Source organism: Flocculibacter collagenilyticus, from assembly GCF_016469335.1.
Taxonomy (GTDB): Bacteria; Pseudomonadota; Gammaproteobacteria; order Enterobacterales; family Alteromonadaceae; genus Flocculibacter; species Flocculibacter collagenilyticus.
This window is the reverse complement of sequence record NZ_CP059888.1, coordinates 1499245-1556915: the sequence shown is the minus strand read 5'-3', so window position 1 is coordinate 1556915 and position 57671 is coordinate 1499245. Positions and strand designations below refer to the sequence as shown.

At 38.8% G+C, this 57671-nt stretch carries 49 protein-coding genes, 1 tRNA gene and 2 pseudogenes (1 of these 52 running past the window's edge); 29 read left to right on the top strand and 23 right to left on the bottom strand.

Translation table 11 applies throughout. The annotated features are described in order from the left end of the window. The 6 genes in view from rsxB to nth are tightly spaced (at most 12 nt apart) and all read left to right on the top strand, a layout consistent with a single transcriptional unit that may run on beyond the window. A protein-coding gene (rsxB, locus tag HUU81_RS06915; protein ID WP_199611505.1) for an electron transport complex subunit RsxB crosses the window boundary here: on the top strand, positions 1-37 show its final stretch. Its footprint begins 518 nt before the window's first position; only the last 37 of its 555 coding nucleotides appear in the window; its start codon lies beyond the left edge, outside the window; it ends in the stop codon at positions 35-37. Positions 38-47: 10 nt separating this feature from the next. Further along, entirely contained in the window at positions 48-2276 is a 2229-nt protein-coding gene (gene rsxC, locus HUU81_RS06910; protein WP_199611504.1) for an electron transport complex subunit RsxC, read from the top strand. Further along, entirely contained in the window at positions 2273-3352 is a 1080-nt protein-coding gene (gene rsxD, locus HUU81_RS06905) for an electron transport complex subunit RsxD (RefSeq protein WP_199611503.1), read from the top strand. Before rsxC ends, rsxD begins: the two co-directional genes overlap by 4 nt. Further along, complete coding sequence (gene rsxG, locus HUU81_RS06900; RefSeq protein WP_199611502.1) at positions 3349-3999, top strand: electron transport complex subunit RsxG; 651 nt, start codon at positions 3349-3351, stop codon at positions 3997-3999. The genes rsxD and rsxG overlap by 4 nt, the downstream gene beginning before the upstream one ends. Further along, complete coding sequence (locus tag HUU81_RS06895; protein WP_199611501.1) at positions 3986-4687, top strand: electron transport complex subunit E; 702 nt, start codon at positions 3986-3988, stop codon at positions 4685-4687. Before rsxG ends, HUU81_RS06895 begins: the two co-directional genes overlap by 14 nt. Positions 4688-4699: 12 nt before the next feature. After that, positions 4700-5359, top strand: a complete 660-nt coding sequence (gene nth / locus HUU81_RS06890) for an endonuclease III (RefSeq protein ID WP_199611500.1) — start codon at positions 4700-4702, stop codon at positions 5357-5359. Positions 5360-5469: 110 nt separating this feature from the next. On the opposite strand, the gene HUU81_RS06885 is transcribed toward nth, so the two are convergent. The 3 genes from HUU81_RS06885 to HUU81_RS06875 are packed head-to-tail and all read right to left on the bottom strand — an operon-like array spanning position 5470 to position 8035. Beyond that, complete coding sequence (locus HUU81_RS06885) at positions 5470-6339, bottom strand: alpha/beta fold hydrolase (protein ID WP_199611499.1); 870 nt, start codon at positions 6337-6339, stop codon at positions 5470-5472. Positions 6340-6348: 9 nt separating this feature from the next. After that, entirely contained in the window at positions 6349-6858 is a 510-nt protein-coding gene (locus HUU81_RS06880; protein WP_199611498.1) for a GNAT family N-acetyltransferase, read from the bottom strand. Then, positions 6842-8035: a MerR family transcriptional regulator gene (locus HUU81_RS06875; RefSeq protein WP_199611497.1), complete on the bottom strand. Its 1194-nt coding sequence runs from the start codon at positions 8033-8035 to the stop codon at positions 6842-6844. The genes HUU81_RS06880 and HUU81_RS06875 overlap by 17 nt, the downstream gene beginning before the upstream one ends. 350 nt (positions 8036-8385) lie before the next feature. Here HUU81_RS06875 and HUU81_RS06870 point away from each other — a divergent pair. After that, positions 8386-8550 (top strand): annotated as a pseudogene (locus HUU81_RS06870) (endonuclease III); the annotation flags it as partial. 10 nt (positions 8551-8560) lie between these two features. Here the strand turns inward: HUU81_RS06870 and HUU81_RS06865 are convergent. Then, positions 8561-8971, bottom strand: a complete 411-nt coding sequence (locus HUU81_RS06865) for an Lrp/AsnC family transcriptional regulator (RefSeq protein ID WP_199611496.1) — start codon at positions 8969-8971, stop codon at positions 8561-8563. Positions 8972-9103: 132 nt separating this feature from the next. Here HUU81_RS06865 and HUU81_RS06860 point away from each other — a divergent pair, with 132 nt between their 5' ends. The 3 genes and pseudogenes from HUU81_RS06860 to HUU81_RS17605 all read left to right on the top strand — a co-directional run bounded on the left by HUU81_RS06860 (position 9104) and on the right by HUU81_RS17605 (position 10171). Next, entirely contained in the window at positions 9104-9769 is a 666-nt protein-coding gene (locus HUU81_RS06860; protein ID WP_199611495.1) for a glutathione S-transferase family protein, read from the top strand. Between the two features lie 84 nt (positions 9770-9853). Next, positions 9854-10020: pseudogene (locus tag HUU81_RS17420) on the top strand (endonuclease III); the annotation flags it as partial. Then, positions 9959-10171: a LytTR family transcriptional regulator DNA-binding domain-containing protein gene (locus HUU81_RS17605; protein ID WP_407644847.1), complete on the top strand. Its 213-nt coding sequence runs from the start codon at positions 9959-9961 to the stop codon at positions 10169-10171. The pseudogene HUU81_RS17420 and the gene HUU81_RS17605, both read left to right, overlap by 62 nt. 90 nt (positions 10172-10261) lie before the next feature. On the opposite strand, the gene HUU81_RS06850 is transcribed toward HUU81_RS17605, so the two are convergent. Beyond that, positions 10262-12019, bottom strand: a complete 1758-nt coding sequence (locus HUU81_RS06850) for a tetratricopeptide repeat-containing diguanylate cyclase (RefSeq protein ID WP_199611493.1) — start codon at positions 12017-12019, stop codon at positions 10262-10264. Between the two features lie 494 nt (positions 12020-12513). On the opposite strand from HUU81_RS06850, the gene gloA reads away from it, so the two are divergent. After that, on the top strand, positions 12514-12900 hold the full coding sequence (gene gloA, locus HUU81_RS06845; RefSeq protein WP_199611492.1) for a lactoylglutathione lyase: 387 nt from the start codon (positions 12514-12516) through the stop codon (positions 12898-12900). Positions 12901-13044: 144 nt separating this feature from the next. Here gloA and HUU81_RS06840 read toward each other — a convergent pair whose 3' ends face one another. Beyond that, complete coding sequence (locus HUU81_RS06840) at positions 13045-14412, bottom strand: DEAD/DEAH box helicase (protein ID WP_199611491.1); 1368 nt, start codon at positions 14410-14412, stop codon at positions 13045-13047. 296 nt (positions 14413-14708) lie between these two features. Between HUU81_RS06840 and HUU81_RS06835 the strand changes: the two genes are divergently transcribed. From HUU81_RS06835 to HUU81_RS06810, 6 genes are all read left to right on the top strand, one after another. Next, the gene (locus HUU81_RS06835) at positions 14709-16652 is read left to right on the top strand and encodes an alpha/beta hydrolase family protein (RefSeq protein WP_199611490.1); all 1944 of its coding nucleotides are present in this window, start codon (positions 14709-14711) and stop codon (positions 16650-16652) included. Between the two features lie 427 nt (positions 16653-17079). After that, positions 17080-17262, top strand: a complete 183-nt coding sequence (locus tag HUU81_RS06830; protein ID WP_199611489.1) for a hypothetical protein — start codon at positions 17080-17082, stop codon at positions 17260-17262. A 612-nt stretch (positions 17263-17874) separates the two neighbouring features. Beyond that, positions 17875-18582 (top strand): hypothetical protein, encoded by a 708-nt coding sequence (locus HUU81_RS06825; RefSeq protein ID WP_199611488.1) that lies wholly within the window; start codon positions 17875-17877, stop codon positions 18580-18582. Positions 18583-18669: 87 nt separating this feature from the next. After that, positions 18670-20043 (top strand): tetratricopeptide repeat protein, encoded by a 1374-nt coding sequence (locus tag HUU81_RS06820; protein ID WP_199611487.1) that lies wholly within the window; start codon positions 18670-18672, stop codon positions 20041-20043. Between the two features lie 210 nt (positions 20044-20253). Next, positions 20254-20733 (top strand): hypothetical protein, encoded by a 480-nt coding sequence (locus HUU81_RS06815; RefSeq protein WP_199611486.1) that lies wholly within the window; start codon positions 20254-20256, stop codon positions 20731-20733. Continuing rightward, positions 20723-22951 carry a hypothetical protein gene (locus tag HUU81_RS06810; protein ID WP_199611485.1) on the top strand — a complete coding sequence of 743 codons (2229 nt, stop codon included), beginning with the start codon at positions 20723-20725 and terminating at the stop codon, positions 22949-22951. Before HUU81_RS06815 ends, HUU81_RS06810 begins: the two co-directional genes overlap by 11 nt. Before the next feature lie 28 nt (positions 22952-22979). Here HUU81_RS06810 and HUU81_RS06805 read toward each other — a convergent pair whose 3' ends face one another. From HUU81_RS06805 to HUU81_RS06785, 5 genes are all read right to left on the bottom strand, one after another. Then, complete coding sequence (locus HUU81_RS06805; RefSeq protein WP_199611484.1) at positions 22980-23423, bottom strand: hypothetical protein; 444 nt, start codon at positions 23421-23423, stop codon at positions 22980-22982. Between the two features lie 93 nt (positions 23424-23516). After that, positions 23517-23999 (bottom strand): acyl-CoA thioesterase, encoded by a 483-nt coding sequence (locus tag HUU81_RS06800; RefSeq protein ID WP_199611483.1) that lies wholly within the window; start codon positions 23997-23999, stop codon positions 23517-23519. A gap of 368 nt (positions 24000-24367) precedes the next feature. Next, entirely contained in the window at positions 24368-24685 is a 318-nt protein-coding gene (locus HUU81_RS06795; protein ID WP_199611482.1) for a hypothetical protein, read from the bottom strand. Positions 24686-24798: 113 nt separating this feature from the next. After that, positions 24799-25266 carry a GNAT family N-acetyltransferase gene (locus tag HUU81_RS06790; protein ID WP_199611481.1) on the bottom strand — a complete coding sequence of 156 codons (468 nt, stop codon included), beginning with the start codon at positions 25264-25266 and terminating at the stop codon, positions 24799-24801. Positions 25267-25360: 94 nt separating this feature from the next. After that, complete coding sequence (locus tag HUU81_RS06785) at positions 25361-25780, bottom strand: hypothetical protein (protein WP_199611480.1); 420 nt, start codon at positions 25778-25780, stop codon at positions 25361-25363. A gap of 501 nt (positions 25781-26281) precedes the next feature. Between HUU81_RS06785 and hisG the strand changes: the two genes are divergently transcribed. The 8 genes from hisG to hisIE are packed head-to-tail and all read left to right on the top strand — an operon-like array spanning position 26282 to position 33699. Then, positions 26282-27181 carry an ATP phosphoribosyltransferase gene (gene hisG, locus HUU81_RS06780; protein WP_199611479.1) on the top strand — a complete coding sequence of 300 codons (900 nt, stop codon included), beginning with the start codon at positions 26282-26284 and terminating at the stop codon, positions 27179-27181. Positions 27182-27184: 3 nt separating this feature from the next. Then, a complete protein-coding gene (gene hisD / locus HUU81_RS06775) occupies positions 27185-28543 on the top strand; it encodes a histidinol dehydrogenase (RefSeq protein WP_199611478.1) in 1359 nt (452 codons plus the stop codon). After that, positions 28544-29719: a histidinol-phosphate transaminase gene (gene hisC, locus HUU81_RS06770; RefSeq protein WP_199611477.1), complete on the top strand. Its 1176-nt coding sequence runs from the start codon at positions 28544-28546 to the stop codon at positions 29717-29719. Then, positions 29712-30866 (top strand): bifunctional histidinol-phosphatase/imidazoleglycerol-phosphate dehydratase HisB, encoded by a 1155-nt coding sequence (gene hisB / locus HUU81_RS06765; protein ID WP_199611476.1) that lies wholly within the window; start codon positions 29712-29714, stop codon positions 30864-30866. Before hisC ends, hisB begins: the two co-directional genes overlap by 8 nt. Positions 30867-30902: 36 nt before the next feature. Beyond that, positions 30903-31523 (top strand): imidazole glycerol phosphate synthase subunit HisH, encoded by a 621-nt coding sequence (hisH, locus tag HUU81_RS06760; protein ID WP_199611475.1) that lies wholly within the window; start codon positions 30903-30905, stop codon positions 31521-31523. A gap of 18 nt (positions 31524-31541) precedes the next feature. After that, a complete protein-coding gene (gene hisA, locus HUU81_RS06755; RefSeq protein WP_199611474.1) occupies positions 31542-32279 on the top strand; it encodes a 1-(5-phosphoribosyl)-5-[(5-phosphoribosylamino)methylideneamino]imidazole-4-carboxamide isomerase in 738 nt (245 codons plus the stop codon). Then, positions 32261-33091, top strand: a complete 831-nt coding sequence (gene hisF, locus HUU81_RS06750; protein WP_199611473.1) for an imidazole glycerol phosphate synthase subunit HisF — start codon at positions 32261-32263, stop codon at positions 33089-33091. The genes hisA and hisF overlap by 19 nt, the downstream gene beginning before the upstream one ends. Next, a complete protein-coding gene (hisIE, locus tag HUU81_RS06745) occupies positions 33082-33699 on the top strand; it encodes a bifunctional phosphoribosyl-AMP cyclohydrolase/phosphoribosyl-ATP diphosphatase HisIE (protein ID WP_199611472.1) in 618 nt (205 codons plus the stop codon). Before hisF ends, hisIE begins: the two co-directional genes overlap by 10 nt. A 121-nt stretch (positions 33700-33820) precedes the next feature. On the opposite strand, the gene HUU81_RS06740 is transcribed toward hisIE, so the two are convergent. Then, entirely contained in the window at positions 33821-36553 is a 2733-nt protein-coding gene (locus HUU81_RS06740) for a putative Ig domain-containing protein (RefSeq protein ID WP_199611471.1), read from the bottom strand. A 256-nt stretch (positions 36554-36809) separates the two neighbouring features. Next, entirely contained in the window at positions 36810-38237 is a 1428-nt protein-coding gene (locus tag HUU81_RS06735; RefSeq protein ID WP_199611470.1) for a sodium-dependent transporter, read from the bottom strand. Positions 38238-38767: 530 nt separating this feature from the next. Here HUU81_RS06735 and HUU81_RS06730 point away from each other — a divergent pair. Both HUU81_RS06730 and HUU81_RS06725 read left to right on the top strand, forming a co-directional pair. Next, positions 38768-39493, top strand: coding sequence for an SIMPL domain-containing protein (locus HUU81_RS06730; protein ID WP_199611469.1), 726 nt, complete (start codon positions 38768-38770; stop codon positions 39491-39493). A 498-nt stretch (positions 39494-39991) separates the two neighbouring features. Continuing rightward, positions 39992-40705 (top strand): hypothetical protein, encoded by a 714-nt coding sequence (locus HUU81_RS06725; protein ID WP_199611985.1) that lies wholly within the window; start codon positions 39992-39994, stop codon positions 40703-40705. 61 nt (positions 40706-40766) lie between these two features. Here HUU81_RS06725 and HUU81_RS06720 read toward each other — a convergent pair whose 3' ends face one another. The 6 genes from HUU81_RS06720 to rmuC form a co-directional block, all read right to left on the bottom strand. Beyond that, entirely contained in the window at positions 40767-41147 is a 381-nt protein-coding gene (locus HUU81_RS06720; RefSeq protein ID WP_199611468.1) for a hypothetical protein, read from the bottom strand. 212 nt (positions 41148-41359) lie between these two features. After that, on the bottom strand, positions 41360-43417 hold the full coding sequence (recD, locus tag HUU81_RS06715; RefSeq protein WP_199611467.1) for an exodeoxyribonuclease V subunit alpha: 2058 nt from the start codon (positions 43415-43417) through the stop codon (positions 41360-41362). Further along, the gene (recB, locus tag HUU81_RS06710; RefSeq protein ID WP_199611466.1) at positions 43417-47241 is read right to left on the bottom strand and encodes an exodeoxyribonuclease V subunit beta; all 3825 of its coding nucleotides are present in this window, start codon (positions 47239-47241) and stop codon (positions 43417-43419) included. Before recB ends, recD begins: the two co-directional genes overlap by 1 nt. Then, entirely contained in the window at positions 47241-50582 is a 3342-nt protein-coding gene (gene recC, locus HUU81_RS06705; RefSeq protein WP_199611465.1) for an exodeoxyribonuclease V subunit gamma, read from the bottom strand. The genes recB and recC overlap by 1 nt, the downstream gene beginning before the upstream one ends. Positions 50583-50631: 49 nt before the next feature. Beyond that, the gene (locus HUU81_RS06700; RefSeq protein ID WP_199611464.1) at positions 50632-50997 is read right to left on the bottom strand and encodes a nucleotide pyrophosphohydrolase; all 366 of its coding nucleotides are present in this window, start codon (positions 50995-50997) and stop codon (positions 50632-50634) included. 24 nt (positions 50998-51021) lie between these two features. Further along, the gene (gene rmuC / locus HUU81_RS06695; protein WP_199611463.1) at positions 51022-52506 is read right to left on the bottom strand and encodes a DNA recombination protein RmuC; all 1485 of its coding nucleotides are present in this window, start codon (positions 52504-52506) and stop codon (positions 51022-51024) included. Between the two features lie 249 nt (positions 52507-52755). On the opposite strand from rmuC, the gene HUU81_RS06690 reads away from it, so the two are divergent. Further along, positions 52756-53679, top strand: a complete 924-nt coding sequence (locus HUU81_RS06690; RefSeq protein ID WP_199611462.1) for an ATP-grasp domain-containing protein — start codon at positions 52756-52758, stop codon at positions 53677-53679. A 137-nt stretch (positions 53680-53816) separates the two neighbouring features. Beyond that, positions 53817-54521 (top strand): OmpW/AlkL family protein, encoded by a 705-nt coding sequence (locus HUU81_RS06685; RefSeq protein ID WP_199611461.1) that lies wholly within the window; start codon positions 53817-53819, stop codon positions 54519-54521. A gap of 154 nt (positions 54522-54675) precedes the next feature. On the opposite strand, the gene HUU81_RS06680 is transcribed toward HUU81_RS06685, so the two are convergent. From HUU81_RS06680 to hupB, 4 genes are all read right to left on the bottom strand, one after another. Beyond that, positions 54676-54957: a hypothetical protein gene (locus tag HUU81_RS06680; protein ID WP_199611460.1), complete on the bottom strand. Its 282-nt coding sequence runs from the start codon at positions 54955-54957 to the stop codon at positions 54676-54678. A 173-nt stretch (positions 54958-55130) separates the two neighbouring features. After that, positions 55131-57023, bottom strand: a complete 1893-nt coding sequence (locus tag HUU81_RS06675) for a SurA N-terminal domain-containing protein (RefSeq protein WP_199611459.1) — start codon at positions 57021-57023, stop codon at positions 55131-55133. Between the two features lie 76 nt (positions 57024-57099). Then, positions 57100-57176, bottom strand: a tRNA-Asp gene (locus tag HUU81_RS06670). A 25-nt stretch (positions 57177-57201) separates the two neighbouring features. Continuing rightward, positions 57202-57474 (bottom strand): nucleoid-associated protein HU-beta, encoded by a 273-nt coding sequence (gene hupB / locus HUU81_RS06665; RefSeq protein WP_199611458.1) that lies wholly within the window; start codon positions 57472-57474, stop codon positions 57202-57204. Positions 57475-57671 lie beyond the last annotated feature (197 nt).

Genomic DNA, 57671 nt, shown 5'->3' with positions numbered 1-57671 from the left:
GGATTTGCAGTCCATTCCAATTAAAGAAGTTCAGTAAGGGGTAATTGTTGGAAACGTTACACGAAAAAATTCTCCGTGGTCAATTATGGCAATCTCCTGGCGGCGTGCACCCTCCAACAAATAAGCACACCACAAATACTCAGCCTGTTGCCACGCTACCACTTGCTGAAAAAATCATTATTCCCGTTAAGCAGCATATTGGACACTTTGGTGAAGTATTAGTAAAACAAGGTGACCATGTTCTTAAAGGGCAGCCGCTTAGCAAACCAAAATCTGGTTTATCGCTGCCTGTACATGCCTCTACTTCTGGTACTGTGGTAGATATTAAACCAATGCCATCAGCACACCCATCGGCTATTCCAGAGCTCAGTATTATTATTGAACCAGACGGTGATGACCGTTGGACAGAGCTTCACCCTATTCTTGATTACACATTAGTTGATAAAACTGAACTTATTGCAAAAATTCAGCAATCTGGAATATCTGGATTAGGTGGAGCAGGCTTTCCTAGTTATATCAAAGCACAAACTGCATTAAGTCGACCAATCGAATATTTAATTATTAATGGTGTTGAGTGCGAGCCTTACATCACAGCTGATGACCGCTTAATGCAAGATTATGCAACTCATATTCGTGCAGGAATCGACATTCTTGTTCACTTATTGCAACCTCAAAATGTGATAGTTGGCATAGAGGACGACAAACCGCTTGCTATTGAAGCAATGAAAGCTGCGTGCAAATCAGACGAAAGCATTTTAATAAGAGCCATTCCCACTAAGTACCCTTCTGGCGGTGAAAAGCAACTAATTCAAATTCTAACAGGTAAACAAGTACCCACAGGTGGCATTCCTGCTGATATTGGTATGGTAATGCAAAATGTTGGTACTGTGCATGCCATAGCGAATGCCGTTCAACGAGGCGAACCGCTAATTTCACGCATTGTTACGGTTGCTGGCGATACCATTGAAAAAGCACAAAACTACTGGGTCCCTTTAGGTACGCCGATTTCACATGTCTTAAAAGAATGTCACTTTACTCCGGAAGTTAACCAACGAGTGATTATGGGTGGCCCAATGATGGGATTCACACTACCCCACCTGAATATTCCTGTAGTAAAAATTACTAACTGTATTCTTGCTCCAAGTGAAGCAGAATTGCCTAATGCAGGTAAAGAAATGGAGTGCATTCGCTGTAGTGCATGTGCAGATGTATGCCCTGCTAGCTTATTACCACAGCAACTTCAATGGTACGCAAAAAATAACGAGCACGAAAAGTCTAAAGAATATAATTTGTTCGACTGTATTGAGTGTGGTGCATGTGCATACGTGTGCCCTTCTGAAATTCCATTAGTTGAATATTACCGCGTTGAAAAAGCCACGATTAAGCAACTAGACGAAGAGCAAAGACAAGCAGAACAAGCGAAAAAACGCTTTGAGCAACGTAATCAACGTTTAGAGCGTGAAAAGCAAGAACGCGCCGAAAAACATCGCCTTGCTGCTGAAAAGCGTCGCCAAGCAATGGAAGGAAATAACGAAAAAGACAAAGTAGCTGATGCGTTAGCCCGTATTAAGGCTAAAAAAGCAGGGGCAACTCAAGGCGTTAATGAAAACAATACCGCTGAACAAAATGCAACTGACAATACCGAGCGCTCACCTAAAGATGCAGTAGCTGCTGCAATTGCTCGAGCAAAAGCAAAGAAAGCTAATGCTAATGCTAATGCTAATGTTGAACATCAGAAAAAGCCTACAGATAATGCAAATAGCGATAACGAGAAGGATAAAGCAGCGGGCTCTGACGCGAATATAACTAACACTCAGGACAATCCTAAAAAGGCAGCCATCGCCGCCGCTGTAGCAAGGGCAAAAGCCAAAAAAGAAGCGCAAAATAAATCTCTGAATGAAACAAATAGCCAGCCTGAATTGAAGCATCAAGTTACTTCGTCAGCTGAATCAAAAGCCAGTGAATTGCCTCAGGAAAACGAGTCAAGCGCCAGTAAAAGTAATAAACAAGAAGCAATTGCTGCAGCCATAGCTAGAGCAAAAGCAAAACGAGATGAGAAATTAGCTGAATTACAACGCTCAGAGCACTCAACAAGCACAACAGCGACGAAGCAATCATCCGCAACTAGCTCTACTGAACCAAAAGTTACAGAAGAAAAGTCTTCTATCAGTTCTAATGATGCTGAAAGCCCTGAGCAGCAGAAAAAAGCGAAAATTGCAGCAGCCATCGCCCGTGCTAAAGCAAAAAGAGAGCAACAGGAAAATACAAAGAAATGAGTTTTACATTAGCTAGCTCACCACATAATCACAAGCGTAAAACCACCAGCCAACTAATGCTGTTAGTTATTTATGCCTGTATTCCCGCCGCCATTGTGCAAGCCTACTTTTTTGGTTGGGGCAATCTTATTCATATTGCAATCGCTTCTTTTACAGCCATTGCAGCTGAAGCGGTTTTTTTAGCTATTCGAAATAAAGCCATTACCCCAAGATTAACGGATTACAGTGCCATATTAACTGGTGTGCTTATCGGCTTGAGTGTGCCTTCATTTGCTCCTTGGTGGATTTCTTTTCTTGGCGCAGCATTTGCCATCATTATCGTAAAGCAACTATACGGTGGAATTGGCTTTAACCTATTCAACCCTGCTATGGCCGCCTACGTTATGTTGCTTATTTCATTTCCTTTACAAATGACATCATGGTTGCCACCAGTCTCATTAATGCAATACGAACTAACTATCGTAGACGCCTTTTATGCCATATTTACAGGATTTTCTAGCGCAGGTTATAGCATAGAGCAACTTCGTTTAGGCGTTGACGGAATAACGATGGCAACTCCGCTGGATACATTAAAAACAGATTTAACGATAGGCATGACAACAACAGAAAGTATGGCTAGTCCTGTCTTTTCGCTAGACTCAGGCTTAGGCTTGAGTGGGCTTGGTTGGGAATGGATTAATCTCGCCTTTTTTGCAGGCGGTATGTTTCTTATTTTCACTAAAACGATTAATTGGCATATACCAGCAGGCTTTTTAAGCGGCCTGTTTGGTTGCGCGCTTATTGGTTTCTTAATTTCACCTGATACTGTGGCGTCTCCCACGTTTCATATATTCAGTGGTGCTGCAATGTTTGGCGCTTTCTTCATTGCCACAGATCCTGTTTCAGCTTCTACAACCAATAAAGGTCGAGTTATTTTTGGCCTGCTAATCGGTTGTTTAATTTATTTTATCCGTGTTTTTGGCGGTTATCCTGACGCCATCGCTTTTGCTGTGTTGTTGGCCAATATGTGCGTACCGCTAATTGACTATTACACACGACCTACAACCTACGGACATGTTAAGGAAGTGTCTAAATGACCAAATCAATGCAAAAAAATGGTCTGTTATTAGCTATCTTTGCCGTTATTTGTACTGGATTAGTTGCAATAACTCATACACTTACCAAAGATAGAATTGCTGCACAACAACAATCCGAACTACAAAAAAGCATCACTGATGTTGTCAGCAAAGATTTATACAATAATAATTTATTTGATGATTGCATCTCTGTCACATCGCCTGAATTTTTGGGCAATGACCAGATTAAACAAGTTTATCGTGGGCGTGTGAATGGCGAGCCAGCTGTGCTGGCTATTGAAAGCACGGCACCCAATGGCTACAGCGGAAGCATCGAACTCCTTACAGGCTTCAATATAAATAACGAGATCACCGGCGTAAGGGTTATCAACCACAAAGAAACCCCAGGGCTTGGTGATAAAGTAGAAATCAAAAAATCTGACTGGATTACATCATTTAACGGTCTAAAAGTTGAAGGTGAAGATGACACACGCTGGGCAGTAAGAAAAGACGGTGGTATGTTCGACCAATTTACAGGTGCCACAATAACGCCACGCGCTGTTGTAACAGCAGTAAAAAATACTGCACTTTATTACCAGAATAATAAAAAAGCACTTTTTGCACCAACTCAACAAAATTGCCGTGGTGAATTAAATGAACGAGATTAAAAATGTCAGCCTGCAAGGCTTGTGGCTTAATAACCCCGCATTAGTTCAGCTTCTTGGTTTATGCCCTCTATTAGCGGTTACTGCAACCGTAACAAATGCATTAGGCTTAGGCATTGCCACGTTACTGGTGCTTGTCGCATCTAACCTTACTGTATCCTTGGTAAAAAATTGGGTAACCAAAGAAATCCGCATTCCTGTATTTGTAATGATTATTGCCGCTTTTGTAACATCAGTTGAATTGTTAATGAGCGCATTCACGTATGGTCTTTACCAATCATTAGGTATTTTTATTCCTCTTATCGTAACTAACTGCGCAATTATTGGCCGCGCAGAAGCCTTTGCTTCAAAAAACAGTGCACCACTTGCAGCGTTAGATGGGCTGATGATGGGCCTTGGCTTTACGCTAGTTTTGGTTGTCTTGGGGGCATTTAGAGAAATACTAGGACAGGGCACATTGTTTGATGGCGCAGAGCTACTACTTGGCGAATGGGCGGCATCACTTAGAATAGAGCTATTTACGTCTGATACCAGCTTTTTGTTAGCAATTTTGCCACCAGGCGCCTTTATAGGAATGGGGCTGCTTATTGCTGCTAAGAATATTATTGACGCGCAATTAAACGAGCGTAAAAAACAACTTGAGCCTGTTAAAACAATTGAACGCGCTCGCGTTACAAACATTACTAGTTAAACAATAAGTATTATGAATAAAGAAAAACGTAGAGAAATATTAGAACGTTTACGCGCAGATAATCCTAATCCAACTACAGAGCTAGAATACACCACCCCTTTCGAATTGCTTATTGCCGTATTATTATCTGCACAAGCAACTGATGTTGGCGTGAATAAAGCCACAAGAAAACTATATCCAGTTGCAAATACACCTGAAGCCATTCTTGCTTTAGGTGTAGATGGCTTGAAAGAATATATTAAAACCATCGGGCTATTTAACGCCAAAGCTGAAAATACCATTAAAACCTGCAAAATTTTAATAGAAAAACACAATTCGCAAGTGCCTGAAGACCGCGCCGCTCTGGAAGCCCTGCCCGGCGTAGGCAGAAAAACCGCTAATGTTGTACTTAATACTGCTTTCGGCTGGCTAAAAGATAATGAAGGTAGATACTTTCTCGCCGTTGATACTCATATCCAACGCCTTGCCAACCGAACTGGCTACGCAAAAGGTAAAACGGTTGAGCAAACAGAACAAGCCATCATAAAGAACACGCCAAACAAGACAGAGTTCATGTTTAACCTGCATCACTGGTTTATCTTGCATGGTCGATATACTTGTACAGCACGTAAACCTAAATGCGGTTCTTGTATCATAGAAGATCTTTGTGAGTTTAAAGATAAAACTGAATAAACGACAGCTTAGAGCGATCAAGAGACAGTCATAATACTCCTGGGTCGCTTCTTAAGAATACGTTCACTTTAGCTTAAGAAATTTTGTTAAAGTGAACTTAATCGAACAACCTATTTAATAGACTTGACCGCCTCCAAAAGAACTTTATTAAACTCATCAGGTTTTTCTAGCATCGGAAAGTGTCCTGAGTCCTCAATGAAGTAAATGCTGTAATCTTTGATATGCTTTTTATTCTCTGCCGAGTCTGTCGGCCATAATCGAGCATTCACTAGTACAACAGGCACTGTTATACTCTTATAGATGCGATATGACTCACCACTTACATATTGGCCTAAATAATTACGAAATTGATTAATCGCAATATCTTTTGGTGCTGAAGCCATATCTTCTCCAACCCAATAGAGTAACTCAGGTTCAGTGTTCGTAGGCAATGAATCTTTTACAAATGCGTTGATTCCCGCCTGAAAATCGTCTTCAAAAGGCTTCGTCATTAGGTCTAGATCAGCTTGAGATAACTTTAAGGCTACATTTTGTGAAGTATCAACACCAATAATCCCCTTAACTTTATTCGGCATTAACTTAGCCGCTTCAGCTATAACTCCCCCCGCCATTGAGTGCCCAATCAATATGGCAGAATCTATACCTTCTTTTTCTATGACTGCTTTAATGTCATTTGCGAAAGCTAGCATGGTATATTCATTTCGATTGAAAGACGAATTACCATGCCCTGCTAAATCAATTGTAACAACCTGATGTTCGGCTGAAAAATAACTAATTTGATTGTGCCAGAGCCGACTGTCTAGACTCCAACCATGTACAAACATTAATGCTGTTTTCCCATTCCCATTAACGCTATATGCAATTTTTTCATCATCATTTGATATAGCTATGCCAAATTTAGATGTTTGGCTCCCTAAAGCGCTGGCGCTATTTAATGATATGCAAATTAGAAAAATAATAGTAAGTGTAAAATGTTTCATCTTTATCTCTTAATTGTCAAAAAAAGCAGAGTGGTAAGCTACTTCACCAGTTGGAACGTTATTAGATAGCGATAGCGCTAAAAAATACTCTGACGGAACATCAGGCAATGTAAGTTCTGGCTGTGACAAAAAGCCAAATCGACCGTAATACTCTGGTTCTCCGAGTAACACCAGTCCTTCAATGCCTTTAGACTGAAGTTGTGATATCCCCTCTTGAATAAGTGCACTACCAATACCTTCACCTTGACGGTTTGGCATTACAGAAACAGGCCCTAATCCCAGCCAAAGTGACTCCTCGCCATCAATTAAAACCGGTGAAAAGGCGATATGACCAATGAGTCCAGTTTCATCTTCATACACCAGAGAGAGTGATAATGCGTTTGTATCCCGTAATTTGTTTACGATTAGGTGCTCAGTTGGTGTAGCCCCAGATTCATGGTGCGGGTGGTTCATAAAAGCTCGGTAAATTAGAGATTCTATTTTTTTAATGTCTGTGTGGTTCTCATGTCTTACTTTCATGTTTTGTTCCTATGTTCTTAAGTACAAATACTTGGTAACCATACTGGCCTAAGTATTTTTCGTGTATCTGGACTTCTTTTCGTAAGTCATTTAATGAATTTGAAGTAAGACCTTCACCCGTGAGCTGAGTAATTCTTTGCTTCAATGGTTCTAGGTAGTTACGCCAAGACTGTTCGCTCTGTGTAAAGTGCTCGACTACTTCATAACCGGCTTTCATCATCTCTTTAGCTCGTTGTTCAATGGTCGACATTTTTGGATAGTTTTCTTGCCAAAACTCTATGGGTTCGACATCGCGTTTATTAGTCAACCAAACCAAATCACTCATAACTAAGTAGCCATTATTCTTAATAAATGACTTCCAACTTTTGAGCGCCTGCTTTACTCCCATGATATAAGCACTACCTTCTGACCAGATAACATCAAATTGCTCCAAGGCAAATGGCATCGCCTCCATACTGGCACAAATCGTTGTCACTGGATGTTCCGCAAATTGGTCTTCAACCACTTCTTGAACACAACTTAAGTTGTATTCATCATTATCTAGAGCCGTTAAATTAAAAGTCGAATGTTTTGCTAACAAGGAGATTGTTACGCCTTTGCCACAACCAATTTCTAACACATTGCCTGATCTAATAGGTAAAAAGCTTAGTGCTTTAAGAGTATCGCCTTCATCTCCAGGCCCTAATCTATCCAAACCTTGAAAAATAGTTTCAAAGTCAGTCATGTATTGCTCATGCTCATTCATGTCCTTTGACAGCCATTTTAGTCTTTGGGCTTGCTTGTCACTGAACCCTTGTTTTAACAAAAAATCATGGTGTGCTAATGGTGCTTCATTTTCCATTGACTGATGCCATTCTTTCATAGAGTTCATACCAAGCATTGAAGAAAGAAGCTCTCTTGCTTTTTGCTTTTGAGCTATTTCTTGATCCAATACACTCAGTCTGTGAAGTAGTAACTCTCTGTCTATTTGAGCTTGCAAACATGCAAGGCACTCTTTTAGGGTCAGTCCACCTGCTTGCAGTCGCTGCAATAACATTACTCGTTGAACGTCTTTTTCCGTATACGAACGATATCCATTGCTCTGCCGTTCGGAAGAAATCAATTTGAGTTTTTCGTAATAGAGCAAAGTGGAACGGCTCAATCCTACTTTTTGTGCTAATTCAGAAATACGGTACATAGGCTTCCTCTCATGCTTGAATAAACTTTAGACTATGAAGCTGTAGACAGGTCAACAGTTATTTTGAAAGATTATTGAATAATGATCATGGTAGTTAGAGTGATTTCTAAAAGCTGTCATAATTACCACGTGTTTCTCCAACTTGATTCCAATAAAAATCAGTAGCTTATGATTTGTTGTACATGTATTAACTCTTCCGTTACTTTTTAGACGGTATTCTGACTAGATTCTATTATTTGGTGAGTTTGATAGAGCTTTTGCTGTTTCTAATACAGTGTGCTCGAACTGGTAGAGGCGTATGACTGTAATTGGCACACATGAGCCGATCGAAATAGTTTATCTACTACTATCATACGGTAATTGTCTGGCCTACCATCGCCGTTGACACGCATATATACCGTGTATCTAACCGTACCAAGCTCGCTATGGGCAAAACCGTGGATGACGTTGAGTAAAAGCTACTTAAAGTCGTACCAAAAGAATTTAAGCTTGATGTACATCATTGGTTGATTCTATCACCTCTAATTAGGTGGCCAAATTTATTGTGCCACTACAGTTAGACATTAATAACCGACGAGTCAGACTGTCAAACTCACTCATATTTCTAACAACAATGATCAAGACAAAATCTACATCTCCAGCAGTGTAGTAAACCTGCTGCACTCTTTTTTCGTTATTAAGCATATCAATAAAGCCGTCTAGTGCGCGTTCCCCACCTTTTTCTAGACTCACATCGATAATTGCCGTCGTTAAGCCTTCTAGCTTGTCCCTATCAATTATCGCAACTTCTTTTTTGATAATCCCTTGGGCTTTTAGCTTTTTAATTCTGCGCTGGCAAGCAGACGGAGATAGCCCTACAAAGTCTCCCATCTTCTCTGTGCTCATTCGGCTGTTGATTTGCAGAATATTCAAAATCGAACGATCAAAATCATCCACGCTTATTTTCCTTTATAAATATATAAATTTCGCCCAACAAAGAGCGTTTGGGTAACGTTTTAGCAGCACTTTTAGGCAAAGACTAACATACAATAAGTACCCAATTAAATTGAGTTACACTAAGAGGTTAAAATGAATAGAGTTTTATATAGTGGTAATCGAAATGCATCTAGTTGGGCATTTCGCGCATGGCTCGCATTAAAAGAACAAAACATCGCTTTCAAAGAAATAATCATTGATATACGAAGACCACAACGATGGAAGAACTTAGCCGAAATAGGTGAATTTTCACCACCAGCAGCTGTGCCTGTGTTAAATGATGATGGATTTATTATATTTGACTCAAATGCCATCATGGAATACGCCAGCGAGCTAGGCGCTAATTCTTTGCTCCCTTTAGATATTAAGGCACGGGCGAAAGCAAGATCATTGGTTGCATGGCAGCACTCTACCTTTGGTCGTATATGTCCTTGTTTATATTTCGAAAGCGCATTTTATCCAGATAAAAAATCGTTATCTGCTGACGAAATTCAAGCAATAGAAAAAGTTTATTCTATTTGGGAGGATTCAATATCACAATTTAGCGGTGAATACTTGGTTGGCGATTATTCCTTAGCAGATATTATGTTTGTACCTTCTGTTATCAGGTTAACCTCTCACTTTCAGCCAGATGAACGTTGGCCAAATGTTCAACATTGGGTAAACATATTACTCGAACGCCCATTTATTAAAGAGTGGCTGGATGACGCTTATCAATTAGAACCCATTTATTTACCTGGCTACAGGAATGATCTATAACCTTCAGTACGGCTTTAAAGTTAGTGTTATAAGCCAATTTAATAAGCTTCTGGCTAGCCAACCATAGGAAAAATCGCTGACAACGTTATCCAAAAACTGCTAAAAGTTGTTCCATAAGCATTTAACCTTAATGTACATCACGGTTGACTATTCATAGGCGGTACACTTGTATTGTACGCTGGCCTAAATGTGGTGATTGTATTATTGAAAACTTGTGTGCTTTTAAAAATCGTCAAACAAATATTAATTAATACCAATCTCCAAACAATTGAAAAAGCGCTAAGTAAAAACAAACTAATACGATGTCATAAATCATATTTAGTAAAGCCGGATGGCAATTTTAATCCTAGCCGAAGAACATCAGCCGACTATTATCTCGCTCTAGATATGATCTCGCTCTAGAAGAACACCTAATTCCACTTGGCCGAAAATACCTGAAAGATATTCGGCGTCTTTTTAGCAAAAATAATAATGAGTAAGGCAGGTATTTAACTATAACTTTTTAGCCGGAACAACACGATTTCGGCCTTGCTCCTTCCCTTCATAAAGGCAAAGATCAGCAGTGTTGATCATGTCTTCAATTTTTACTCCTAGCTGATACTCACAAACCCCCATTGTTGCTGTAATACGAATTGTGTGCTCTTCATATTCAATTTGCATCGCTTCAATTAATCCGCGAAGTTTTTCAGCAACAATCATGGCGCTTGATTGAGTAGTACTTGCCAGTACTAATAAAAACTCTTCCCCGCCCCATCGGCCGAATAGATCGTTTTCTCGTATATTTTGCGTGATCAGATTCGCGATTCTTTTTAATACAATATCGCCGCCATTGTGTCCGTATTTATCGTTCACTTTTTTAAAGTGGTCAACATCAAAAATAATGATGGTAAAGGGTTGTCCATATCGGTTACAACGAGCAATCTCGGCGTTAATAGCATCAAATACGACTCGGCGATTGGGCAACTCTGTTAACGGATCGGTTGTTGACAAAATTTCCAACTTGCGATTTTTTTCTGTAATTTCATTTAGGAAACGTTGCTTGTCTTTGTTTCGACTTAACATCAGCACTAAGGTAATCAAGATGAAAACGCATACCGCACTAATAAGAATGAGTAGGTATTGGTCATTTTGTTTTTCTTTTTCAAGTAACTGGATGCGGCGCTCTTTGATGGCTGACTCATATTTCTCGTCCATTTCTTTAGCTAGTTTTTTCGCCTCTACACTTTCTAGCTCATTGATAATTTCATCTTGTTTAATATGGTATTCAAACGCAGTTTGATAATCATTTTTGTTGATGTGAAGGTTTGTAAGCTCTTCATAAATATTGCTTAATATTAGCTTGGAGTTATTTTCAATCGCCCGTTGTTTAGCGCTTTCAAGGTAGTTTAGCGCGCTATCATATTGCTTTAAAAGGCGATAAGCGTTACCCACATTAAGCAACCCAATCGTAATATTGTCTCTTGCATTTAAGCGCTCATAAATTGCGAGTGCCTGCTGAAGGCTTGAAAGCATATTTTCGTATTCTTGCTTATCTTCATAAATAACACCTATGTTGTTATAAACTGAAGCCATACCACTTTCGTTATTCGCTTCTTGATAGATATTCAGCGCTTCATCATAGTATGCAAGGGACTGATCCCATTGCTTTTTTTCTCTATTAATAATAGCTAGCGCAACCAATGAGCTAGCTCGACGACTGGTTAAGTGGTGCTCAAGACTCACTTGATAGCCTTTATTAAAGTATTTTTCAGCACTTTCAAGGTTGCTAAGCCGAAAGTATGCGATGCCTATTTCGTGGTAAAAGTCTCTAAGATGGTTAAACTGCTTGGTCGACTCTGCCTGATCTACACCTTTGAGACTGATCTCAATGACACGCTCATAAGCACCTTGTAAGCTATGTATTTCGGCGATTAAACGGTAGGTGTCTAAAATATGTATTTTGTTCTCTATCACCTCTTGAAGTAGCATCGATTTTTCAGCATATTCCATTGCTTCTTCTAGCTTCCCTGTGCGCATTAAACCTTCAGCGATAATATTTAATAACAAAATCTTATCGCTGTCAGAGTCTGATTTCGCGGCATTAAGCGCCTTCGCTTTTCTTATCGCCTCTTCTGGATTTTTTTGTACTAGCTTTTTAACGTCACTAATTTTGTTTGTTAGCGCAGGTGATTCGGCATGCAGGTTAAGTACAATCAATTGAGACATAACACTGAGTAGGATCAGAATGGTTACAGGTGTTTTCTTTAACATATTTACGTGCACCTCTCCTTGATACGGTGATGCAAATTTAATCTATTTACAAAAGCATTTGTGATGCAATTAAGCAGTGAATAGCTAAAGTGTAACGGTTGTATTTAAATAACGTCTTGTATCAGACTAGTACAGATATACCGTATTGAGAACTTATTACTCTGTAGTTTGTTGACGTTGTTAAACTATTTAATTTTGAAGGACTAAATTTAAGAGGTGATATTTATGGTATGTTGAACTGAATTTGCCTTATTTTTATTAATATCCCCTTCTCACTTGAAGATACAGCGTTGATTACTTGCTAAATAACTACAAACTGCTTTTAAAACAAAAAACAACGTGTAAAGTATCTATATTCATCTCATTTAAATTTGCAGCGTTACAAGCTACGCGCTTTCACCTCAATCACTTAGTAATCTAAACGATGAGGGCTCAGTTACTTGTCGTCCAGCTGCAACTTAATAGAAAACAAAATCAATAATTAGGATTAAATAATGCGTATCTTACACACCATGTTACGGGTAGGAAATTTAGAACATTCAATTGAGTTTTACACAAACGTGCTTGGTATGCGATTACTTCGCCAATCTGATAATGAAGAGTACGAATATACCTTAGCGTTTTTAGGTTATGGTGATGAGAGTGAAGAAGCGGTAATCGAACTTACTTATAACTGGGGAAAATCAGAGTACGAGCACGGAACTGCATTTGGTCATATTGCAATTGAAGTGGATGATGCGTATCAAGCATGTGAAGAGATTAAGTCTCGAGGCGGTACAGTTAGCCGTGAAGCAGGACCTGTAAAAGGCGGAACAACCATTATTGCCTTTGTAAAAGATCCAGATGGTTATTCAATCGAACTGATTCAAGCCAAGTCATAATTGAATTACCAGCGATAATAGATGCGAGTACTAATAAATACGAGTTCTAACGCTAAACTCGTTGCTCTTTACAGTAAGTGATTTTAACTTAAGCTGATAAGATCAACGAGCCTATATTTAGCAATTCTTCATACTAATCAGATCTTAAGACTGGCTTGATGCAGGCTTATTGCTAGGACGCCTATTGCCAGTACGCGGTTTGCTATTACGGTTTGTTTTATTTGTACCTGCTTTCCTTGCGCCCGAACCAGCTTTATTTGATGCTCCTACTCTATCAGCAGGCTTCTTTTGACCATCAACATGCTCTACTCTTGGTTTCTTTGGCTTCTTAGGTTTTTTATTTTTTAATGGTCGAATCGGCCTCGACTCTGGTAATGCATTAACAGGAGAAAAACCATCAACTTCTTTTCTAGTTAAATGCTGTTGAATCAACTGTTCGATTGCTACCAGTTGCTTATGTTCATCAGCACAAACTAACGATATCGCATGGCCATTTGCACCAGCACGACCCGTTCTACCAATACGGTGCACATAGTCTTCTGGAACATGCGGTAGGTCGAAATTAATAACATGTGGCAACTGATCAATATCGATACCACGGGCAGCAATGTCTGTTGCAACCAACGCACGTACCTCACCCGCTTTAAACTCTGCCAATGCCTTTGTTCTTGCGCCTTGGCTCTTATTGCCATGTATCGCAGCTGCTGTAACAAAGTTGGCATCAAGGTATTTCGCAAGCCTATTCGCACCGTGCTTCGTTTTACTAAAAACTAATACCTGTTGCCATTTATTGTCATGAATTAATCGCGATAAAAGCGCAGACTTCTTATTTTTATCTACTGGGCATACCCAGTGCTCTACGGTTTTAGCCGTATTATTTGGCGGGGTCACTGAAATTTCGACAGGGCTGTTAACTAACCCTTTTGCTAGCGCCCTGATTTCTTCTGAAAACGTTGCTGAAAACAACAAGTTTTGACGTTTCTTAGGTAGTATCGCTAGAATTTTTTTAATATCGTGAATAAAGCCCATGTCCAACATACGGTCGGCTTCATCTAGTACCAACATTTCTAGCTGGCTAAATTTGATAGCATTTTGGCCGTATAAGTCGAGTAATCGGCCAGGCGTAGCTACTAGAATGTCTCGCCCTTTTCTGAGGCGTTGCATTTGTGGGTTAATTTTTACGCCGCCAAATACCACGTCAGACGTTATAGGTAAATGTTGCCCATACTGTTCAATGTTGTCGGCAATTTGCGCTGCTAATTCACGTGTTGGAGTAAGTATAAGTGCACGTATATGATTTGACTTTGCGCGCTGCCCTTTGGATAGCATTTCTAAAATGGGGAGTGTAAACCCTGCCGTTTTTCCCGTGCCTGTTTGTGCTGCGGCCATCACATCCTGACCACTTAATACAGCAGGAATAGCTTGTGCCTGAATTGGCGAAGGCTCTGCGTAACCTTTTTCTTCAATTGCTTGTAAAATTGGGGCAGATAACCCTAAAGAGGAAAAACTCATAGAATAAAATTCTCGCTAGACTAGAAAAAATGCGCCTTATGGCGGCGGCGCGGAGCATACATGATACCCAGCAACAGTGCAAATTTATGCGGAATTATTCTAATTGCTCACATTGGTAAAACGTACGCCAAATTAATATTCCTGCAAGGTGTATTCAACTCTTACCTCGCTATCGTCAAGCCTTACATTGAATGTGCATCAGCACCACACAGCAATTACCATTTGGGTTGCAATTATGCTAATTCCTAGTAAAATCCCGCTTCTTTTTTGTGCAGTTTAAAATTAAGGATGTAGTCATGCCAAGGAATTTACTCTTAGCTTGTTTATTAATTTTTTCAACTTTTCCAATTTGGGCTAAAACTCAAAATTGGGAACACCTTTTCGATTATCCAACTTATCAAGATGCAAAATTATCACCTGACGGCAGCAAGCTTGCTGTAGCAGTAATGAGCCAAGGTAAAAGAAGCCTTGCATTTCTTGACGCTAAAACATTTAAAATGCTTGGCGGTGCCAAACTAGGTGGTAAAAATGAAGTAGGTGCCTATGCATGGGTTAATAACGAACGTGTTGTTATTAAAGTCACGCAAAAAGAGCCGTGGTTAAAAGAAGCGCAATATTACGGTGAATTATTTGCTGTTAACTATGATGGTAAGAAATCTGACATGATTTTTGGCTATCGCTCTGGAGAAATGCAAACAGGTTCTAAGTTAAAAAAGAAGAAGGCTATTGCTGGATGGGCTGACATTGTTGATTACTTACCTGAAGATGAAAAGCATATTTTAATTAGCTCTACCCCTTGGAGCGGCAGTGGCGATAGACTTGCTACACTCTATAAATTAAATGTTTATACTGGTGTTATCGCTAAAAGAGTGGCTAGTTCACCTATCAGCTATGCAAGTTTTATTACTGATGAGTCTGGCAAATTAAAGCTGGCTACTGGCATTGATAAAAACAACGAGCAGCAAGTGTTTATTAAGAAGGACTCAAACTGGAGCCGCATTCCAACATCTAAATTTGGCTCTGAGTTTTACCCTCTAACTATTGATGAGTCGGGTGATAACCTTTATACACTTGATAACTTTGAGCAAGATTTATTAGGTTTATTTAAACTTAATTTAAAATCTGGTGAATATAAGCATGTTTACACTGACCCTAAAGTAGATGTCACAAACGCTTTAAGTACGACAGACGGCAGAAGTATTTACGCGCTAAGAACCGATGAAGGTTTTCCAGCTTATACTTTATTAGGAAAAAAACACGAAGAGGCCGTAGTTTACAAAAATCTTCTGGGTACCTTTCCTGGACAAGAAGTCAGTATCAGAAGCCGAACAGACGACGGTACAAAATACATTGTAAGAGTATCTTCAGATATCGAAGCGGGAATGTTTTATATTTACGATAAAAAAGCGAATAAATTAAACTATTTATTCAAATATTACCCTACTTTAGATGCCAAACAACTAGCAATTACAGATCCAATTTCATACAAAGCAACAGATGATAAACTTATCCGTGGTTATTTCACTCAAGCTAAAAACACCAAAAAAGGTGACATCGCACCATTAGTCGTGCTTGTGCATGGTGGTCCACACGCTAGAGATTACTGGGATTATTCATCTGAAACTCAATATCTAGCGTTGAACGGCTATTCAGTGCTACAGGTTAATTTCCGTGGTTCTACAGGCTATGGTAGATCACACAAAGAAGCTGGTTACCTAAACTGGGGATCAACCATTCAGCAAGATATATATGACGGCTTACAATGGGCAATTAAATCTGGAAAAGCTCAGAAAGAAAGTGTTTGTATCATGGGCGCTAGCTTTGGCGGATATTCTGCTATTCAGAATATTATCAACTACCCTGATGCCTACCAGTGCTCTGTAGCTAATGCTGGGGTATACGACCTAGCGTTAATGTATGAAGAAGGCGACATTAAGCAGAGTTCATCTGGTGAACGTTACTTAGAAATGACGATTGGTACTGATGAAAATCAATTAAAAGCCATGTCGCCGGTAAACAGCGTGAATAAAATCAAAGTACCCGTATTTTTAGCGCATGGTAAAAAAGACCGTCGTGTTCCATACGAGCATGCAAAACGCCTAAGAAAAGCGTTTGATAAGTCAGGCGTAGATTATACATGGTATGTTAAGTCGAAAGAGAGCCATGGTTTTTTTGACCCTGAAAACCAAAAGGATTACATGAAAAAAGTTGTTTCGTTTTTAGACAAACATTTGAAGTAATCTATTCTATCTTGCTAGTAAGCCCAAAGCGTGTTTTGGGCTTACTTAAACTACTTATTCAATTTTCCAAATATTCACTACTACCAAATCTTAACCTAGCCACTACGCCCTATTACTTTATTTTCCGCCATAAAAAGTTAAAACAAATAAACTTGTTTGTTGAATCATAATTACTAAACTTAATTTAAGGGACAGGTTTGTTACTCAATAATGACAACCAGAATGACACTTATCTCGATGCTGTTTAATACTGATACCGTAGAATGTGTTAACGCCCTTAATAAGGCAAACGCCATTATTACTTAGTTTGATTGCTTCGTGCATTACTAGTAATCAAGTTGATATTTATGCGAACAGCAGGTTTTACAAAAACCGTTGCTGTACCCGATTGGACCAAAATTAAACGTTTAATGTTAGAGGTGGCCCTATGAGTAGTGTGTATTTATACAATCAAAAAATTGATTACGATGTTGCTGAACGCAGAATGGATGAAGATATATACCAAGACTTGTATGACGAACTCGGCTCAGTTTCTGAACAAACATTTTTGGATGAGTACGTTAAAGAGCATGAAAAGAAACATCATGAAAAATTCATGATTAAATATTAGGATATTGCAAACGCAGTAAATATAGATAGCAGCGTGCACATTGATTCATAGTCCACGCTGCTTTTTTATTTGTTCTCGCCTTATCTAAGTACATTTAAAAATTATCCCCCATGCTGCTTTTAATCATTCCCCGCCTTCTTTGTCAGGAAATTTAACATATCAAAGTGAGTTTCAATTAGGTAACCTATTTAATATCATATATTTTTACCTTATAGTGAAACAGTACGTTTCATTATATTAATAAATGTTGCTTATTGGCCTGCCTTGATTGTTTTTTGTTCATTAATTTTACAGCTTACCTACAAATCAAATAAAAACCTTCACTCACTGCTACGTCTAGCTCACTGAAAATGTTAAAAGGCTGCACTGCATAGCATTTTTATCGTATTGATTTTTATATAGTAAAAAATCATTAGCTCATATATTTGCCCTTCTCTCTTCTACTAACACTCAGAATTGTTTATTAAATAATCAAACAGGTATGAAGAATGCATTAAGAGGCTGTCTGGCAGATACGTTATAAAACGTAAAATGTGTCGTGGAGCTGTAATAACGCTGATGGCAGATGCACCTTTCTATAAAAAATATTATTTACTATGAAAAGGAATCAAAATGCTTACGATAAAAAGGTTATTATTTGTTTTAGTTTTACTTGTCACTTCTATAAACATTGCTTGGGCGTGTGGACACCCTCCACCACCTCCAACTCCTACATCCCCCCCACCAAAAGTTTGGATGATTGATCATGGCATTGATCCTATTACCAATATGAGCAGTATGTGGTTTGGTGTGGAAATAGATCCAATATTATTCCCTATATCATCACCGACGTTATGCACCTGCGCAATTGGTCTTGGAGGACTAGGCTTACCTACTATCCCATCACTAAATGTTACAAGTGCCATGATTGCTGTAACGAATATGGTAACCAAAACGGTAGGTCCACCAGTTCCAGGTTTTGAATTTACACCTGACGGCGCGATAACAGCTGACGCCGAAGCGAATGCGATATTACCAGGCCAACAATGGTCAGGTTTATCAACTACTGTCAATCCTCCTGTTATACAGCCAATTTTAGGGCCTAATGAGGTATTAAAGCTGTGGTTTGATATTCAAGTCGATCCTGCTGATATCTTAACGCTTCGACAAGCCACTACAGGTACACTGTTAGGCTTTAGCATTGGAGGCTCCCCTAACGATCCACAACATGCGCCTGAACAATTCTTGGGCTTTAAGGTGCCCACTCCCGGCTCAGTATTCCTACTAGGGCTAGGTGGTGTAATGATGTTTTTATCGCGCTATAAAAAGCTGACAGCATAACCATTAAGGAAATTAAATTGCGGTACGCACATATGTTTGCATGCCGCATTTTATTGTTACATTCAAAATGCAATGAGGATTATGTTAATGAATAAAAACATGCGCGCACTACTTTTAATAAGTTTCCTTTGTATATTCATTCCGGTATTACCAACCCACGCTACTGAAATTAAAGCAAAGCCAAACGGTTTAGACCAACTTGATAACTTGAATTTGCTCGAGCAACTAACCCCCGAGTTACACTCATCAAAGAGCAGCGTTAACGATCAACTGTTGAATATTAGCCAAACTATTGCCAATCAGAACTATCAAAAAGCAATTAAAGAACTTAATCAGTTTCAAAAACGTTATCCTGACAATCATTTAGCATGTTACTTAAACACCCTTGCTCATGTAGGCCTTTCTCAATGGAAAAAAGCAGAAGCGAACGTTAATCAATGTATTAAAATAAATAAATCATGGCCTGTTTTGTATACGCTAAAAGGCGCTATTTTATCAACGCTGAAAAACTACCCACAGGCATTACAGCAATATAATTACGCCATTTTTTTAGAACAACAAAATCCTGGCCCTTACCTTCAGCGTGCAAAATTTTATTACTTTAATCACGAGCACGTTGAAAATGCAGCTTATAGAGCACTTAATGACATAAAAACCTATCACTCGCTAAATGGTGATGCGCGCCAAAGTGCAGGATTGCTAGGGCTAACTTACTTACGTTTGGGAAAAGCAAAACTTGCAAAGTCAGCACTGCTTGAGGCCATTAAGTACCAACCGAATAATTTTCAATTAATAGCGCAGTTAGTTCAAATCCTTATTGATGACGAAGACTTTTTCCGTGCGAGCACGCTTCTTCGTGGCTCACATAAACAACTTACTGATAACGACGATGTTAAGCGCAGTCAGCTATATTTGCTACAAGCCAAAGTGGCAAAGGCACAAAATAAAACAGCGCAAGCAGAAACGTTTTTTACTTCTTCATTACTCGCCAACCCTAATAACATGGAAGCTAGAAAAACATACATGTATTTTCTAGATCAACAAGAGCGATTACAGGAAGCCATTCCGCTTGCTAAAGAAGGGCTAGAAATAAGTCCGAATGATAAATACCTTACCGCTTATTTAGCATGGGCATTGACGGATGGAGGTGAAGATCTTATTCAAGCCAGTATATGGCTTAAAAAAGCTAAGCAACTAGACCCTACCAATGTATTTTTATCCGATACGGAAGCATGGTTGAATGTACAAAAACAGAATTATAAACAAGCGTTAAAATCAATTCAGCCAAGCTTGAAATACGCAAACACGGTGCCAGAGATTGCTTATCACGCTAGCGTGATTAATCATAAGCTTGGTAATAAAAAGCAAGCAATCGAGTTTATTAAACTAGCATTAAAAGCTGACCATTCATTTAATGGCAGAACCGAAGCTGAGAAGTTGGCAATCTCTATTACGCAATAATCCCCTAAGCCACGTATGGCGTGTTAATTCGTGGCTGTTAATCCATTTCATTACAAAATGAATGCAGAAATACAACGTTGTTTTCGTTAGTTAGCTGGGAAAAGGAATTAGTCCCTCATATGGCGAATTAATAGGCATTAGCTATACTCATAAGAAGAATAAACTCAGGACAACAAGCAGCGCTCACCGCTTTGGTATTGCGTGTAAGTAATGATGAATGAAATTTTAAACGGACTTGAAAAGTTTTACATTTATGAAATTTTGTTGCTCGTTGCTATTTACGCGCTTTTCAAAACAACCTTTCCAAAAATTATTGAAGTTTGGTTCACCAAAGAAAGAGAGTTTCGCGATAAATACTTACATGCGCAGTATACAGAAGAAAAGCGGATCTACACTGAGCTATGGGCCATCGTAAGCAAAATCAATCTCGACGAGGATGAGGAGCTAGATACAACCTTTCAGCATATTAAAGACTTAGTAGGATTTAAGCATCAACATGCCCCTTTTCTTCACATTTCAGTGAGTAAAGCATTGGGCAACGTCATCGAGAAAATGGAGAACTCTACTATCACTACTGCTGAAGATAACGACTGCAAGAACAAGGAATTACATCCTCATCGCCAGTTCGAGATAAGCCGCAAGCAGTTAATTAACGCGATTAATAAAAGGATTTTTAAATATGACCACTAACCCAAACAAAGTAGCCCATAACGAGTTACACATTTCAGAAACACATACAACTAATGAACCGCCTACTTCCGAAGACGTATTTAATTTTATTAGTCAAACCAATAGCTGCTTAGACGAATTATTTACCGACAGCCCATATAAGCACCCTCTCGACATTCTATATATTAAAGAACGTATTTGTGGCAGTCATAACATTCAAAATGCTGAAGACTTTTTTGTTCATACGCGAGCGTCTCATATCTCACGCTTTTTAAGCGAAATTAAGCGCTACTTACTGAATATTCCGTTCAAACCAGGAGAAAGCTACTTTTTAAATGACGTGTATGTCGACGGCGAATCCGATACCAGTAACATTGAAAAAATCAGTAACGCCGCCTATTCGGCATATACCTACAATCGCCCATCCATCGTATTAGGCGAGCGAGGCTCGGGCAAAACAGCTTCCCTACTGGTTTACCTATATCGAAATTACACGCAGCTTATTAACGAAAAAGTGATTTGGTTACGTACTGACATTCACCAACTATACGACGCTTGGTTACAAGCTGCATCAAAGGAAGAGAACTTAATTACCCTTTCAGAATACTTGGAGCTCTTTCTTGCTTATGTATTTTGTAAATACAAAGATGATGATAGTCGTGCCGATATACATTCAGTGATGACAACCATAGCGTCAAATCCAGATTTAAAAATGCATATCATCAAAAAAGCCACGCATGTTCACAAAACAGAAGTAAACTTAAGCGATGAAATCAATCAATTAAGCAGCAATATTTCAGCGTTTGAAAATAAAGATAAAAACCGTAACTATTTAATTAATGAGTGGGTTAAAAATGCCCAGAACAAGAACAACGAGCTTCAACGCCAATTTAAAAATGCTAAAAATATTGCAAAAGCAATTCAGGATCAGTTATTTAAACAAGGCTACCAAGTGCTATTCTTTGTCGACGGATGTGACAACGTTGATGTAACAAAAAACTATGGTGTTCAGCTTTACAATAAATTCTTAGTCGAGTTATTACCACTGTGCTTTAAAAAACCTCAACAAGGTATTAACCATATCGTATTTATGCGCCCCAAAACCCTTGGCGACATACGATCGCTGCATTCAATGAACAATCAAGGTCATGATGACATTACGCCTTTTTCTGTAGAATTAACACCTACATGTTGCGACGAAATATCTAAACAGCGTTTTAGCTTTATTCTAAATGAGTCATTGTCACAACACGACGAGCCCAAATACCGCCCGGTTTCCACAGCAATTAATAAACTGCTGTGCGAATTAAAAGATAGCCGTTTATCTTTGCATACACGACTTTCAATAAATCACAATATTAGAGACTACCTGCATAATCGTTTGTCACTTATTGTGATTTTGAGTTATGTGGCAAGAATAGAAAAGTCAGGGCAATGCCAATTAACTCAGCAACAAGAAATTAAACTGCGCGTAAATACAAATAGCTGGAGTGACCGTAATAAGTTTTTAAATGGCAAGTTATATTTAAATAGTAAAATGGATGGTATTGAAACCAGCACACCAGGCTGTATTTATTTTAATCCCTTTTCTAGCCCCCCAACCTATGCCAAATGGAACGGGCTGATGTATCTTCGCCTTTATCAAACGATAAAACGACTTAACACAGCCATCCAAGAACATTTAGTGTGCTACATTACAACCTTGTTTGGATACGATAAAAAACTCGTCGATAACGCAATTGAAATATGTGAAACATTTGGATTGGTTGATATTCACCACGAAGAGTACAGCACTTCAAGCTTTAGAAGAGAAATAAAGCTAAATGACAAGTTTGATTATTTTATTGAACTCACATTTAAAGATGCTGACATTCTATACTACCTAGCGCTTGATACTTACCTACCAGAAAAAATCTACCGAGAAGATACATTTACTTCCCATATTAATAAAATGGAACAAAAATCTTATTACAATGACGTAATGCCACTTACCACGTTAGCATTCATCCGATTTCTGGTTATACAAGACCGCTTGGAAAAAGAAGGGCTAGAACAAAAGCTTTCAACGTTATTAGAAAAAAATAAGAACTTAAGCTTAGATATGTCAGATTTCAACATGCCGCTACTGCAACAGCAAAGCTACATACACTTTATAAAGCGAATACTTCACGCTAACAGCAATGCAAGCCCGCAAGCGCAAGAAAAATTTAAGCAGCTATTTGAAATGAAGCCAGAATAAACGATGGGGGCACGCAAACATTTAGCAATTAAACCCAAACATCAAGTTGATGGTCATCATCATCACTTTGAATAAGATCTTCGCCAGGTTCAGCTGGTTGTTTGTCATAAACTAGATTGTCTGAAGGTGCTGCGGTTTCTACTGTATTTTTATCTTTTGGCGCATGATCTTTTGGCGTTTTTTGTTTTAAGGTTGTTGTCGCTTCTTCTGATAGCTCCACCTCATCTTTATCGTCCAGTGTTTCAAGATGATTTGTAGGGGCAAAGTCGACTTCCGAATGGTCGTTTTCACCTTGCTTATTTTGTTGGTTTTTATGTTGGCTGCTTTCACCAAAGGCGTCCTTTGGTAACACTTTCTCATTGTCTTCTAATCTTCGTGTACGCGGATCTTTTTCTAACCGACGAATTTGCAGTTCATTACGAGATAATTCATTACGATTTGTCTTTGGCAAATACGGGATCATAATGTCCATAAGTTCGCCTCACCTCAAGTAGCATTTCACACATCACATAGTCTTAGACTAATTATCGGCAAAAACGTTGTAAATTTTAATTTTAGTACCGTTTTAGCCAACACTAGCGTTTTTTTCTTCCAGTCTTTCAGACACCGTTTTAATAACTTCTTCAGGGGGAATAACGCCAGATTTACTTAATACACAGCCCAGTGAAATGCCTTCTGCAACTACTCTGTCTTTTACCCAAAAGGTGTGCTGCATTCTAAATTTTTTTTCATCCCACTCTACAATTTCCATGGTAACTGTGTATTTTTGAAATAACTTTAACGGTTTTTTGTATTTCATCGTATGCTCAGCAACAACTGGAATCCAACCTTTTTTATACATGGTTTTTGCTAACCCAGTTCGAATAAACATATCAACTCTTGATAAATCACAAATAGTTAAATAGCGACCATTATTCATATGCATGTTGATATCTAAATCATTGGGCAAAACACGCATATCTAAGCTATTTTTTGGTTTAATCACTGGAAGCCTAGGCTTAAAAAATGAAGCGATTAATAAATGTATCATTCTAAAAATTAAGTTCATTGAATATTCCAAAACGTAACATGCGTTATTACTAAAGCGCTAAATACAGCAATGCGCTAACTCTAAGTAATAACCCACTAATGACTTGAATTAATGGTATTTATCTTACAATAGTTTAACGAAAGTCATAATAACCCATTTAGATGAAGGCATCATGATAATGCCCTTGCCAGTCAGATTGGTACTTTTTTTACTTAACAGTTCGAGCAAATAGCTAATAAATATTCAAAATAATTAACCTGCTGATATTTACTTGCAGAAGATGCGCAGAATAAACGAGCTGCTTTAACTAAAAGGAGGCTTTCAACCATTCACTCTTTCATTCACTAAAAAAAGCATCAGCTAGAGGTGTTCGTGATTATTACTTTTTATTGCTTACTATTTTCTTTATCATTTTTAGTGTTGATAAGCTCAACTAATGCATCTATACGTTTATGGATCGCCCTGTCAGTATTGCTTCCACTGAACATATAGATAACTAACATTAAAAGTATCAGCTTAGGCTCTAATAAAATTGAATCTTCCTGAACGTAAAGCTGTACTAATATTACAGCAACGGCTATTAATATCGCATTTACTACCCATCCATATTTGCTAGGTTTTAACGACTCAATTTCTAATAATAACTTCTCGCGCTTGTCTTCTTGGTAAGCATCCATTAATTCTTTTGCTTTATCATTACTCATACATAAATCCCTAATCCAACTTAAATTCGCGCGCTATGATACTAGCTCGGGTAAACGCTTTCTAACAAAAAAGTGCCTGATAGGTATTTTTTACCCGGCAAACTCAACGTTACTTAAAGATCTTTCTCCATTTCAAGTCGCTCGAATGAAAAATCTCCAATATTGACAACTTCCTTTTTTATGATGCTAAACCCTTTTCTTGAAAAAGCTGGCTCTGCCATTAGACTTGCATGAACCCATAATCTATTTTGCTTAAGTTTATGAGCATGGCTTTCTACAGCCTTTAAAAGCTTACCAAAAACGCCTGTGCCCTGTGCGGCAGGACGAATAAAAACAAAGTCGATATAACCATTATTATCTAAACTCATAAACCCTAAAACCTGATTATTCGATTCAGCAATATAAATATATTGAGAGTTTAATCGTTGCTCCCACTCACTCCCCGAGCGGCGCTTGGGTACCCAGGCTTTCCTGTGTTCTTCGGAATATTGGCTTTTGCCATTTCTAACAGCGTCGTACATCACGTCAGCAATCGCACTGCTGTCTTCTGGAGTCGCTAAACGAATTGTTGTGTTACTCATTTCATACATCCATATTTTAAATATGTTCACGTTTAGTTAAGAAATGTGGTGATAGACTAAAACCAGTTGCTAATCAGGAATAGCTTAAAAGGTATCAGGCTAGTATTCGCTTACAACTAAAAAACAATCCAACTAAATAAACACCTAAAATAATATCGATAATACCGCAAAATTCTGGCCACCAAATAGGCGTGCCAGCATTAAAAAATAATGCGTTATGAATTACATCGTATAAGCCATGGGCAATAAAACCCGCTGATAATAAAAGCATTTTATTTTTTGTGCTCATGCGCAATGATAACGCTGCCACAAAAAAGAACAATAACCCAATCATCATTTCTAAAAATAATGCCCGTTGATCATTTCCATAAATTGCAAACACGAAATAATAAAGCGGAAAGGTAAATAAAAGTGCTGGGTAAGCTTTAGCACTAAATTCTATTTTTTGGGTATTAAAATAGAAAATAATGCAAACAGCGATTAAAAGTCCTATACATAAAGCTAAAATATTCATCGTTTCCTTACATGATGCCTATTAGCATGGTTGTTTAATGCATGCCAAAAACGATCACTTCATTTATATAAAAACTACGTAAAAAACGGAGGATTATTAATTTTCGATTATACAAGGTCTATACATGTATAGACAAGATTCTACCTTTTAAATATATATCTATCTGAAATTACTATAAATAAGTATTTGTGCATTAATCAGTATTACTTTAAGTTGTATAACATTGATTGAGCATGTGAAATTGCATGCCAGAAAACTTAAACCTGAAGAATTAAATAAACGAAGACTTACTCATTATGAATACACTGAACTGGCTACATCACCACCATCATCATTTTCTTCATTAGCTTGCAGTGTACTTGCTGGAGGCTAACGCGTAGTTAACCTCTGGTGGCATTCATCTCACGCCCTTGAAAGGTTAACTTTCAGGGGCTTTTTTTTGCCCCTGATAATGATTCAAATTTTAAATTAATAATATCAAACATTTACAAAGGAAATCACATGACTGGTTCTACTAGGCTTAGGATTGCTATCCAAAAATCAGGCCGCTTAAGCGACGAGTGTATTAATGTGCTAAAAGCAGCAGGCGTTAAACTGCAAATACGTGATCGCTTATTGATGGCACACTCTACCAACGAAGAAATTGACTTATTACGCGTACGTGACGACGACATTCCTGGTTTAGTGATGGATGGTGTCGTTGATCTTGGTTTTATCGGTGAGAACGAGCTTGAAGAAAAAATGCTTGAACGCCAAGCCTGTAAAGAGCCTTGTGAATACGAGGTGCTTAAACGACTAGACTTTGGTGCTTGTCGCCTTTCTATCGCTGTTCCTAATGAGTTTAATTATACAAGCTTAGCCTCACTTAATGGCAAACGTATTGCGACTACATACCCACAATTACTAAAACGCTTTCTTAAGCAAAACAATGTCGACGCTCAAACCGTTATGCTTACGGGATCAGTTGAAGTAGCTCCCAAAGCGGGTGTTGCGGATGCAATTTGTGACTTAGTGTCTACCGGTTCAACCCTTGACGCTAACGGCCTAAACGAAGTTGAAGTGATTTTTCAATCCAAAGCCACCTTAATTCAACGTACAGGTTGCCTACCCGAAAACAAACAAACACTCCTTAATAAATTATTACCTCGTATTGACGGTGTGATGCAAGCTAAAGAAAGCAAATACATTATGCTACACGCCCCTATCAACCAGCTGAATAGCGTTAAGCAATTATTACCCGGAGCAGAAAACCCAACCGTATTGCCATTGGCAAATAATGATGAACGCGTAGCTGTGCACGTTGTAAGCACTGAAACACTATTCTGGACAACGATGGAGCAACTTAAAGCGGTAGGTTGCAGCTCTATTCTAGTGATGCCAATTGAAAAAATGATGGGGTAAGTCATGCTAGCTACTTCTCAACCGCGTTTTAACGCAACAGATTGGAATACGCTCACATCAAATGAGCAAATGGCCTTATTAGCTAGACCTGCTATGCCAGACGATAATGTACTGAGTATCAACGTAAAAAATATTATTAATACCGTGAAAGAAGATGGCGATATTGCACTACGCCGCTTTACGGAAAAGTTTGATGGCGTTCAGTTAACTAATATAAAAGTGCCTGAACACATTATTCAGCAAAGAGCTGATCTTGTAGATACAAATACCAAAAGCGCAATCGACTTTGCTTACGACCAAATATTTGCCTTTCATGTGGCACAAGTCGCTGACACGGTGAATGTTGAAAACATCAATGGAGTCAAATGCGAATTAAGAACTGCACCTATCCAATCAGTTGGTTTATACATTCCGGGAGGCTCTGCCCCACTCCCTTCAACCGTTTTAATGTTAGGGATCCCTGCTCAAATAGCAAAATGCCAACGCGTAGTACTCGTTACACCACCAAATGGTTTGGGCGACATTGCTCCAGAAATACTTTATGCAGCCAAAAAATGCGGCATTCGTGAAGTGTATTCATTAGGCGGTGCGCAAGCAATTGCCGCGCTGGCATATGGTACTGAATCGATTAATTCGGTTGATAAAATCTTTGGCCCCGGTAATCGGTACGTGACCGAAGCAAAACAACAAATATCGCAAGACCCTCAAGGTGCCGCAATTGATATGCCAGCAGGTCCTTCTGAATTAATGATTATTGCCGACGAAACTGCCAATGCTGACTTTGTGGCTGCTGATTTATTGTCACAGGCCGAACACGGCGCCGACTCCCAAGTAATGCTTGTTAGTACTAGCGCCACATTAATTAGCGCTACGCTTACAGCGCTTGAATTACAGCTCAGTCAACTGTCACGAGCAGCGATAGCAAAATGCGCACTTGAAAATAGCCGCTTTATTCTTGTAAACAATTTAGATGAAGCGATTTCAATTTGTAATCTATACGCACCCGAACACCTAATCATTCAAACTGAGGGAATTGAAGATATTACTAGCGATAAGTCAGCTAGCTTGCTTGAGCAAGTAAATAGTGCCGCGTCTGTTTTTGTAGGTGCGTACACGCCCGAAAGCGCTGGCGACTATGCAAGTGGCACCAACCATGTACTACCTACTTATGGCTATAGCAAAGTGCTAAGCAGTTTATCGCTGGTAGACTTTACACGTCGCTATACCGTTCAAACTATTACACCAAAAGGCCTACAACAGTTAGCCCCTAGCATTATGCGGTTGGCGAAAGCGGAAGGGCTATCTGCACATGAAAATGCCGTGGCTATTCGTTTAGCTAATATCAACGCGGAGGTAAAGTAAATGAGCGATTTTATAGATGCCATTACACGCCCTGATATTAGCGTATTAACGCCATACCAGTCTGCACAACGTGTTTTAGCGAATAACGAAACAACAAATAAAATTGTACCTTCTGCCAATTACGCGAGTGGGAACGCTAAGCCTGTTTGGTTAAATGCGAATGAACGCCCTTCAATTGATGGCGTTAATTCTGGCGAGCAAGAATTTAACCGCTACCCGTCATTTCAACCACAGCAGTTAATTGCAAACTATGCTACTTATGCTGGTGTAGGTGACGATCAAGTACTTGCTTGTCGTGGTGCTGATGAAGGTATTGAATTACTAATCCGTGCATTTTGCAGAACGTCGACCACACCTTCACAAGCAGATAGCATTATTATTAATCCGCCTACCTATGGCATGTACGAAATAAGTGCCAAAACCATTGGCGCACGGGTTATTAAAGTGCCTACATCCGCTCCCGAATTTCAATTGAATACTGAGCAACTAAAAAAGATCGCCAGCGCTAATAAGCTAAACGAAGAAGGTGTTGTTAAGTTAGTGTTTATATGTTCACCCAATAACCCTACTGGCAACCTTGTGTCGGCTGAACAAATTGAAAAAGTAGTAAACTTTTTCAAAGATTCAGCGTTAGTTGTTATTGATGAAGCGTATATAGAATACAGTTCAGCAAACACACAAGTTGGTCTTATTGATAAGTTTGATAATGTCGTCATCTTACGCACATTATCTAAAGCATTTGGATTAGCCGGACTCCGATGTGGATTTGTTCTCTCAAACAGTGCAGTAATTAATGTACTTAAAAAAGTGATTGCACCTTACCCGCTTGCCACTCCAGTTGCCGACATTGCGACTGAATCGCTAACAGAAAGCGGAATCAACAATATGTACTCGGAAGTAAACAATGCCAATCAAGCGAAATCTTCGCTATTTAGTACCTTATTTAGCCTATCCTTTACGGAAAAAGTATTCCCATCTAAAGGCAATTTCATTTTGGCTCAAGTAAAAAATGCTCCCTCGTTAATGGCTGCATTAATGAGCGACAATATTTTTATACGCGACCAATCTAAACAATATGGTTTACCTAACTGCGTTCGTTTCACTATTGGTTCAGAAAGCGAAATGCGCATACTCACCAACGCATTAATTCAATTCGAGAAGAAGAATAATGACTAATATTTCGCAACCTAGTTTATTAAATTTAAACAATGGATTTCTAAGTGCTTTACCTGTTGATGATATCGCTACTATTCCAGAGCAGTCTCGTATTTTGTTTATCGATCGCGATGGCACCTTGGTTAACGAACCCGCAATAGATAAACAATTAGACTCTTTAGAGAAGCTTGAGTTTGAACCTAATGTCATACCAGCATTACTTTCCCTGCAACGCGCGGGTTATTTACTCGTTATGGTTTCAAATCAAGACGGACTAGGAACAGAGCGCTTTTCACAAGCAAGCTTCGAGCTAGCACATAATAAAATGATGCAGCTGTTCACATCACAAGGGATCAACTTTATTGACACCTTAATTTGCCCACACTTCGAAGAAGAAAAATGCAGTTGTCGCAAACCGTTACTCGGCTTGGTGTCACACTACTTGCAACAAGGCAAAGTTAACTTTCGCGACTCTTACGTAATTGGTGACCGAGATACTGACGTTACACTTGCGCAAAACATGGGCATTGAAGGTATTAAGTACAATAGAAGTAGCACTAGTTGGCCCGCCATTGTTGAGCAACTCACTAATAGTAAAAGAGTTGCAAATATTACACGCAAAACATCGGAAACCGACATTAGCGTCACCGTTAATTTAGACTCGTCGAAACGTTCTGAAATTAATACTGGCCTAGGCTTTTTTGATCACATGTTAGATCAAATTGCGACACACGCAGGCTTCTACCTGCAATGCAATGTAGCTGGCGACTATCACATTGATGATCACCACAGTATTGAAGATACCGCACTTGCCTTGGGTCAAGCATTAAAAATGGCATTAGGAAATAAGCAAGGTATTCAGCGATTTGGCTTTGTATTGCCAATGGACGAGTGTAAAGCCGAATGTGTACTGGATTTATCTGGTCGCCCTTTTCTTAAGTTCGATGCAACCTTTGGACAAAGCACAGTAGGTGGCATGAATTGCGAAATGGTATCTCACTTTTTCCGCTCACTCACCGATGCGATGGCCATTACCATGCACTTAAGCACCTCAGAAGGCAATACACACCATCAAGTAGAAAGTTTATTTAAAGTATTTGGTCGTGCTCTACGACAAGCAATTGCAGTTAATGGCGATGCCTTACCAAGTTCCAAAGGCGCTTTATAAAAAAGTTAGTTTTATTAATAGGTTAGTAATTAAGTAATGAATATTATTGTAGACACCGGTTGTGCCAATTTAGCATCAGTTTCCTTTGCAATAGAACGCTTAGGCTTTAACGCAACAATTTCATCTAATGCGCAAGAAATCCAACATGCTGAAAAAGTTATTTTACCGGGCGTAGGCACAGCCAAACATGCCATGAATAACTTAATAGAAAAAGATCTAGTGACGACGATTCAACAATTAACACAGCCTGTTCTTGGCTTTTGCTTGGGAATGCAGCTCATGGCTAGCGAATCTGAAGAAGCGGTAAGCACTAATAACACACCACAAAAGAACAATACCGTTAAGTGTTTAAATGTTATCCCTACCAAGGTTTCAGCATTAAATGCAAATGGCAAACGCTTACCTCACATGGGCTGGAACACGCTAACCAATGTGGCCAGTCACCCATTGCTTGAAGGCATTAAAGCACAAGATTATTTCTACTTTGTACACAGCTTTGCTGCGCCGATAAATGACTTCACCATCGCAAGTTGTCGCTATGGAGGCGACTTTTCAGCCGTGATTGCGAATAAAAATTTTATGGGTTGCCAATTTCACCCAGAGCGCTCTGGCCCGTTAGGTAGCCAAATCATTAAAAACTTTCTCGTTAACGTTTAACTGCATTAGGAATATAACATGATCATTCCCGCTCTCGATCTGATAAATGGCAGCGTTGTTCGCTTATATCAGGGCGATTACAAGAAAAAAACTGAGTACGCCTATTCTGCGGTCGAAAAGCAACAACGCTATGCCAATGAAGGCGCTCAAGTTTTACATATTGTAGATTTAGATGGCGCAAAAGATAGCAAAAAAAGACAGCTGCAATTAATTAAAAATATGATCAAGCAAGCCAACATGATTACCCAAATTGGTGGTGGTATCCGCAGCGAGTCAGACATTGAAAACTTGCTTGATTTAGGCGCAAACAGAGTCGTGATTGGTAGCTTAGCCATTCAATCTCCAGAGCTTGTTGCTTCATGGATTGAAAAATACGGCAATGACGCGATTGTTCTTGCACTAGATGTGAATATTGACAAGTTTGGTAATAAACAATTACCTACCCATGGCTGGTTAAAAAGTAGTGGAATTACGCTTGAAGCATTATTAGAAAAATACGCCAATGTTAATGTTAAACACGTACTGTGCACAGACATTAGTAAAGATGGCACATTAAAAGGCGCTAATGTGGCTCTATACCAAGAGTTATGCGCTAACTATCCCGATATTCAATGGCAAGCGTCCGGTGGCATTGGTCGATTAAGTGACATCATTGCACTTAAACCGACTGGTGTGTCTGGCGTTATTCTAGGGCGCGCATTATTGGAAGGTAAATTTACCGTTGAGGAGGCTATTTCATGCTGGCAAAACGCATAATTCCTTGTTTAGACGTTCGCGATGGCAAAGTGGTAAAAGGCGTACAGTTCCGTAACCATGAAATTATTGGCGACATTGTTCCTTTAGCTAAGAGATATGCTGAATCGGGTGCCGATGAACTAGTGTTTTACGACATTACTGCCAGTAGTGATGGCCGAGTGGTAGATAAAAGTTGGGTAAGCAAAATTGCTGAAGTCATCGATATTCCCTTTTGCGTGGCAGGCGGTATAAAAACAGCGTTTGATGCCCAACAAGTGCTAAAAATGGGAGCTGACAAGGTAAGTATCAACTCCCCTGCATTACAAGACCCCAGTTTAATACAGCGATTGTCGGATCAATTTGGCCAACAGTGTGTTGTCGTAGGCATTGATAGCTTCTTCAACAAAGAAGAAAATTGCTATCAAGTTTATATGTACACGGGTGACGAAACAAAAACGCAAGCAACAACGTGGAATACAATGGCATGGATCAAAAAAGTACAGCAACTCGGCGCAGGTGAAATTGTCCTTAATTGCATGAACCAAGACGGCGTTCGACAAGGCTATGACATTACCCAACTGGCGCTAGCACGTGAGGTATGCGATATCCCATTAATTGCATCCGGTGGCGCAGGTGGAGTTGCTCATTTTACTTCTGTGTTTCAGCAAGCCGATGTGGACGGTGCACTTGCCGCAAGCGTTTTTCATAAAGGGATAATCGATATTGGTACGTTAAAAAATGCGCTCATTGAACAGCATGTTCCCATTCGACCAATGTTACACAGTTCAGCACCTAGCTCACAAAAATTAGGGGGCAATACAATATGCTCATAACGACTAACAACCAAGAGCAATTAGCTTGGGACAAAATGAACGGCTTACTACCTGTTATCGTTCAACATGTATTCTCAGGACAAATCCTTATGCAGGGATATATGAATCGGGCGGCGCTACAACAATCGCTAAACACCAAGTTGGTTACTTTTTTTAGCCGATCTAAACAAAGAATATGGACCAAAGGAGAAGAGTCAGGTAACACACTTGCCCTTCAGCAATTATCCGTAGATTGCGATGGCGACGCCCTAATCGCACTTGTATTACCAAACGGCCCAACCTGCCACACAGGCGATTTCAGTTGCTGGCACACAGGAGCTAAACCAACACTTGCTTTTATTGCTGAACTTGACGGCATCATCAGCGCTCGGAAACATGCAGCGGCAGAAACGTCCTATACCGCTAGTTTATTTGAAAGTGGGATAAAGCGTATTGCACAAAAGGTAGGCGAAGAAGGAGTAGAAACTGCATTAGCCGCAACAGTTCAAGACTTAGACGAATTAAAGAATGAATCAGCGGACTTACTTTACCATCTACTAGTGTTATTACAGGCCAGTGACGTACCACTTGCAGATGTTATTGAGGTTTTACAGCAAAGGCACCAATAATTAAGTTCTTATAAATTACACTTTTTATTTAAATTAGCTGTGAACAGGTAAGTGCCAGAAGCCAAGAAGGTAAATGAAGTATCAGGCTTTAGGCCTGATACAATCATTATCTAAAATTCACTTACTTTTTTAATACATAAAGCTTAGCGGATCTATACATCAGAAGTAGAATAAGACAGAGCACATATGAATACCCCCCCCCTCCGCTAGAACGAGGCTGCTCTAGGTTAGTTTCTTTTTCTCTACTATCCGTGGTTGTATCAAGAATTTGAACAATAACAACTCCATTTGCTACCCCACCAGAAGCATCTGAAACTTGATAATCAATTTTAGCCGTTGAGGCAGAATTTAATGACGAATACTCTATTTTATTATCAATAATTCTTACTGTACCAAAATCAGTTGATACATTTTGAATTGTCAATTGAGTCCCCTCAGGATCCTCATCATTTGCTAGGACATCTATGATAATTGAACTATTTATTTCTAACGAAGCAGTGTCATCGTTCGCTACTGGTAGGTGGTTATAAGCGTTTACATAAATCGTAAAGGACTTAGTATAAGCTTTCTTATCACCAGACTCTAAGCTAATAACTATATTAGGATAAGAACCTATATCACTTGTAGTAGGTTCGCCATAAATTTCGCCTGTAGACTCATTTAAATGTAGCCAACTAGGTTTGTTAATAATACCGAATTGCAACTCTTCACCTTCTAGAGCACTACCTTTTAAGTCAATATTTTGTTTAAAAATACTCAATTCAGCATTAGGGCTCAAGTCCACCTCTAATAAATGGGGCATCGATATGGTAAATTGTGCAGGGGTATGCTCAACAATTATTTCAAGCTCTCTAAAGATAGTTTCGTTATGTCCGTCATTCACACCAAGTGAAAGATGCCAAGAGTCACCATCGTTGCTTGGTGACTGACCATGAATTTCACCGGTTTCTTTATTAAACTTCAACCAGTCTGGTATATCACCGACAAGCTCAAAGGTATGCGTATCTTCACTATTCAGATCTCTTATTACTGGTTTAACTGAGATGGGTTCATTAGCAGTGGTAATTTCTAGCGTATCAAAAGTAACGTGGCTATCAACGTTATACATAAGTTTAGGAGGAATATTACCAACTATAATTGAGAAGGCAGAAAGGCATGATTCTAATTGGCCATCATTTACGCAAATACTGATACCTGAATATACCCCCTTATCCCTCTCTGTAGGGATACCTGTTAATATCCCTGTTTGTGCGTTAAATTCTAACCATTCTGGTTTATTAACTATTGTATAAGTTAAGTTATCACCGTCTATATCAGATGCTCCTGGCTCAAAAACGTATGTTTCTGAAGTAGCTGTAAAATGACGTGTTGAGGCATCACTTGTCATATATGGTACACTGTTATTAGCGGAAATCTGTAGCAGCATTAACTCTTCCCCCTCATTAGGAAGAGAGCCTCGTACAAAAGCTACAAAATTATTATCAATAAAATATAAAACATTTACCTGTATGTCACTTGGAAGAGCAACTGACTTTAGTTCACTAGATAATGAATTAAAAAAATGAAGGGACGTGTTATAGTTTAGATATAGCAAGCCGTTATGAATAAACCTACTAACCTGAGGGCTGCGAGTTATATCAAATTCTACAACTTTCCGCAAAGCGGTATCCCATCCTGTTACAGTAGTTGAGCTTACAAGACCATAATATGTATCTGAAATGGATATCATCATATTATTATACTGAGTAAAAATATCTTCATCATCTTCAGGTAACTCCAACGTAGTCCATTTCCAAGTCAGAAGATTAAAAGCATTACGAATCAGCTTTGGCCTATCATACCCCATGCGAGAGGTCCAAAAATCAATAAATACGTTCTCTCCAAAAATAGCTTCCTCATGAAGCCCATGGTCGCCCCAGATATAAACAGGGTTATCTATTTCAGCACTAAGACCTGACTCTTCATCTAGATATAGTGGGGCGAATGATTGGCTCGTACCTTTCATCAAGGTAAGTTGAATTCTTTCCAGTGGTTTTAGCGTAGCGGGTGAAATTATTTTTTTTTCTAAATCGATGTGGTAATAGTTCTGATAATTTGTAGAAGATTCAGAATTGGAAGAAAAATAATACAGAAGACCATCAATTACAACATATTTTGGCCAACTAAGAACTTCACCTGAGAACTCATCAACTAATTTTTTTATAGTGCCCGACTTAGAATCAAAATACCAAGGCTCTCTATTACCTTCAGAATTTTTAATTGAAAAGAAAAAGTACCCGTCAAGATGCGCGTAGTAATATGGCCTAATTATTCCCTCAAATTCATTACTAATTGGAGATGGCCACCATGAAGAGTAGCTTTGCACATTTGTTAACATGTTAAGGTTTTCGGTCTTTTTTTCCAGTGACCAAAGTTGCTTACCATGAACACCATCATTTGCCAAAAGAAGATAGTAGTCATCTAAAGAGTACAATAAAGTAACATCAGAGCCTTCAGAGCCGCTGCCTTTTGACTCAGCGCGCTGATTTATATTATAAAAGAGGTGAGATTCTCCATTCGGACTAATAATTGTTCGTGGCTTAATGTAAAGCTCAACAGTTCCATGATTATCAATATTATAGTCAGACAATGTTAATGCTGGATCTAAATCCTGATTATTATAGTGTAACTTCAAGTCAGCTTGAATAAGGTTTTCACTTAAGCTTGTTTCTTCTAAGATTTTAGAAACTTTAATATTCGGAGAGTAATTGATGTTTAGTTGTGTTTGATAATAGGTTTCAATTGTTAGTCCTGAGACATAAGAACTAACAAAAAATAGATAAAGTATTCCAAACTTAATTAATTTAGTAAGCATTGATGTATCCTTCTCATGCTCAAACATAGTAATAGAAAAATGAAATTATAGGGTTAGTTATTAAGTGAACCTCGAACAGAAGAGCTCCCGCAGGGATCACAATGACTATAAAAGCAGGCAATTATACATAAATATAATCGATAGTTAACAATCTCCTTTGAAAATAAAAAAGACCTAGAGCTCACGCTCCAAGTCTTAATAAAAACCTTAACTTATCGTAGGATAGGAAATGTATTAAATTACATAATATATAAGTTTAAATCAGATCCAACAAACTGATACCAAAGTATTTTTGAGCAACAATATTAATAAATACCGCCGCTAGTACAACAGGAATAAACGTGCTTAAAGAAAAGTCCACATACTTTTGTAACCAAGAACCTTCATAGCTGTCATTCCCCTCACTTAATTCAGCGTGGAATTGCTTCTTCTTCCAACGGCGCATCACAAACATACACACCAATAAGCCATTAAGCGGTAAAATCGTATCGTAGAAAATATCTACAACAACATCAAAAACCGATTTACTCGCTCCGGCATAAGACGTGAACTCTGTAAACATGGTCACCATGCCAAAAGACAGCGTACAAATAACAGCTAACACACCCATTGTGCCGCCTAAAAAGCCAAGAGCCTGCTTACGGCTCATGCCTTTTTCGTCAATTAAACTGGCTACTGTCACTTCAATAATTGAAACCAACGACGTAATCGCAGCGAAAAATACTAGCAAGAAGAACGTTGCCGCAACTGCACTTGCGCCTACATACCCCAGCGATGCTTGTAACGCTAAAAATATTTTTGGCAAAAATACAAACATTAAAGACACCGATGAATCAGATAGTTCTGCAGTGTTCGTGTTAGGGTTGAATGAAAAGATAGCAGGAAGAATAAGTAAACCAGCAGTAAATGCAACCGCGGTGTCAGTAATCGCAACCATTTTTGCGCCACCAACAATATCGTCACGTTTACTTAAATATGAACCGTACGTAATTAAAATACCCATACCTAAAGATAACGAGAAGAACGCTTGCGACAATGCTCCGTTCACGGTTGCTGCGGTAATCTTATTAAAGTCAGGAACAATGTAATAGCTAACCCCAGCAAATGCATTGTCTAACGTTAATACATAAATAACTAAGCCAATAAGCATTATGAACAAGGCTGGCATTAATAGTTTAGCGGCACTTTCAATGCCTTTTTTAACGCCCATTACCAAAATAGAGTAAATAACAGCAACCACTACAACCATATAAATAAATAAAGATGACGAATTTACAAACTCACCAAATGTACCCGGTTGTGCTAATTGAGATAAATCACCCGTAACGGTTTTATATAAATAACCGAATATCCATACGGTCACTACCAAATAGAAAACGCCTATCATAAAAGGTGTTAACACGGATAAGAAACCAGCAAATCCCCAGCCTTTATGATTATTTGATACCTTATTATATGCACCTAATGGATCTTTAGTTGTATGACGCCCTAGGGACATCTCCGCCAGCATAACGGGTAAACAAATAAAGAAAACAAATAATGCGTAGATAAGTAAAAATGCACCGCCACCGTTTTTTGTTGCCGCGACAGGGAATCCAACCAAGTTGCCAATTCCAACCGCTGAGCCCGCTGCAGCAAGGATAAAACCTAGCTTCGAGCTAAATTGTTCGCGAGGGAGACTCATAAACTTCCTTTAGATTTATAATATTTGTGATTTTTATTATTGCGGTCACTCAAGGTCTGACAATCAATCAGCAAGGCCGCTTTTAATTATGACCGCCAATCCTATCAGGTCGAAACTTAAAAGTCTCTTGCTGACTGGTATAACCTTATTTTTTTGTTAGAGGGAACATATTGAAGGCTTCAATCATGGCGTATCGGTAAGCAAGCATGGGCACTCGGTGTCACGTTAAAACAAAAGGACTGCCAAACCCGAAAATTTCAGATAACAGTAAATATAAGATACAATCTCTTTTTAACGTACGCAAAAAATACAACCTCAGAGGGCTTATTGCATATAGGCTGTTACCATGCTAAAAATGCTGATGAAACTTAATTTACCCTTTTGGGGTGTTAAATTACCTCAATATGGGTTCCAATAAATTGTTAGCTTTTTAATTGAATTTTCGGAGCATAATGAGAAAGTAAATCCCTACGTTAGTTACGTGAACGTTATAAACAAATCAACATCTAGTTGTTATTAAAGAATTATTTATGAAAAAACTTTTATTGGTATTATCTCTCATATCTTTTACTCCTCTTGCCTCAGTTATTCCTAATGAGCCTCATATATACGTAGAGGGCACATCAGACTTTGGGGTTTTTCCAGACCAAATCCAAGTATCTGTATCTTTAAAGGCTGTTAACTTTGATGCGGAAGTTGCAAAATTAGAAGTGGATCAAAAGTCACTAAAACTATTTGAAGCAATGCAAAAACTTAATGTTGAGAAAAGTGATATAACTGCTACACCTTTGCAAATAAACCCTGCTTTTGAGTATGAAGATAGAAAGAAAATAGATAAAGGAACAAGTGTAAGTCGTAATGTAGATATTGTCCTGAAAGATTTAAAAAAGTACCCACAACTAAATGATATTTTAGTTAATGTTGGGATTACTTCAAAAATATCATCAACTGTCAAAGTATCGAAAGAGAATGAGCTAAAGAAAAAAGCTCTTATGCTAGCTTTAAAAGATGCAAGAATCAAAGCTGAAAGCCTTGCAGAGCTACAGAACAAAAAGATTAAAAATGTACATTCAATCTCAGAGTTTAAAACAAGAGACGATAGCTCTTACAACCTAAAACCTGAACAAAGAATTTATGGTCAGTCATATACTGTTACAGAACGACGCCTTAGAGTAACACCTCCACCACCTAGCGTTTTTGAGGTAGGCGAAATGAGGGTTACAGCAACTGTTTATGTTGTTTATACAATAGAATAACCTTGCTTGTAACATATATGAGCTTTCTCAGGACAAGTAAGCATAACAATTCTTATTAGCTGCTTTTATGCAGCTAATTTGTTTTAATGTAAAAATCTTAAACACTGAATCACACACTTTTTAAATACCTACACTCATTCTCAGTTTTTCAAAAAAGTTCAAACTTAACCGCATAAAAAACATACAACAATAAGATGACTGTCTATAGTTAAATGAAGCTAAGAAATAAATCGTAGAAAACCTCTTACCTAAGTTTAAAACTCAGTAAAAAGTGCTAATCTACGTACCAATTTAATTTATATTACTTTCAATGATTTGCATGAAAAATAAAGCTTCATGTGGGGTGAAATTATGACCTTAGTAAACTTACCAAGCCACTCATCGTTCGCACTTTCGCGTGCTAAGCCCCTAAAACAGTCTGCATTACTTGCAAGTGTAGTAGCGCTTGGGGCGTTTACTTTACCTGCTGCACAAGCGGCTGATTGGAGTGTGACAGAGATGCACTTTCAATATGGTGAATTAGACACTCCAACGTTTGTTAATAATGCCTCTGTTTCGTCTGATACTCGCGTAATTACGTTACAAAACGCGAGTGGCTGGAAATACGGTGACACTTTTTTCTTTGTCGACTATTTAGATGACGACAATGGTGACAGCTTTAATAATGGTGATTTTTACGGTGAAATTTATTTAAATTTCAGTATGTCTAAAATATTCGACAGAAAGTTTCGAAAAGGTGGACTTAGCGACATTGGATTTCTGCTAGGCGTTAATGCCGCTGCAGATGCAAAAGTACTTAAATATTTACCTGGTGTTCGCTTGTCTTGGGATGTACCAGGCTTTGCTTTTTTGAATACCGACTTTACTGCTTATATTGACGACAGCGATGGCGTCACATTTTCTGGTGCACCAACTGAAGACGATAGTTACATGCTTGATATCAATTGGATGTATCCATTTGAAATAGGCAACCAGCAGTTTAATATTCAAGGCCATATAGAGTTTATAGGTGCTCGCACCAATGAGTTTGGCGAGCCAGTAAAAAACTGGGTGTTAGCACAACCTCAAATCCGTTGGGATATGGGTAACGCAATGTTTAACCAAAAAAATCAGCTCTTTGTAGGCATTGAATATCAGTATTGGAATAACAAACTGGGCGACGCTAATACTGACGAGTCGGCCGTGCAGTTGTTAGTAGTTTGGCAGTTTTAGTTGCTTTAATTTATCTAGATTATTTAGATTCAGGGATGAATCTGTTATTCACCTTCCCTTTTTACCAATGCAACCAATGCGATTTCTCAAATACCTCTCCGCTACGTGCATGCCTTAAAGAAATAAAAATATTATCTGCATTTACCATCAAGGATTTGCTCAACATTTCCGTTGTGTTTTTGGCGATGATATCTTTCACATTGGGCTTATGGCAGTCGGGTAAATAAATTTCAATCCAAATTGGATGAGAATCATTTGGCTGGGTCGTTGCTGTTTTTCCGCTATGGCAAAAGTGCCCCTTCTCAATCGTTATCCAGTAAATTGCGAAATGCGCTTCATTTAACTGAGTTTGTACAGATAACATGTTTGAAAGCTTAGTTAATAAGTTATCAATTTTTACTGGTTGCGCTAGCGGTAAGCTACGAATGGTCAGCACAGGCATAGTGTGTTAATCCTTATTAGAAGAAGAGTAATGGATTAAATCGCGTTGGAATAAGCACTTATGGCGTTATTAATGAATAAAACTTAACGACTCTCATTTAAATCTAGTGTACACAAAACTAAAAGTAAAAAATTTATTTCGACGTTAAAGCAAAGAACTAAGCTGCTGACGTTACTATTTTCAATTATTAACGTTTATAAGCGTTAAATAAGCTAACCATACAACTTTTCAATAAGCCCTGATTGACGCTTAATAGAACGAGCCATTGCATTACTTAACACACGCTTTCCGGCATAAAGAGTAAAATGATTTTTTGCTCGGGTAATGCCTGTATATACCAACTCCTTCGACATGACTTTATTGCTGATTGTATTTTTTAATTCAGGTAGCGCCAGTACTACAGTATCGAACTCAGAACCTTGGCTTTTATGCACGGTCATCGCAAATACCGTATCGTGCATTGGTAAACGTGAAGGGTAATAAGCATTTAACGACTGATCGGGCGCAATAAACCATGCTTTTAATTGTTTATGTTGGTTAGGATCTTCATTTTCATAATCTGGCAGTAATAAACCAATATCGCCATTAAATAATTGCATGTCATAATCATTTTGCTGAATCATGATTGGCCGACCTGCATAAAACCGTTGATTGGCAGTAATATGTCCCGAACGAGCGAGTACTTTTTCAATATTGTCATTTAATTCATTAACACCAAATCGCCCCTCTTTTACTGCCACGAGCAATTGAAAGGTATTAAATGCTTCTATGACAGTTCGAATAGGCTCCTTTTGACGCATCTTATTTAAATACACTTTATAAGCATTAGCGCATTGCTTAATTAATGACTCATAATCTTTTGCGCTTTGCCCGTAAAAAGTAAGCTCGGCATAATTTGCCGCAAAAACCTGATCTAATAATGCCTTATCGTTTGTGTTTACCGCTTTAGCCAATTGCCCTATTCCACTATCCGCTTTAAATCGATGACTTTTTTGCAGCGCAATTACAGAGTCGACAATAGCGTTGTGACAAACGTCTTTTTCTGAGTTGCCATGAGGTAGTGCTACACCGGCTACTTTTTGTATCCATTGATTTTGAGTAGCTGAAAGGTGGGCAGCCGGAGCCGACTTAATAGATTTCAACGGTTGAGAATTGATACTTCCATTTAAGGGGGCACAAATATCAGCCAGCACACATCCAGCCTCAACTGAGGCTAATTGCTCCTGATCGCCTAGTAAAATAAGATGCACATAAGCAGGCAATGCTTGAATTAACTTGGCCATTAATGCGATATCAATCATTGACGCTTCATCCACCACCAGCACATCGGCATGAATTGGGTTTTCATGATCACGTTTAAAATGGCTTGATAAATATTGCGGCTGCAACAATCGATGAATCGTTTTTGCATTATCGGGAATGCAATTTTTTGTGCGTGAATCAACGTTTAACTTTGACTTAGCATTTTTGATGGATTCGGTCAGCCTTACTGCTGCTTTTCCCGTCGGCGCTACAATTTCAATAACAGGGTTAGTTTTAGGGTGAAGCGTCGCTATCAGTGCTAACAAGCGGGCTACTGTTGTGGTTTTGCCCGTCCCCGGCCCTCCAGTAATTACCGCAAATTGCTGTTTAGCTGCAATGGCGACTGCAACTCGTTGCCAGTCAACCTCATCTGTATTGTTCGCGGGGGTAATATGTTGGTTTTGGATAACAGTTTTATCAAAAAGCGAGTCAATAATATTTTTTACTCTTTGCTCGTTAAACGTTGTCGCCTTATTTGCCAAGGCTCGCAAACCTTCAGCCACAATGGTTTCATACCGCCAGTAACGAGCTAAAAATAACTGTGTGTGATGTAATACAAAAGGTAACGCAATGGCAGGATTACTCAAAACGCTATTGATTGATGCTATTGACGTTTCTTTTTCTAGCGCTGCATCCGGTGCTATGAATGGCGTGAATAAATTGAGTGCTTCAACGGATAAGTTAAATGGATTACGCCAGTTGATAGACGAGATATTGAAGCATACATTCTGCTCTGCAAGCTCTAAACTTAGTAAGGCGACTGTAATAACTAGATAACTCTTTACTGTGTCATCTATTTTCTGGCCGCTCAATAGGGCAACTTCAAGTGATGCATTAGCAAACTCAATATCGATATGACGTAACTCACAATACTCAATAAGTGACTTAGATAATGCGCCGTTTTCCTCGCGCCAACATAATAATTCACTACTGGTTAATTTAATCTCTTCATTGTAACTAGGTAGCATTAAAATAACCCTAATTGCTGTTGCTCATGTAATGTAGCGCCATGTTTACTTGAATCACACTCACTGCCACTATTCAAACCGAATGTTGTACCAGTAAAAAGTGCATCAAGTTGGTCTATTAATTGTTTTGGCGGTTTATCTCGAAATATGCCTGTATCATCATTTGTATTCGCACTCATTCCTCGTAAAAATAAATAATACACACCGCCTATATGCATGTCGTAATCATAATTCGGAAGGCGTAACGATAAATAACGTTGCAAGGCAACTACATAGATTAAATATTGCAAATGATAATGATGCGATGTCATCGCTTCTTCTAGTTTATCTGGCGTGTAATCGCTGGTATTTTCACCTAAATGATTCGACTTATAATCAAGCACATAATAGCGACCGTTAAATTCATACACTAAGTCAATAAAGCCTTTTAATACACCTTGTACGTCTGAAAATGAAAGCAGTTTATAATTTCGGTTTACTTGGGATGACAATAACGCATTTAATTTAGCGGCATTGATCGTTGAAATGGCCATGTGGAATTCCATTTCAATCAACTTATTGTGAACATCTGCCAGTGCATGTTGATCTTTATCTAAAGGCGTATCAAGCACATCACATACCCACTCATACACTACTTCTGCCCAGCTTTCATCAATGCCGTATAAGTTAAGCTTTTTAATAATTACATCAATATAGTCACGCTCTGCTGACGTGAAATCTATCTCTTCAAAAATTTCATGCAAACAGCTACCCGCATTCGCCCCTTTTTCAAAATTAAAACGATTCTTGTTCATTACCGTTACAGGTTGAAAGTCGGAAAAATGCAGCTCATCATCCATGCCGGGCTGAACCTCCCCCGCTTCGGGTGGAGACGGCTCTTCGGTAGCAGCCTTAGAATTGGCCACGGTTGAGTGCGCAGCATGAATTAATGCGGAGTAACTGGTTACTCGCCAGTAGTCGTCTATTTGCGCAGAAAAGTGATGCTGTACAAGTTGCGCTTGCGTATTGTGACTAACTGCTTGAAAACGGGTATAGGTTGACGTGCTGGCGTCGCAATAATTTGCAATCATGTTATTCGTGACTACGCTTTCTTCTCGTGTCGACTCATTTATACCATCGACAAGATTGATAAGTTGTTGCTGAATCAACCCGTTATTAATATCGGCAACGTCAACTGTCCCAAACAGTAAATACCCAATTGCCGTTTTAGTAAGCGCTGAACGTTTTTTCTGTCCTTCTTTGCAGTTGTAAAGGTTAACATTGAGTTGGTGCACTGGCCGCGTTAATGCAACATACAGTAACCGCAAATCTTCAGCTAATTGTTCTTTTTCTGCTTTGGATAAATTTTCTTCAGCATTGGTTAAATCTACAGTAAGTTGGTCAAGCTCATTATGGTAAATGGCACTAGAAACCGCGCGATAACTACTTATAAAAGGCAAAAATACAATATTGTACTCAAGTCCTTTACTTGCGTGCATGGTAACGATTTGTATTAAGTTTTGATCCGACTCCAGTCGCATTTGCTGCGCTTTATTTAATTCTGGTGAAGTAATCTGCTGTTCAAACCAAAACAATAACTTATGCAGCCCGCCTAGCTCCATTTGCTTTTGCTGTAAGATTTCACCTAAATGACGCAAATCTGTGATCAACCGCTCAACATTGTCGCTATATCTCGATATTGTGCGCCATTTTTTAACCAAGCCGTTATCATAAATAAGGTGCTGAATTAATGGCATTACCCCGTAGCGCGATAATCGGTTTGATAAATTATCAAACATATCTAACACATATTGCCACGCGTGCTCTTGCTCGTTTAATTGCTCAATATCTGTGATTGAATAATTAAACAAACAGGATAATAAAATGCCTCGAATATGTGCTTCTGCATGGCTACTACCTTGTTCAAGTATAAGCACACTGAGTAAGCGATAAACGTCTTCAGCTAGCTCGCTTGCAAACACACTGTCCTTACTTAGAAATACGCTATCAATATTACGTTCAAGCAGTGCTTGCTTAATTGTACGCGCTTCAAATCTATCGCGCACAAGCACACAAATATCAGCAGCAGCGACTTTTCGGTCGCCAATATTCGCTTCACCCTGCTCTGCCAAATTAAGTAATGTCGCTATTTGATTAGCGCTATGTTCTGCCAATAAAGGCAGTGCGTTGCCTTTTGCTATGGGTGTGTCGTCCTCGCTAGGTAAATAAGACAGTTGTAATCCCGCAGCAGCCTTGTTATTAATCTTAAATGGCGATTTGCTTGCCTTGCCCGCAGCCTTGACGGGTAAAAATGGAATGTCTTGATCATAAATAAAGGCATTTTGGCTACTTGAAAATAAGTAGTTAACCGCTGTGACCACATCATCAGACGAGCGCCAGTTGGTATCTAACGTATAATATTTTTCTCTCTCGACATCGTGCTTGGCTTTAATATAAGTAAAAATATCTGCACCACGAAACCCATAAATTGCCTGCTTGGGATCACCTATCATTACCCAGCATGCATTTACTTCATCACTCTGAGATGTATCCTGATAAATGCTAGAAAAAATGCCGTATTGAATGGGATCGGTATCCTGAAACTCATCAATCATTGCAATTGGATATTGCGACGAAATCGCATCGATTAATGCTTGTTGGTGATCGCCGTGTAGAGCACTGTGCAATCGGGTTAGCAGTTCATCAGCACTAATTTGATGATTTTGTAATTTACTAGCGATAAGTAACTGCTTAATTTTGGTAACAGCATCTTGAATGATTGCAGCTTTTAGCTGCTGTTTTATTTTTGTGCGCATTAACGCTAGCTGTTCGCAGCTGTCAAATACCCAATGGGTAGGAGGCACTTTTTTACCTTTTAGCGATTTAGGATTTTGTAAGTCTGACTGCGCCCATAACTCAAAGCTTTCTTTTTTATTGGCTTTATACACAAAGTCGAGCTGGTTGGAGTGACAAAATGCGTTCATCGCTGCAAGACGATCGCTTTTTACTGCCGCTTTATTACCACGTATGTCAGATTTAAGCAGCATCGACTCAATATCTTCTTCAAGCCATGCGTGCTTCACTTTTTTTACTAAGGTTTGATAATGCTCTATTTGTTTTATTTCATCTGTAAAGCTATATCTTGGTGAGAACACTACACCTTCTTTATACAACAAAGCTTCAATGTCTTTTTGTAACTGTGTAGGCTCTAACCAGAATTGACGTATAAAAGTCATCACCGGCAGTGATTGCGGCACCACATACTTGCGCCAATAGTCTTTTGTAGCTTCTTCAACTAAGCTGGTTTGTTCTAAAATGAACTCTTGTTCAAATAGCGAGCCTGACTCAAAAGCATGCTGCGTTAACATGCGATGGCAAAAACCATGAATGGTAAAAATAGCAGCTTGATCCATCAACTTAGCGGCTGCATCCAGTCGATGAAATGCTAAATGCCTGTCTTCAATTTGGTCAACAATCGTAATTAATAAGGGGTCACTACTTTGTCCTGTAAATACAGCCCACTTTGCTTCGTTAATCCGAGCGCGCACTCGGTCTCTAATTTCTTGCGTTGCCGCTTCGGTGAAGGTCACCACTAAAATTTGCTCAACGGTGTAACACTGTGGTGCGGTTACGTGGCTTTCTTCTACTGTGTCTGTTAATAAAGGATTGGTGTTTGTTAACCCTAACAACAGGCGCACATATAATGTGGTAATAGTATACGTTTTTCCTGTGCCTGCACTGGCCTCTATTAAAATACTACCTGTTAATGGCAGAGTGAGCGGATTTAGTGACGTTGGCAACACAGTGTTATTAGCTTCATCCAGTGGTGTCGTGTTCACAGCCATTATTGATGCTCCTCTGCATCCATTACATTTTCTAGCATGGGCAGTAACAAGTCATCCGCTAACTGATAAAAAGTCTCTGGTAACTCATTCACTTCGGTATAGCATTTGGCTACGTAAGGATCGTGTAATTCGCCTTGAATATTTAAAAAGTCTTGCCCATAAAGCGAAGTGGTTAACTTACTTTCATCGTGACTTTTCGCCCAGTTGAAGCTAGTTTGAGACAAAAACGGGATAACTTGTTGATGCCCCAACACACAGTGCGCCAACCATAGTGTTAAATGTTGTTGCGCCGTTTCTTTATCAATAGCTTGAAATTGAACCGCTTTATCTAATCCAATTAAAAAGGTATGTTTTGGCTGGTAAGCAGCACAACAAACAATATGTTGTAACCATGCATTAATGTAATCAGTCGCTTTTAGCTTAGCTGGTCGCGCTAGCAATATTCCCATACCAACAAATTGCTGCAACCAACCTTGTAACTTGACCCCTTCAAGGATGATCGAAATTTCTATTTGTTCTGTTTGGTTAATATCTGGTACAAAGCTAAGAATACGTGTCACAAACTCATCACTGAGGGTGTCAATATCACCAAAGTCAATATCACCTGCACTGCCTGCTGGTAATTGCCCAGCACGACGCCAATATTGTTTCGCACTTATGGTCGCAGTATCGTAAGATTCACTTTCAGCGAGTAATTTTTGTTTTACACGTTGATTCAATATCTGATACTTCGCCAACCCTAACAGTGCAAACATTTCATCGTCATCTTCGTGGGCTGTTTGTGTTTCTATTTTTACTTTTAAACAATGATTAAAATAATAACGTATTGGGTGACGCCAAAAGGTCAGTAAACTGTCTAATTCCAGTGTATTATTTTCCAATACCGTGCTAGTTACCGAGCTGCTGTTATTATTAATGGTATTCACCATTAATGCGTCAGCGTTATCCACAATCCACTGCACTTTATAGCTTTTAATGTGGCTTTCAAGTGAAAAATAAGCGTGGTTAAAAGGCTGTAGCGGATGTTCAACGAATAGAGCCGAAGGTGTATTTCCATGCTCATCAATAAATGACTGTTCAATGTATTCTTTAAATTCAGACACCACCACAGAAGGCACTTTAATGGAGTTATCTAAAATAGAGCGCCCATTAAAACTAATATAAAGCTGTTCTCTTGCTGACAGTAATGCTTCTAAAAATAAATAACGGTCTTCTAGTCGTCGGCTTCTATCGCCTTTTTTAGCTTGGCTGGTTGCCATTAAATCAAAACCTACTGGTGCGACAAAACGCGGGTATTCACCGTCATTCATTCCTATGAGGCATACCACTTTAAATGGAATACTACGCATTGGCATTAAGGTACAAAAATTGACACGCCCCGCTAAAAACCGTTGACCGACCCCTTTTTCATTTAATTGGGACTGAATAAACTCACAAACCACTTCATAACTTAACGCGAATTCTTCATCGGCTGGAATGTTACCTAATTCAAGATGATACGCTAACGCTGAAATAGCCTCTCGCGCCGTATTGATTGCAATTAGATCTTGTTCTTCAGCTAAATAAAAATCCTCGACTATCGCCCTTAAAATAGCAATATGCTGTTCAGCACTGGTTGCTTGGGTTAGCTGTTTACGGAATGTAATAAGTTGATTCACGAAGTGGCTTACTTTACCTAACAATACGGCCTGCTGACCTTCTATTTCGGTATAAGGCAATATGTTGTGATACAAGGTTTGTTCATTACTGGCATAACCTAATAGCGCTCGCTTCAAGCCAAACTGCCACGTATTCAAATCATCATGTTCAAAGCCTAAATCGCTGCGATGACGCTCATCAATGCCCCAGCGAACACCCGACTCACGCACCCACTTTACTATCCACGGTAAGTCTTCCGCGTCTAATTCTAATTTATTTAATATTGCAGGAACTTGAAGCAAGTCTAAAATTTCAGACGCGGTAAAACGTAACTTAGGCAGTTTAAGTAACGTGATAAATGATTCTAGGATAGGATTTTCTTGCCGCACACCACGATCTGAAATGGCAAATGGAATATATTGCTCGTAAGGCACACTTGAAAACACCGACTCAATATAAGGGCCATATTGACTGACATCGGGCATCATAACGATAATATCTTTCGGTGTAAGAGTCGGATGTTGTTGCATCATATTAAGTAAGTGATCATGCAATATTTCTAACTCTCTGACTGGGCTGTGTGCACTATTAAATAAAATAGAGGCATCATTATTGCGCCAGATTTGCTTACCTTCATCTGTCAGCATTTGCTCAGCAGTTAACGGCTCCATTTGATCCCGAAACGATAAGTTTAAAATATCATTTTGAATCGTCTCAAGTGCGTTTTTTGCTGGCGACTCAATAAAACAATCTATGTCTTGGCCGGGAATATCTAGTAGTGTTTCAACATAATCCTTACCCACGCCACCTAGTGATGCTAACAGAGGGTTGCCCACCATAAAAAAGTTCTCTACCTCTTCATGTGGGATTGCAGCAGTATTATGCTTTGAATTAGGGTAACGCGCTTTAATTTTGGCCAACATTTTTTCGTTAACAATATCGCCCCAGTAATGTTGGCAAGGATTGAAATAAAATAAATAAATATCAATATGCTTTGCTAAATGCTCTAGCACATCTAACTGTTGTCTTGGGAGAGTTGAAATACCAAAAACAAATAAACGTTGAGGTAAAAAGGTTAATTCACTGCTTGCAACATCAAGGTTAGCCAGCCGCTCAATTAATAAGTTATGCAGATTCGTTCGATGATACGGAGATTGTCCTAGCACTTTAGTCTTTTCAATAATCGCACGCCATAACATTGGCTGCCACGGTTGCTCGCTGACATTTCCTCCTGATATTGCATCTTCACCCGCTTCCCAACCTAAAATCCACTCAGGTCGATACATTAAATACTGATCAAATACGTCAGCAATTTTTTCGCTAAGTTGGTATAGCTTTATCTGATCAGTATCGTCACTAAGGTAATGTTTCAGCGGTGCAAAATCTGGTTCTACTAAATATGCTTCTAATAATTGAAAGACTTTCCATGCCATATCAGTCTTATTGAAAGCAGATTGTTCTGGTAAATCTGGCACTAGCGCTTGATATATTGTCCAAATAAAAGAGGACGGTAATGGAAAATGAAGGTTGGCTGCAATTCCCAGTTGTTCAGCCAAGCTAATTTTAAGCCACTGCGACATACCAGGGCTTTGAACCAAAATCACTTCTGGTTCAAATGGGTTTGCCAAGGGAGTCGTTTTTATCACTTGTGCTAGTTGTTCAGCCAGAACTTCCATTTTATTTGATTGGACAAGTGATAACATTCATTCTCTCTTTTAGTTAACAAGTAAATTACGTGGTTTTACTGAATAATTAAGACTTTAGTTTCTCATTATTTTTATGGCGCTCTACATCCCTGCCCGTTTTTTTCGAAAAGTTTTTTTCAATTGCCGCGGTTAAATCAATACCTTGTTGGTTGGCCAAACACGTTACTACAAACATTACATCTGCTAACTCATCTGCTATTTCTTGTTTTAGATTTTCTGGTTCTTTGCCTTTTTTAAAGCTCTGCTCACCGTGCACTCGCGCCATAAGTCGCGCAACTTCCCCAACTTCTTCCATCAAAACGGCAGTGTTTGTTAATTCATTAAAATAGCGTACACCAAACGATTTAATCCATTTATCTACATCTTCTTGATAGTCTGCTACTGAAAAACTATTGTCATGATCTAATTGCATGAGTATTAATACCTATTATTAAATTTAAACCTGTTTGGTTAATGCTGGTTTGATTGCCACATCTAGCTCTTTATCTGCTAAATCTACTTTCTCTATTTGCTCAAAGCGATTAGATATTTTTGAGGCTGATGTGTGTATTTGTTTTACGTCTGACGCGGCTTGGTCGATATGCTTTGCTAAATTATCGAAACGGTTTCTGAATCGGCCAAAATCTGCTCCCAGTTTAATTAAATGTTCTTGAATAAGGTGAACTTGTTGACGCGTTGCTTCATCTTTAATGACCGAACGCGCTGTCGTTAATATTGCCATTAAGGTGGTTGGCGATGCAAACCACACTCTACTTTGATAGGCATACTCTACCATGTCGGCGTGGTGAGCATGAATTTCGGCAAACACCGCTTCTGCTGGAATAAACATTAACGCACCATCAGAGGTTTCTTTTTCTAGAATATATTTGCTCGCAATATCATTAATGTGCTTTTTGATATCTTGTTTAAACTGCCTTTTAGCAGCTGCGCGATCACTGTCTGCAAGCTCGTTATCCATCATTTTACGAAAGCTCTCTAAAGGAAACTTCGCATCAATGACGACATTACCAGTAGGTTCTGGCAGAAACATCACGCAATCGGCAATTTTTCCGTTGCTAAGCGTATGCTGTAAAGAAAAGTGCTGTTCAGGCAATACATTACGAATTAGGCCTGTGAGTTGAACTTCACCAAATGCTCCACGTGTTCGTTTATCTGCTAACACTTCTTGCAAACTCACCACATTGGTAGAGAGTTCAGTAATTTTCTTTTGCGCATCATCAATTAATGCAAGTCGCTGTAAAATATCATTAAAGGTTTTTGTGGTTTTTTCAAAGCCGTCACTTAACCTTTTTTCAACCTGTCCACCAATTTCTTGCAAACGCCTATCGGTAGACTGCGTTAACTCTGTCATTCTATTACCCAGCGCTTCTGCATTTTGAATGAGCGATTTACTTAATTCTTCTCTATTAGATTTTGTTGACTCTGTTAGCAATTTGACTAACTGCTCAACCGCATTGAGTTGGTTGATATTAAATTGCTCTTTTTGCTCAGCCAATAATTGTGTTATGGCGGCTTGAAGGGCTGACTGACGATGTTCATTATTAATTTGGTGCTGATTTACTTGCTGTATTAACTGTTCTTTAAGATGATTATATCTAGCCTGCTGCTGAGTACTTAAGTCATGGTTCGCTTTTAAGCTAGCTTCTCGTTGTGTTTGATTCGCATGAAGTAATTGCTGCTGAAATGACTGCTGTTGTTGCTCAACAGTGTGCACTTGTTTTACTAAGGCAGCTAACGTTGACGCTAATACATCTTGGGTTTGAACTTGTTGATTTGTACTTTGGGCATTTGTATTTATCAATCTAGATAGACGTAAAAATAATAAAATAATCGATAAAAGAACTAATGTTAAAACGGCAATGGTTACAACAATAAGCAACCCATTCGGCGAACCATTAATTAGCGCCACTATATCTGTCATGTTATTCCCATTGTTTGTTATTAGAATATTGTGAGAACATCTCTGTTATTTATCTAATTTAGCATGAACCAAAGCATGACATACAACATTAAAAGAAGCGGGTATGTTGTTCACACATTATTTAAACAAAGTGATGTCTTTTAAGTCATGTTTGTATGCTCTATTAAGAGTGGGGCTACCATGGGTATAATAAAAAATTGCACAAACATCTTCCAACTAAATAGAAAAACTAAATGCGAGGGCTGATTAGTGACTAAACAATACGATGTAGTTGTTCTTACCGAGGATAAATACGCAGCAGAATGTTTTACTCCGCAAAAGAAACTTGATTGGTACTCACTTCAAGTACTGTTAGAAGATCAAATCTTGATAGATGCACTTACCGAGCAGGGTTTAACAGTTACTAAGCGTTCATGGTCTGATCCTTCGTTTGATTGGGAGCAAGCTAAAACTTTATTGTTTAGAACAACATGGGATTATTTTGATCGCTTTGACGAATTTTCTACTTGGTTAAATTCAATAAAAGATAAAGTACAGACCATTAATAATATCAACACCATTATTTGGAATTTTGATAAGCGCTATCTACATGACTTGCAAAATAAAGGTATCAATGTGGTTGATACTTATATTCTTGAGCAAAATCAAACGTATTCTTTGGCGGAAGAAATGGATAAATACCAATTTGAGGAAGCCATCTTAAAGCCCGTCATCTCTGGTGCAGCTAGGCATACTTACCGTATAAACCAGTCTAACGTTAATCAAGTTCAAGCCCATTTAGATACGTTGATACAACACGAGCACTTTATGTTACAGCCTTTTCAAAAGAATATTGTTACCGAGGGTGAATTATCACTGATGGTGATGGGTGGAAAAGTGACTCATGCTGTTAAGAAAACGGCTAAAAAAGGCGACTTTCGCGTTCAAGATGATCATGGTGGTAGCGTTGCGCAATATACGCCCAATCAGGAACAAATTGCATTTGCTGAAGCAGCTATCGCCGCCTGCTCGCCACAACCTTTATATGCCCGTGTGGATATTATTGAAGACAATAATGGGCAACTCGCCATAATGGAACTGGAGTTAATCGAACCTGAACTGTTCTTTCGTTTCAATCACGACGCAGCACACCAACTTGCTACTACAGTTAAACAGTATTTATCGACTTTTTAAACTTATCCACTTTTCATAGGTGATCTAGATCAAATTTCGCTTTATCTTTTAATAAGGTAAGCAGAAACTTGATCTAGAACATAGTTCACGCCATTCGTTTAGCTACACTCCCCACAAAATTGTAAAGGGGAAAACAAATGAAACTATTACCTAACTTGATCGCCACTTCACTACTATTAGCAAGCTCTTCTGCAATGGCTAATTTTCATGTAAACGTTGGTGCAATCTCTGTAATGCCAAACGATGACAGTAGCTATTTAAATACTGTAGAAACACTAGCGGGCCTGCCTGTCAACTCGACTCAGGTGAGCGTAGACAGTAACACTCAACTAGGTTTGACCTTTGACTATGACATCGACGATAACTGGACTGTAGAGCTAGTTGCAGCTACACCATTTAGCCATGATATTGAAGTTAAGAGTACTGCCAGCGCTGTTAATAAATTAGCAGCAGGTTCAACAAAACATTTGCCTCCAACGTTATTAATGCAGTACCACTTTGGCAGCAAGGAACAAGCATTTCGCCCATTCGTAGGCGCAGGTATTAACTACACTATATTCTTTGAAGAAGAAGTAAGTGGCCTAGATGCTGCGCTCACTGGTCTCGATATTATTAGCAACGATGATCACCTAACTTTAGATTTAGATGACTCTGTTGGCTTAGCACTCCAAGCTGGGTTTAATTATTCTCTTAACAAAGACTGGGGCATTCATGCAATGGCATCATGGGCAGACATAGACTCAGACGGTGAAGTAAAATTGAATGGAAATACAATTCAGAAAATTGATGTACAAATTGATCCTACAATCGTAATGGTAGGCCTGCGATATAGCTTTAACTAACATCGAATAAAGCTTTGTAGGGCAGTATTTATGCTAGCCCTATGGGCTTCTGCATCTTATCTGGCTCTAAGTAACACATATAGCGGCTAAACTAAAACATCTCAGTTGAGCCGCATTCACTTCGTAATAGTGATATTTGCTATTAAATATTCACTTATTCATTAACTTCAGTAATTGAAACTCTATATTTCCCATAACTCTCGTTAAGGCAGGACTTAACAACGATAATTGCAACTGGAATAATGGCCAAGGCAGAACATATACTGGCAATAGTATTTGCTGATGAGTCATTCCCCCCGGTCACCGCTAATCCTAAAATCACACCGAAAAAGCCACCTGCAAACGAAAGTGGAATACCAAATACAAACGTTTTCCAAGTAATATTCCACCAAATTCTCGTGCTAACCTTAAATGAAGGTTCTATTTCATTTTCCATATACTACTGCCACTATTTCTTACTAGATAAAATAAACCGATTCAGCCAATACGTGTAAAAACAAACACGCTTAATTTTTAGCTATACTTTTGGTCATATAAAGCAAAAAAGAGCCTTTCGGCTCTTTCTTGTACACGTAAGATTTATCTTACACGGTATTTCACAACTTTTACTTAGTTATTGATCGGCTTTTCGATCTCAGCTTTTGCTCTAAGTTGCTCAATAAACGTTTTGTAGTCAGCTTGTGCATTAACCGACGCTAAACGTTGCTCTGCCGCAGTTAAATCTTCAGCAATTTCGCCATCTTTTACTTCAACAACATTAACCACTGCTACACCGCCGCTTGCCAGCTCAATTTTTTCAATTGATTTAACCTCTGCTGAAGGGTGCGGTAGGCTAAATGCCTTTTGCTTAATGTCGTAGTTCACAGCATTGTCTTGGCGAGTTAATGCTTCTACCTTTTCAAGTGTTAAGTTGTGAGTTGTAACAGCAGTTTCAAGCTCAGAACCAGACTTAACACTTGCGATAATGCTATCAGCAAGCTCGCTTGCTTTTTCATTCGCCATTTGTTGAACCACTGCAGCTGTTACTTCTTCTTTTACTTCATCAAAAGATTTTGTTCTTGCAGGTTTATGTCCAACCATACGAAGCACAATCACGTGCTCGTCAGATAGCTCTATCACATCACTATTTAAGTTCTCTTGTACAACTTGCTCAGAAAATGCTGCGTTAATCACTTTAGGATTACTAAGTGCAGCTGGCGCAGTATTTTTCGAGAAAAACGCTGTTTCTTTAACGTCTGCATTAATCGCAACGGCTGCATCTTCTAAGGTATCAGGAACCTCAAAACTTAGTTCGCTAAGTTGTTGTTGAAGATCATAAAATTGTTCAGTTGCTTGAGCTTGTTTCAGCTCAGCTGCAATCTTGTCTTTAACTTCAGCTAACTCAGTTGTTTCACTGTCATTAACATCCGTCAGTTTAATGATATGAAAACCAAATTCAGACTTAACGATATCGCTGTAATCACCCACTTCAGACAATTCAAATACAGCCTCATCAAATGCAGGATCCATAATGCCTTTTTCAAACCAATCTAAGTCACCGCCTTGCTCACCACTAAACGTATCTTGAGATTTAGCTTTAGCAAGTTCAGCGAAATCAGCGCCACTTTTCAGCTCGTCCTGAATTGCTTCAATTTCTTTCCGTGCTGCATCTTCATCATCACCAAACTCTATTAGAATGTGAGAAGCTCTCACTTTTTTCTCTGTTTTGTAGTTGGCAAGATTTTCTTCGTAATATTGCTGAACTTCTTCATCAGATACTTCAATATTCTTTGCAATATCTGCTGCGTTTAATTCAACGTACTCAACCTTAACCTGTTCATCAGTTTCAAATTGAGTGCTATTCATTTGGTAATGCTCTTGAAGTGCTTCTTCCGTTGGCGTTACTGCATCTTTGAATTGGTTTGCATCAATGGTTGCATACTCAACATGACGAACTTGTTGTGCCAATGCTTCTTGTGCTTTAACTTCACCTTCAAGTGCAAAGCTTGTTACAGCTACTGCTTGACCAAGTTGACGACGTGTCATCTCAGTTCTTAAATAATCTCTGAATGCACTAGGTTGAAAGCCTGCTTGACGCAATACAGCTAAATAACGGTCATTATCAAATTTACCATCAAGCTGGAATTCTGGCATCTTAACGATAGATTCTTTAATTGCTTCATCGCTAACACGTAAGCCTAATTCTTTTGCTGCTTGGTCTTGCAGTAAATCATTAATTAAACGGTCAACAACACCTTGGCGAAATTTTTCCATGTAACTTTCGTCTGCAGCAAGTTGTGAAAACATTTGCCCAAACTGCTGTTCCATTCTCGCACGTTCATTTTGGTAAGCTTGCTCGAATTGTGCTTGGTTAATATTTTCACCATTAACAATAGCAACTGGTACATCAGAGCTTTGCCCCAAATAACTACCAATACCAGCTAATGCAAAAGTAATAATTACAAAACCAAGTACGATTTTAGCCGCAACCCCTTGCGAGCCTTCACGTATTCTCTCTAACATCTTATGTTTCTCGTTGTAACTTGCTTATTATAAAAAAAGCGCATCTTAACAGATGCGCCTTTTATATTGAAGTGTTTGGCGGAGTGGACGGGACTCGAACCCGCGACCCCCGGCGTGACAGGCCGGTATTCTAACCAACTGAACTACCACTCCTAAATATTTACTTCAAACAGCTGTCTTAGTTAACAGCGTCTTTTAGAGCTTTACCAGCTTTAAAAGAAGGAATATTAGCCGCAGCGATTTGAATTGTCTCGCCAGTTTGTGGGTTACGGCCTGAACGAGCTGCACGCTCACGAACAGAAAAAGTACCGAATCCAACTAGAGCCACTGAATCGCCTTCTTTTAGAGTATCAGTAACAGCTTCAATGAATGCGTCTAATGCGCGACCAGCTGAAGCTTTAGAAATATCTGCACTACCAGCGATTTTGTCGATTAGTTGAGACTTATTCACAATGTCATCCCCTTCAATTGTTATTATTTTTTCAAACCACAGTTTAGATTGTGTGGCGAGTGCTGTTTTATATCAAGACTGATTTCTTGATGCAAGAAAATACTCGCCACTTTAAATCTTTTTGATGCTAGCCCTTATCTCATAAGGTCTGCAACCAACTGTGCTTAGGCTAACACGTTTTTTTTAATTGGGAAGCC

Excerpts from the sequence above, each read along its gene's own strand:
- HUU81_RS06685 (WP_199611461.1), top strand. The coding sequence starts at position 53,817 with ATGAAACTATTACCTAACTTGATCGCCACTTCACTACTATTAGCAAGC.
- HUU81_RS06825 (WP_199611488.1), top strand. The coding sequence starts at position 17,875 with ATGCTTACGATAAAAAGGTTATTATTTGTTTTAGTTTTACTTGTCACT.
- HUU81_RS06880 (WP_199611498.1), bottom strand. The coding sequence starts at position 6,858 with ATGAAAGTAAGACATGAGAACCACACAGACATTAAAAAAATAGAATCT.
- hisH (WP_199611475.1), top strand. The coding sequence starts at position 30,903 with ATGAATATTATTGTAGACACCGGTTGTGCCAATTTAGCATCAGTTTCC.
- HUU81_RS06830 (WP_199611489.1), top strand. The coding sequence starts at position 17,080 with ATGAGTAGTGTGTATTTATACAATCAAAAAATTGATTACGATGTTGCT.
- HUU81_RS06895 (WP_199611501.1), top strand. The coding sequence starts at position 3,986 with ATGAACGAGATTAAAAATGTCAGCCTGCAAGGCTTGTGGCTTAATAAC.
- recD (WP_199611467.1), bottom strand. The coding sequence starts at position 43,417 with ATGCTACCTAGTTACAATGAAGAGATTAAATTAACCAGTAGTGAATTA.
- rsxG (WP_199611502.1), top strand. The coding sequence starts at position 3,349 with ATGACCAAATCAATGCAAAAAAATGGTCTGTTATTAGCTATCTTTGCC.
- HUU81_RS06790 (WP_199611481.1), bottom strand. The coding sequence starts at position 25,266 with ATGAGTAACACAACAATTCGTTTAGCGACTCCAGAAGACAGCAGTGCG.
- HUU81_RS06860 (WP_199611495.1), top strand. The coding sequence starts at position 9,104 with ATGAATAGAGTTTTATATAGTGGTAATCGAAATGCATCTAGTTGGGCA.
- HUU81_RS06730 (WP_199611469.1), top strand. The coding sequence starts at position 38,768 with ATGAAAAAACTTTTATTGGTATTATCTCTCATATCTTTTACTCCTCTT.
- HUU81_RS06800 (WP_199611483.1), bottom strand. The coding sequence starts at position 23,999 with ATGAACTTAATTTTTAGAATGATACATTTATTAATCGCTTCATTTTTT.
- nth (WP_199611500.1), top strand. The coding sequence starts at position 4,700 with ATGAATAAAGAAAAACGTAGAGAAATATTAGAACGTTTACGCGCAGAT.
- hisG (WP_199611479.1), top strand. The coding sequence starts at position 26,282 with ATGACTGGTTCTACTAGGCTTAGGATTGCTATCCAAAAATCAGGCCGC.
- hisIE (WP_199611472.1), top strand. The coding sequence starts at position 33,082 with ATGCTCATAACGACTAACAACCAAGAGCAATTAGCTTGGGACAAAATG.
- HUU81_RS06720 (WP_199611468.1), bottom strand. The coding sequence starts at position 41,147 with ATGCCTGTGCTGACCATTCGTAGCTTACCGCTAGCGCAACCAGTAAAA.
- rsxD (WP_199611503.1), top strand. The coding sequence starts at position 2,273 with ATGAGTTTTACATTAGCTAGCTCACCACATAATCACAAGCGTAAAACC.
- HUU81_RS06805 (WP_199611484.1), bottom strand. The coding sequence starts at position 23,423 with ATGGACATTATGATCCCGTATTTGCCAAAGACAAATCGTAATGAATTA.
- hisC (WP_199611477.1), top strand. The coding sequence starts at position 28,544 with ATGAGCGATTTTATAGATGCCATTACACGCCCTGATATTAGCGTATTA.
- HUU81_RS06675 (WP_199611459.1), bottom strand. The coding sequence starts at position 57,023 with ATGTTAGAGAGAATACGTGAAGGCTCGCAAGGGGTTGCGGCTAAAATC.
- HUU81_RS06810 (WP_199611485.1), top strand. The coding sequence starts at position 20,723 with ATGACCACTAACCCAAACAAAGTAGCCCATAACGAGTTACACATTTCA.
- rmuC (WP_199611463.1), bottom strand. The coding sequence starts at position 52,506 with ATGACAGATATAGTGGCGCTAATTAATGGTTCGCCGAATGGGTTGCTT.
- recC (WP_199611465.1), bottom strand. The coding sequence starts at position 50,582 with ATGTTATCACTTGTCCAATCAAATAAAATGGAAGTTCTGGCTGAACAA.
- HUU81_RS06725 (WP_199611985.1), top strand. The coding sequence starts at position 39,992 with ATGCACTTTCAATATGGTGAATTAGACACTCCAACGTTTGTTAATAAT.
- hisD (WP_199611478.1), top strand. The coding sequence starts at position 27,185 with ATGCTAGCTACTTCTCAACCGCGTTTTAACGCAACAGATTGGAATACG.
- hisF (WP_199611473.1), top strand. The coding sequence starts at position 32,261 with ATGCTGGCAAAACGCATAATTCCTTGTTTAGACGTTCGCGATGGCAAA.
- HUU81_RS06700 (WP_199611464.1), bottom strand. The coding sequence starts at position 50,997 with ATGCAATTAGATCATGACAATAGTTTTTCAGTAGCAGACTATCAAGAA.
- HUU81_RS06735 (WP_199611470.1), bottom strand. The coding sequence starts at position 38,237 with ATGAGTCTCCCTCGCGAACAATTTAGCTCGAAGCTAGGTTTTATCCTT.
- HUU81_RS06835 (WP_199611490.1), top strand. The coding sequence starts at position 14,709 with ATGCCAAGGAATTTACTCTTAGCTTGTTTATTAATTTTTTCAACTTTT.
- HUU81_RS06850 (WP_199611493.1), bottom strand. The coding sequence starts at position 12,019 with ATGTTAAAGAAAACACCTGTAACCATTCTGATCCTACTCAGTGTTATG.
- hisA (WP_199611474.1), top strand. The coding sequence starts at position 31,542 with ATGATCATTCCCGCTCTCGATCTGATAAATGGCAGCGTTGTTCGCTTA.
- HUU81_RS06875 (WP_199611497.1), bottom strand. The coding sequence starts at position 8,035 with ATGTACCGTATTTCTGAATTAGCACAAAAAGTAGGATTGAGCCGTTCC.
- recB (WP_199611466.1), bottom strand. The coding sequence starts at position 47,241 with ATGGCTGTGAACACGACACCACTGGATGAAGCTAATAACACTGTGTTG.
- HUU81_RS06795 (WP_199611482.1), bottom strand. The coding sequence starts at position 24,685 with ATGAGTAATGATAAAGCAAAAGAATTAATGGATGCTTACCAAGAAGAC.
- HUU81_RS06885 (WP_199611499.1), bottom strand. The coding sequence starts at position 6,339 with ATGAAACATTTTACACTTACTATTATTTTTCTAATTTGCATATCATTA.
- HUU81_RS06785 (WP_199611480.1), bottom strand. The coding sequence starts at position 25,780 with ATGAATATTTTAGCTTTATGTATAGGACTTTTAATCGCTGTTTGCATT.
- hisB (WP_199611476.1), top strand. The coding sequence starts at position 29,712 with ATGACTAATATTTCGCAACCTAGTTTATTAAATTTAAACAATGGATTT.
- HUU81_RS06815 (WP_199611486.1), top strand. The coding sequence starts at position 20,254 with ATGATGAATGAAATTTTAAACGGACTTGAAAAGTTTTACATTTATGAA.
- HUU81_RS06820 (WP_199611487.1), top strand. The coding sequence starts at position 18,670 with ATGAATAAAAACATGCGCGCACTACTTTTAATAAGTTTCCTTTGTATA.
- HUU81_RS06840 (WP_199611491.1), bottom strand. The coding sequence starts at position 14,412 with ATGAGTTTTTCCTCTTTAGGGTTATCTGCCCCAATTTTACAAGCAATT.
- gloA (WP_199611492.1), top strand. The coding sequence starts at position 12,514 with ATGCGTATCTTACACACCATGTTACGGGTAGGAAATTTAGAACATTCA.
- HUU81_RS06740 (WP_199611471.1), bottom strand. The coding sequence starts at position 36,553 with ATGCTTACTAAATTAATTAAGTTTGGAATACTTTATCTATTTTTTGTT.
- HUU81_RS06680 (WP_199611460.1), bottom strand. The coding sequence starts at position 54,957 with ATGGAAAATGAAATAGAACCTTCATTTAAGGTTAGCACGAGAATTTGG.